Annotated in this window: 53 protein-coding genes, 2 tRNA genes and 1 pseudogene; 27 read left to right on the top strand and 29 right to left on the bottom strand. The window is 51.4% G+C overall.

The annotated features are described in order from the left end of the window. Positions 1–2: 2 nt before the first annotated feature. From sufB to UC15_RS07890, 6 genes and pseudogenes are all read left to right on the top strand, one after another. A pseudogene (gene sufB / locus UC15_RS07915) lies at positions 3–1,539 on the top strand (Fe-S cluster assembly protein SufB). 122 nt (positions 1,540–1,661) lie between these two features. Further along, on the top strand, positions 1,662–2,408 hold the full coding sequence (sufC, locus tag UC15_RS07910) for a Fe-S cluster assembly ATPase SufC (protein ID WP_112287948.1): 747 nt from the start codon (positions 1,662–1,664) through the stop codon (positions 2,406–2,408). Then, positions 2,383–3,684, top strand: a complete 1,302-nt coding sequence (gene sufD, locus UC15_RS07905; protein WP_112287947.1) for a Fe-S cluster assembly protein SufD — start codon at positions 2,383–2,385, stop codon at positions 3,682–3,684. The genes sufC and sufD overlap by 26 nt, the downstream gene beginning before the upstream one ends. Beyond that, entirely contained in the window at positions 3,684–4,904 is a 1,221-nt protein-coding gene (gene sufS, locus UC15_RS07900; protein WP_112287946.1) for a cysteine desulfurase SufS, read from the top strand. The genes sufD and sufS overlap by 1 nt, the downstream gene beginning before the upstream one ends. A gap of 28 nt (positions 4,905–4,932) precedes the next feature. Further along, positions 4,933–5,346: a cysteine desulfuration protein SufE gene (gene sufE, locus UC15_RS07895; protein ID WP_112287945.1), complete on the top strand. Its 414-nt coding sequence runs from the start codon at positions 4,933–4,935 to the stop codon at positions 5,344–5,346. Positions 5,347–5,604: 258 nt separating this feature from the next. Further along, positions 5,605–6,621, top strand: coding sequence for a L,D-transpeptidase family protein (locus tag UC15_RS07890; protein WP_112287944.1), 1,017 nt, complete (start codon positions 5,605–5,607; stop codon positions 6,619–6,621). A 208-nt stretch (positions 6,622–6,829) separates the two neighbouring features. Here UC15_RS07890 and UC15_RS07885 read toward each other — a convergent pair whose 3' ends face one another. The 5 genes from UC15_RS07885 to UC15_RS07865 form a co-directional block, all read right to left on the bottom strand. Continuing rightward, complete coding sequence (locus UC15_RS07885) at positions 6,830–7,066, bottom strand: major outer membrane lipoprotein (RefSeq protein WP_056773575.1); 237 nt, start codon at positions 7,064–7,066, stop codon at positions 6,830–6,832. Positions 7,067–7,359: 293 nt separating this feature from the next. Continuing rightward, positions 7,360–8,772 (bottom strand): pyruvate kinase PykF, encoded by a 1,413-nt coding sequence (pykF, locus tag UC15_RS07880; protein WP_112287943.1) that lies wholly within the window; start codon positions 8,770–8,772, stop codon positions 7,360–7,362. A gap of 553 nt (positions 8,773–9,325) precedes the next feature. Continuing rightward, positions 9,326–9,402, bottom strand: a tRNA-Val gene (locus UC15_RS07875). Between the two features lie 28 nt (positions 9,403–9,430). After that, positions 9,431–9,507, bottom strand: a tRNA-Val gene (locus UC15_RS07870). 220 nt (positions 9,508–9,727) lie between these two features. Further along, on the bottom strand, positions 9,728–11,101 hold the full coding sequence (locus UC15_RS07865; RefSeq protein ID WP_112287942.1) for an MATE family efflux transporter: 1,374 nt from the start codon (positions 11,099–11,101) through the stop codon (positions 9,728–9,730). Between the two features lie 255 nt (positions 11,102–11,356). On the opposite strand from UC15_RS07865, the gene UC15_RS07860 reads away from it, so the two are divergent. Further along, positions 11,357–12,010 (top strand): riboflavin synthase subunit alpha, encoded by a 654-nt coding sequence (locus tag UC15_RS07860; RefSeq protein WP_112287941.1) that lies wholly within the window; start codon positions 11,357–11,359, stop codon positions 12,008–12,010. A 95-nt stretch (positions 12,011–12,105) separates the two neighbouring features. Here the strand turns inward: UC15_RS07860 and cfa are convergent, their stop codons facing one another. Together cfa and punC are read right to left on the bottom strand one after the other, a co-directional pair. Next, the gene (gene cfa, locus UC15_RS07855) at positions 12,106–13,257 is read right to left on the bottom strand and encodes a cyclopropane fatty acyl phospholipid synthase (RefSeq protein WP_112287940.1); all 1,152 of its coding nucleotides are present in this window, start codon (positions 13,255–13,257) and stop codon (positions 12,106–12,108) included. Between the two features lie 380 nt (positions 13,258–13,637). After that, positions 13,638–14,831 carry a purine nucleoside transporter PunC gene (punC, locus tag UC15_RS07850; protein ID WP_112287939.1) on the bottom strand — a complete coding sequence of 398 codons (1,194 nt, stop codon included), beginning with the start codon at positions 14,829–14,831 and terminating at the stop codon, positions 13,638–13,640. A gap of 136 nt (positions 14,832–14,967) precedes the next feature. Here punC and punR point away from each other — a divergent pair, with 136 nt between their 5' ends. Continuing rightward, positions 14,968–15,873, top strand: a complete 906-nt coding sequence (gene punR, locus UC15_RS07845) for a DNA-binding transcriptional activator PunR (protein ID WP_112287938.1) — start codon at positions 14,968–14,970, stop codon at positions 15,871–15,873. A gap of 50 nt (positions 15,874–15,923) precedes the next feature. Here punR and purR read toward each other — a convergent pair whose 3' ends face one another. Further along, positions 15,924–16,949: an HTH-type transcriptional repressor PurR gene (gene purR, locus UC15_RS07840; RefSeq protein ID WP_112287937.1), complete on the bottom strand. Its 1,026-nt coding sequence runs from the start codon at positions 16,947–16,949 to the stop codon at positions 15,924–15,926. 262 nt (positions 16,950–17,211) lie between these two features. On the opposite strand from purR, the gene UC15_RS26240 reads away from it, so the two are divergent. Continuing rightward, entirely contained in the window at positions 17,212–17,373 is a 162-nt protein-coding gene (locus UC15_RS26240; RefSeq protein ID WP_112287936.1) for a YnhF family membrane protein, read from the top strand. A gap of 175 nt (positions 17,374–17,548) precedes the next feature. On the opposite strand, the gene UC15_RS07830 is transcribed toward UC15_RS26240, so the two are convergent. Further along, complete coding sequence (locus UC15_RS07830; protein ID WP_112287935.1) at positions 17,549–18,454, bottom strand: C40 family peptidase; 906 nt, start codon at positions 18,452–18,454, stop codon at positions 17,549–17,551. Between the two features lie 462 nt (positions 18,455–18,916). On the opposite strand from UC15_RS07830, the gene UC15_RS07825 reads away from it, so the two are divergent. Beyond that, the gene (locus UC15_RS07825) at positions 18,917–19,258 is read left to right on the top strand and encodes a Grx4 family monothiol glutaredoxin (RefSeq protein ID WP_015697793.1); all 342 of its coding nucleotides are present in this window, start codon (positions 18,917–18,919) and stop codon (positions 19,256–19,258) included. Between the two features lie 96 nt (positions 19,259–19,354). On the opposite strand, the gene rnt is transcribed toward UC15_RS07825, so the two are convergent. The 3 genes from rnt to UC15_RS07810 all read right to left on the bottom strand — a co-directional run bounded on the left by rnt (position 19,355) and on the right by UC15_RS07810 (position 21,830). Then, positions 19,355–20,071 (bottom strand): ribonuclease T, encoded by a 717-nt coding sequence (gene rnt / locus UC15_RS07820; RefSeq protein ID WP_112287934.1) that lies wholly within the window; start codon positions 20,069–20,071, stop codon positions 19,355–19,357. A gap of 91 nt (positions 20,072–20,162) precedes the next feature. Then, a complete protein-coding gene (gene gloA, locus UC15_RS07815) occupies positions 20,163–20,570 on the bottom strand; it encodes a lactoylglutathione lyase (RefSeq protein WP_112287933.1) in 408 nt (135 codons plus the stop codon). A gap of 162 nt (positions 20,571–20,732) precedes the next feature. After that, positions 20,733–21,830, bottom strand: coding sequence for an alkene reductase (locus UC15_RS07810; RefSeq protein WP_112288006.1), 1,098 nt, complete (start codon positions 21,828–21,830; stop codon positions 20,733–20,735). A gap of 193 nt (positions 21,831–22,023) precedes the next feature. Between UC15_RS07810 and UC15_RS07805 the strand changes: the two genes are divergently transcribed. Both UC15_RS07805 and UC15_RS07800 read left to right on the top strand, forming a co-directional pair. Continuing rightward, the gene (locus UC15_RS07805; protein ID WP_112287932.1) at positions 22,024–22,263 is read left to right on the top strand and encodes a DUF1289 domain-containing protein; all 240 of its coding nucleotides are present in this window, start codon (positions 22,024–22,026) and stop codon (positions 22,261–22,263) included. Between the two features lie 129 nt (positions 22,264–22,392). Then, positions 22,393–23,289, top strand: coding sequence for an aldo/keto reductase family oxidoreductase (locus tag UC15_RS07800; protein WP_112287931.1), 897 nt, complete (start codon positions 22,393–22,395; stop codon positions 23,287–23,289). Between the two features lie 54 nt (positions 23,290–23,343). Here the strand turns inward: UC15_RS07800 and UC15_RS07795 are convergent, their stop codons facing one another. The 3 genes from UC15_RS07795 to UC15_RS07785 are packed head-to-tail and all read right to left on the bottom strand — an operon-like array spanning position 23,344 to position 26,488. Further along, positions 23,344–25,395, bottom strand: coding sequence for an FUSC family protein (locus UC15_RS07795; protein ID WP_112287930.1), 2,052 nt, complete (start codon positions 25,393–25,395; stop codon positions 23,344–23,346). Positions 25,396–25,404: 9 nt separating this feature from the next. Next, a complete protein-coding gene (locus UC15_RS07790; protein ID WP_112287929.1) occupies positions 25,405–26,262 on the bottom strand; it encodes an HlyD family secretion protein in 858 nt (285 codons plus the stop codon). A gap of 1 nt (position 26,263) precedes the next feature. Then, a complete protein-coding gene (locus tag UC15_RS07785) occupies positions 26,264–26,488 on the bottom strand; it encodes a DUF1656 domain-containing protein (RefSeq protein WP_112288005.1) in 225 nt (74 codons plus the stop codon). A 194-nt stretch (positions 26,489–26,682) separates the two neighbouring features. Here UC15_RS07785 and slyA point away from each other — a divergent pair, with 194 nt between their 5' ends. Beyond that, positions 26,683–27,117 carry a transcriptional regulator SlyA gene (gene slyA, locus UC15_RS07780; RefSeq protein ID WP_112287928.1) on the top strand — a complete coding sequence of 145 codons (435 nt, stop codon included), beginning with the start codon at positions 26,683–26,685 and terminating at the stop codon, positions 27,115–27,117. Between the two features lie 115 nt (positions 27,118–27,232). On the opposite strand, the gene UC15_RS07775 is transcribed toward slyA, so the two are convergent. Then, entirely contained in the window at positions 27,233–27,703 is a 471-nt protein-coding gene (locus UC15_RS07775; RefSeq protein WP_112287927.1) for a glycine zipper 2TM domain-containing protein, read from the bottom strand. A 396-nt stretch (positions 27,704–28,099) separates the two neighbouring features. Here UC15_RS07775 and anmK point away from each other — a divergent pair, with 396 nt between their 5' ends. The 5 genes from anmK to pdxY all read left to right on the top strand — a co-directional run bounded on the left by anmK (position 28,100) and on the right by pdxY (position 32,903). Next, the gene (anmK, locus tag UC15_RS07770; RefSeq protein WP_112287926.1) at positions 28,100–29,218 is read left to right on the top strand and encodes an anhydro-N-acetylmuramic acid kinase; all 1,119 of its coding nucleotides are present in this window, start codon (positions 28,100–28,102) and stop codon (positions 29,216–29,218) included. Between the two features lie 83 nt (positions 29,219–29,301). Continuing rightward, positions 29,302–29,613 (top strand): MliC family protein, encoded by a 312-nt coding sequence (locus tag UC15_RS07765; protein ID WP_112287925.1) that lies wholly within the window; start codon positions 29,302–29,304, stop codon positions 29,611–29,613. 225 nt (positions 29,614–29,838) lie between these two features. Continuing rightward, complete coding sequence (pdxH, locus tag UC15_RS07755) at positions 29,839–30,504, top strand: pyridoxamine 5'-phosphate oxidase (RefSeq protein ID WP_112288004.1); 666 nt, start codon at positions 29,839–29,841, stop codon at positions 30,502–30,504. Positions 30,505–30,665: 161 nt separating this feature from the next. Continuing rightward, positions 30,666–31,940 carry a tyrosine--tRNA ligase gene (tyrS, locus tag UC15_RS07750; RefSeq protein ID WP_112287923.1) on the top strand — a complete coding sequence of 425 codons (1,275 nt, stop codon included), beginning with the start codon at positions 30,666–30,668 and terminating at the stop codon, positions 31,938–31,940. Between the two features lie 102 nt (positions 31,941–32,042). Then, complete coding sequence (gene pdxY, locus UC15_RS07745) at positions 32,043–32,903, top strand: pyridoxal kinase PdxY (protein ID WP_112287922.1); 861 nt, start codon at positions 32,043–32,045, stop codon at positions 32,901–32,903. Between the two features lie 89 nt (positions 32,904–32,992). Here the strand turns inward: pdxY and gstA are convergent, their stop codons facing one another. The 5 genes from gstA to UC15_RS07720 form a co-directional block, all read right to left on the bottom strand. Then, on the bottom strand, positions 32,993–33,598 hold the full coding sequence (gene gstA / locus UC15_RS07740; RefSeq protein ID WP_112287921.1) for a glutathione transferase GstA: 606 nt from the start codon (positions 33,596–33,598) through the stop codon (positions 32,993–32,995). A 173-nt stretch (positions 33,599–33,771) separates the two neighbouring features. Continuing rightward, on the bottom strand, positions 33,772–34,638 hold the full coding sequence (gene dapA, locus UC15_RS07735; protein WP_112287919.1) for a 4-hydroxy-tetrahydrodipicolinate synthase: 867 nt from the start codon (positions 34,636–34,638) through the stop codon (positions 33,772–33,774). 124 nt (positions 34,639–34,762) lie between these two features. Further along, complete coding sequence (locus UC15_RS07730; protein WP_112287918.1) at positions 34,763–36,436, bottom strand: bifunctional diguanylate cyclase/phosphodiesterase; 1,674 nt, start codon at positions 36,434–36,436, stop codon at positions 34,763–34,765. Positions 36,437–36,625: 189 nt separating this feature from the next. Beyond that, positions 36,626–37,759 carry a diguanylate cyclase gene (locus tag UC15_RS07725; protein WP_112287916.1) on the bottom strand — a complete coding sequence of 378 codons (1,134 nt, stop codon included), beginning with the start codon at positions 37,757–37,759 and terminating at the stop codon, positions 36,626–36,628. A 141-nt stretch (positions 37,760–37,900) separates the two neighbouring features. Continuing rightward, complete coding sequence (locus UC15_RS07720) at positions 37,901–38,170, bottom strand: hypothetical protein (RefSeq protein ID WP_112287915.1); 270 nt, start codon at positions 38,168–38,170, stop codon at positions 37,901–37,903. A 303-nt stretch (positions 38,171–38,473) separates the two neighbouring features. Here UC15_RS07720 and UC15_RS07715 point away from each other — a divergent pair, with 303 nt between their 5' ends. Both UC15_RS07715 and UC15_RS07710 read left to right on the top strand, forming a co-directional pair. Then, positions 38,474–39,505: an AraC family transcriptional regulator gene (locus UC15_RS07715; protein WP_112287913.1), complete on the top strand. Its 1,032-nt coding sequence runs from the start codon at positions 38,474–38,476 to the stop codon at positions 39,503–39,505. A gap of 164 nt (positions 39,506–39,669) precedes the next feature. Then, complete coding sequence (locus UC15_RS07710; RefSeq protein WP_112287911.1) at positions 39,670–41,565, top strand: diguanylate cyclase domain-containing protein; 1,896 nt, start codon at positions 39,670–39,672, stop codon at positions 41,563–41,565. A gap of 137 nt (positions 41,566–41,702) precedes the next feature. Here the strand turns inward: UC15_RS07710 and dtpA are convergent, their stop codons facing one another. The 7 genes from dtpA to sapA form a co-directional block, all read right to left on the bottom strand. Next, complete coding sequence (gene dtpA, locus UC15_RS07705; RefSeq protein ID WP_112287910.1) at positions 41,703–43,217, bottom strand: dipeptide/tripeptide permease DtpA; 1,515 nt, start codon at positions 43,215–43,217, stop codon at positions 41,703–41,705. Positions 43,218–43,800: 583 nt separating this feature from the next. After that, positions 43,801–45,003: a peroxidase-related enzyme gene (locus UC15_RS07700; RefSeq protein ID WP_112287908.1), complete on the bottom strand. Its 1,203-nt coding sequence runs from the start codon at positions 45,001–45,003 to the stop codon at positions 43,801–43,803. A gap of 253 nt (positions 45,004–45,256) precedes the next feature. Beyond that, complete coding sequence (sapF, locus tag UC15_RS07695; RefSeq protein WP_112287907.1) at positions 45,257–46,066, bottom strand: putrescine export ABC transporter ATP-binding protein SapF; 810 nt, start codon at positions 46,064–46,066, stop codon at positions 45,257–45,259. After that, the gene (gene sapD / locus UC15_RS07690; protein WP_112287905.1) at positions 46,066–47,058 is read right to left on the bottom strand and encodes a putrescine export ABC transporter ATP-binding protein SapD; all 993 of its coding nucleotides are present in this window, start codon (positions 47,056–47,058) and stop codon (positions 46,066–46,068) included. The genes sapF and sapD overlap by 1 nt, the downstream gene beginning before the upstream one ends. Beyond that, complete coding sequence (sapC, locus tag UC15_RS07685; protein ID WP_112287903.1) at positions 47,058–47,948, bottom strand: putrescine export ABC transporter permease SapC; 891 nt, start codon at positions 47,946–47,948, stop codon at positions 47,058–47,060. The genes sapD and sapC overlap by 1 nt, the downstream gene beginning before the upstream one ends. Continuing rightward, positions 47,935–48,900, bottom strand: a complete 966-nt coding sequence (gene sapB / locus UC15_RS07680; RefSeq protein WP_112287902.1) for a putrescine export ABC transporter permease SapB — start codon at positions 48,898–48,900, stop codon at positions 47,935–47,937. The genes sapC and sapB overlap by 14 nt, the downstream gene beginning before the upstream one ends. After that, a complete protein-coding gene (sapA, locus tag UC15_RS07675; protein ID WP_112287900.1) occupies positions 48,897–50,579 on the bottom strand; it encodes an ABC transporter substrate-binding protein SapA in 1,683 nt (560 codons plus the stop codon). Before sapA ends, sapB begins: the two co-directional genes overlap by 4 nt. Before the next feature lie 236 nt (positions 50,580–50,815). On the opposite strand from sapA, the gene zigA reads away from it, so the two are divergent. Further along, complete coding sequence (gene zigA, locus UC15_RS07670) at positions 50,816–52,003, top strand: zinc metallochaperone GTPase ZigA (protein WP_112287899.1); 1,188 nt, start codon at positions 50,816–50,818, stop codon at positions 52,001–52,003. Positions 52,004–52,223: 220 nt separating this feature from the next. Here zigA and pspF read toward each other — a convergent pair whose 3' ends face one another. Further along, on the bottom strand, positions 52,224–53,231 hold the full coding sequence (gene pspF / locus UC15_RS07665) for a phage shock protein operon transcriptional activator (RefSeq protein WP_112287898.1): 1,008 nt from the start codon (positions 53,229–53,231) through the stop codon (positions 52,224–52,226). 233 nt (positions 53,232–53,464) lie between these two features. Here pspF and pspA point away from each other — a divergent pair, with 233 nt between their 5' ends. The 6 genes from pspA (at position 53,465) to UC15_RS07635 (ending at position 57,597) form a co-directional block, all read left to right on the top strand. Next, positions 53,465–54,136: a phage shock protein PspA gene (gene pspA / locus UC15_RS07660; protein WP_112287897.1), complete on the top strand. Its 672-nt coding sequence runs from the start codon at positions 53,465–53,467 to the stop codon at positions 54,134–54,136. Between the two features lie 89 nt (positions 54,137–54,225). Next, positions 54,226–54,453: an envelope stress response membrane protein PspB gene (pspB, locus tag UC15_RS07655; RefSeq protein WP_013576050.1), complete on the top strand. Its 228-nt coding sequence runs from the start codon at positions 54,226–54,228 to the stop codon at positions 54,451–54,453. After that, a complete protein-coding gene (gene pspC, locus UC15_RS07650; RefSeq protein ID WP_112287896.1) occupies positions 54,453–54,812 on the top strand; it encodes an envelope stress response membrane protein PspC in 360 nt (119 codons plus the stop codon). The genes pspB and pspC overlap by 1 nt, the downstream gene beginning before the upstream one ends. Positions 54,813–54,909: 97 nt before the next feature. Then, positions 54,910–55,155 carry a phage shock protein PspD gene (locus UC15_RS07645; protein ID WP_112287894.1) on the top strand — a complete coding sequence of 82 codons (246 nt, stop codon included), beginning with the start codon at positions 54,910–54,912 and terminating at the stop codon, positions 55,153–55,155. Next, positions 55,136–56,533, top strand: a complete 1,398-nt coding sequence (locus tag UC15_RS07640) for a YcjX family protein (protein ID WP_112287892.1) — start codon at positions 55,136–55,138, stop codon at positions 56,531–56,533. Before UC15_RS07645 ends, UC15_RS07640 begins: the two co-directional genes overlap by 20 nt. Continuing rightward, positions 56,530–57,597, top strand: a complete 1,068-nt coding sequence (locus UC15_RS07635; protein ID WP_112287891.1) for a YcjF family protein — start codon at positions 56,530–56,532, stop codon at positions 57,595–57,597. The genes UC15_RS07640 and UC15_RS07635 overlap by 4 nt, the downstream gene beginning before the upstream one ends. The last annotated feature ends 74 nt before the right edge of the window (positions 57,598–57,671 follow it).

Genomic DNA, 57,671 nt, shown 5'->3' with positions numbered 1-57,671 from the left:
ACATGTCACGAAGCAACGTAGAAATTCCAGATGATGTGCAGTCTTGGGTCGGCGAGGGAACGAACTATAAAGAAGGGTTCTTTACCCAGCTTGCAACCGATGAATTAGCATCAGGCATCAACGAAGATGTGGTGCGTGCCATTTCCGCGAAGCGTAATGAGCCTGAGTGGATGCTGGAGTTCCGTCTGCAGGCTTATCATGCCTGGTTGAAAATGGAAGAACCGCACTGGCTCAAAGCGTATTACACGCCTCTTGATTACCAGGATTACAGCTATTATTCCGCGCCATCATGTGGCAGCTGCGATGATACCTGTGGTTCTCAGCCTGGTGCCACGCAGCAACCTCCGGAAAATTCTCACAGCATTCCTGCGCTTGATGGCGCTCTTGACAATAAAAACTACCTCACCAGTGAAGTAGAAAAAGCTTTTGAGCAGCTGGGTGTTCCGGTTCGTGAAGGCAAAGAAGTGGCGGTCGATGCAATTTTCGACTCCGTTTCTGTCTCCACGACTTACCGTGAAAAGCTGGCGGAATCAGGCGTCATTTTCTGCTCATTCGGTGAAGCCATTCACGAATACCCTGATCTGGTGCGCAAATACCTCGGTACAGTGGTGCCTGCGCAGGATAACTTCTTCGCCGCACTGAATGCTGCCGTTGCTTCTGATGGTACCTTTGTTTATGTGCCAAAAGGCGTGCGTTGCCCGATGGAACTGTCGACTTATTTCCGTATCAACGCGGCGAAAACCGGCCAGTTTGAACGTACTATTCTGATTGCCGATGAAGGCAGTTACGTGAGTTACATCGAAGGGTGTTCGGCGCCAGTTCGTGATACCTACCAGCTGCACGCGGCGGTGGTGGAAGTGATTCTGCACAAAGATGCGGAAGTGAAATATTCCACCGTCCAGAACTGGTTCTCCGGCAGCAAAGACAGCAGCGGCGGCATTCTGAACTTCGTGACCAAACGCGCATTGTGCGAAGGCGCGGGTTCGAAAATGTCCTGGACGCAGTCTGAAACCGGCTCAGCGATCACCTGGAAATACCCAAGCGTTATCCTCAAAGGCGATAACTCTATCGGTGAATTTTTCTCGGTTGCACTGACCAGCGGCAAACAGCAGGCGGATACCGGCACCAAAATGATTCACATTGGTAAAAATACCAAAGTCGACCATTATCTCCAAAGGTATCTCTGCGGGTCACAGCCAGAACAGCTATCGCGGTCTGGTTAAGATCCTGCCAAGTGCAGAAAATGCGCGTAACTTTACGCAGTGTGACTCGATGCTGATTGGCGCGGACAGCGCAGCGCATACCTTCCCGTATGTCGAAGTGCGTAACAATACTGCGCAGCTGGAACACGAAGCCACAACGTCAAAAATCGGCGATGACCAGCTGTTCTACTGTCTGCAACGTGGTATCAGCGAAGATGACGCGATTTCCATGATTGTTAACGGTTTCTGTAAAGATGTCTTTTCCGAGCTGCCGCTGGAGTTCGCTGTCGAAGCACAGAAACTGCTGGCCATCAGTCTTGAACATAGCGTCGGTTAATTCGCCGACGTTTTTCCTGCCGGTGTAGCGTGGTGTGACGTCAGCACAGGGCAGGTTTTAGTTCAGCACAGTCAAAGCATAAACAGAATTAAGAGCGCGCTGGCGCAAACTCAAGGATACGTATGTTAAGCATTAAGAATTTGAAGGTCCGTGTCGAAGAAAAGGAAATTCTGAAAGGCCTTGATCTGGAGATCAAACCGGGTGAAGTACACGCCATCATGGGCCCGAACGGCTCAGGTAAAAGTACGCTCTCCGCGACACTGGCTGGCCGCGAAGATTACGAAGTCACCGACGGCTCCGTAATCTTCAACGGTAAAGATTTGCTGGAACTCGCTCCGGAAGACCGCGCTGGTGAAGGCGTCTTTATGGCTTTCCAGTATCCGGTGGAAATTCCCGGTGTGACTAACCATTTCTTCCTGCAAACTGCGGTAAATGCTGTGCGTAAATACCGCGGACAGGAACCGATGGACCGTTTTGACTTCGCTGATTTCATCGAAGAAAAAATCGAAATGCTGAAAATGCCTGCTGATTTGCTGACCCGTTCAGTGAACGTTGGCTTCTCCGGCGGTGAGAAAAAGCGTAACGACATTCTGCAAATGGCAGCCCTTGAGCCAAACCTGTGCATCCTGGATGAAACCGACTCCGGTCTGGATATCGATGCCCTGAAAATCGTTTCTGACGGTGTTAACACACTGCGTGACGGCAAACGTTCATTCGTTATCGTGACCCACTACCAGCGTATCCTCGACTACATCAAGCCTGACTACGTGCACGTTCTGTATCAGGGCCGCATTGTTAAATCCGGCGATTTCACCTTGGTTAAACAGTTAGAGGAGCAGGGTTATGGCTGGCTTACCGACGAAGAGTAATGTGCCTGCGGCGGGCAGTTCGCACGCCATGCAGCAGCTTTACCGTCTTTTTGAAAGCCGTGGCGGTGAACAATCCACTCACGCTCATGCACACTGGCAACAGGTGCTGCGCCTGGGTTTCCCGCACGCAAAACTGGAAGACTGGAAGTACACTCCGGTTTCTTCACTGCTGGGTAATCAGTTCTTTGCTCCGCAGCAACAGGCACTGACTGTTGAACAGGTTAAATCGCTGGCGCTGCCAGTGGATTGCTACCGCCTGGTATTCATTGATGGCCGTTTCGATGCGGATCTCAGTGATTCAGATACCGGCGCTTTTGAAATTGAAAAACTGAGTCCGGCGGCGCAACAGACGTTGCCTGATCCGATTCAGTCAGAAGTGTTTTTGCACCTGACCGAAAGCCTGGCGCAAGATTCCCTATCTGTACGTTTGCCCGCGGGCAAGCAGGCCGAGAAGCCGCTGTATCTTTTACATCTGAGCAGCGGTCGTGACCAGTCACGCGAAATGAACACCGTACATCATCGCTATCATCTGGCGATTGAGGGCGGTGCGAATGCAAAAGTGATCGAACATTATCTCAGCCTGAACGATCACGGCCATTTCACCGGCGCACGTATGACGGTGAATGTGGGCGATAATGCCGATTTCACGCATTACAAACTGGCCTTTGAAAGCCAGGCAAGTTTCCATTTCTCGCATAACGATCTGGTTATTGGTCGCGATGCGCGTGTTGCCAGCCACAGCTTCCTGCTGGGAGCGGGTCTGACCCGTAATAACACCAGTGCGCAGCTGAACGGTGAAAACAGCGAGCTCAACATTAACAGCCTGGTTCTGCCGGTTGATTCTGAGATTGCTGATACCCGTACTTATCTGGAACACAACAAAGGTTATTGCAACAGCAACCAGTTGCATAAAGTGATCGTGAACGATCGTGCTAAAGCGATTTTCAACGGCATGATCAAAGTGGCGCAGCACGCACTGAAAACCGACGGCAAAATGACCAACAACAACTTGTTGCTGGGCAAACACACTGAGGTTGATACCAAACCACAGCTGGAAATTTATGCCGATGATGTGAAGTGCAGCCACGGTGCTACTGTGGGTCGTATCGACGACGAACAGCTTTTCTATCTGCGTACCCGTGGGATCAGCGGTCAGGATGCACAGCAAATGATCATCTTTGCTTTTGCCGCTGAACTGACGGAAGCCATTGAGAATGAAACCCTGCGTGAAGTCGTCATTGCCCGTATTGCAGGCCGGCTAAATCGAGGTAAGTAATGAGTTTTCCACTGGAAAGAGTACGTAGCGATTTCCCTGTGCTGAGCCGTGAAGTTAACGGGCAGCCGCTGGCCTACCTTGACAGCGCGGCCAGCGCACAGAAACCGCGTCAGGTCATTCAACGTGAAATGTCTTTCTTCGAGCAAGGTTATGCTGCGGTTCACCGCGGCATTCATACCATGAGCGCGGAAGCCACCGAGCAGATGGAAAACGTCCGCACGAAGGCCGCACAATTCATGAATGCTGCGTCGGCAGAAGAAATTGTCTTCGTGAAAGGTTCCACGGAAGCCATTAACCTGGTCGCCAATACCTGGGGGCGTGAGTTTTTACAGCCCGGCGACCATATCATTCTGACCGAAATGGAACACCACGCGAACATCGTGCCATGGCAGATGCTGGCAAAAGAACGTGATCTGCATATTGATGTCTGGCACCTGACGCCGCAAGGCGAACTGGATTTATCGCAGCTTGAATCCCTGATCACGCCGCGCACTAAATTGCTGACGCTGGCGCATGTTTCTAACGTGCTGGGCACCGTTAACCCGATCGAAAAAATCATTCCTCAGGCGAAAGCCGCAGGGCTGACCGTTCTGGTGGATGGCGCGCAGGCGGTGATGCATCACGCGGTTGACGTTCAGGCGCTGGGTTGTGATTTCTATGTCTGGTCCGGGCACAAACTTTACGGACCTACCGGTATCGGTATTCTTTACGGTCGCAAAGCGTTGCTGGATCAAATGCCACCCTGGGAAGGCGGCGGCTCGATGATCAAGCATGTCAGTCTGACCGAAGGGACGACCTTTGCCGCAGCTCCGTGGCGCTTTGAAGCGGGTACCCCAAACACCGGCGGTATCATGGGGCTGGGCGCCGCCATTGAATATGTGACTGAACTGGGTCTGGAGAATATCCACGCTTATGAACAGGAACTGATGGCTTACGCGCTGAAAGCGATGGAGCAGGTGCCGGATATTCAGATTTATGGCCCGGCGACGCGTGCTGGAGTGATTGCGTTCAATCTGGGTAAACACCACGCCTATGATGTCGGCAGCTTCCTTGACCAATATGGTATTGCCATTCGCACCGGTCATCACTGTGCGATGCCGTTAATGTCCTTCTACGGTGTGCCGGCTATGTGCCGCGCATCGCTCGCGATGTACAATACCCGTGAAGAAGTCGACCGTCTGGTCGCAGGACTGCAACGTATTCACCGGCTGTTGGGGTAATCCCGCCAGCCTTGATCAGGATGTTGTTATGGCTTTGCCCGATAAAAATAAGTTAGTCAAAAACTTTTCCCGGTGCCCGAACTGGGAAGAGAAATATCTGTACGTGATCGAACTGGGTGGCCAGTTACCGGCTTTGGCGGAAGAACATCGTCAGGATAAAAACCTGATTTCCGGTTGCCAGAGCCAGGTGTGGATTATAATGCGTACCGATGAAAATGGTGCGCTGACTTTTGAGGGTGACAGTGATGCTGCCATCGTGAAAGGTCTGGTGGCGATCGTGTTCAGCCTTTATCAGGGTCTGACTCCGCGTGATGTGGTAGAGCTGGATGTGCGTCCGTTCTTCACGGAGCTTGAACTGAGCCAGCATCTGACACCTTCACGCTCGCAAGGGTTAGAAGCGATGATCCGCTCGATTCGCGCTAAGGCTGCTGAGCTGTCTTAATTCAGCCCCTGCAGTGCTGCTTTGCTCATTAGGAATTGTCTGCTAATGAGCAAAGCAAATTCTCCGTTCTGCCTTTTGCTATTCATTTTTAGCCTGATTTTTCAATTCACTATCTTTGTCGTTTTCGCCTGACTCCCTTTCGGTAACTTTCTGATTTTCTGTGGTTTGATTGCCACAGGATTCTGCGCTGCTAGTATTACCAGACGAGATAATGTCTTGCCTCAGATTGTCTGAGCGCAGGCCGAAAAAGGACTGAGTATGAGACGCGCATTACCCCTTCTGGCAATGTTAGTTGGCACGTTTGTGGCAACCCATTCCATGACCGCAAGTGCAGCAGAATACCCTTTGCCGCCGGATAATAGCCGCCTGATTGGCGAAAACACGACTTATGTGGTGCCAAATGACGGCAAACCGCTGGAAGACGTGGCAGCCAAATATCAGATTGGTCTGATCGCTATGCTGGAAGCCAATCCCGGCACGGATCCTTATCTGCCGAAAGCGGGAACCGTACTGACTATCCCTTCACAGATGCTGTTACCTGACACGAAACGTGAAGGCATCGTGGTGAATCTGGCAGAGCTGCGTCTGTACTACTATCCGAAAGGCGAGGATAAAGTCATCGTCTATCCGATTGGTATTGGCCAGCTGGGTCGTAATACGCCTGAAATGGTCACCTCCGTTAGCCAGAAAATCCCTAACCCTACGTGGACGCCGACGGCCAACATCCGCAAAGCGTATCTGAAAGACGGCATTACGTTGCCGGGAATGGTACCTGCTGGTCCGGATAACCCAATGGGACTTTTTGCGATGCGTCTGTCGGCCGGAACAGGGCAGTATCTGATCCACGGTACCAATGCCAACTTTGGTATTGGAATGCGCGTGAGTTCCGGCTGTATTCGTCTGCGTCCGGACGATATCGAAGCGCTGTTTAACTCAGTCCCAAAAGGAACCCGCGTGCAGATTGTGAATCAGCCAATCAAATATGACGTGGAGCCGGACGGTAAGCGTTACATCGAAGTGCATCAACCTTTGTCGCATACAGAAAAGGATGATCCGCAGACTAAACCGATTCCACTGACTGCAGCAATGAAGAAATTCATCAGGAACGATGAGACTAATGCTGCAATGGTGAAAGAGGCGATTACCCGCCGCTCCGGTATGCCTGTCGTGGTGAGTGTGGGTGATAAAGCAACAGATACGCCATCACCTGTTAATGAGCCGCAGACGGCAGCTTCAGCACAACAATCTGATGTGACAACCGCAAGCGCGCAGTAAACGTTACAAAAACGTTTCAGAAGCGATCTTCACTGAAGGAGCCATCATGGCTCCTTTTTTTATGTCAGTCGTTCGGAGGTGCCATAGAGAGTGTTTTAGGAATGAGTGTTGATGAAGGGTAGGTGCGTTGAAAGAAGGTAGGGGCGGATAAAATTGCAGGCAAAAAAAATGGCGCACTGAGTGCGCCATTGAACTAGAGAAGTAAATATTACTTCTTGTAAGCGTGAGCTTGGTTGTCAAGACGTTGGTTAGCGCGAGCTGCATCGTCTTTAGCTGCTTGAACGTCAGAACGCATTGCGTTCACGTCGTTGCTCAGTTGGTCAACTTTAGAGTTCAGAGTAGAAACGTCTGAAGACAGTTGGTCGATTTTAGCATTGCTTGAACAACCAGCCAGCATAGTTGAAGCCAGGATTACAGCGCCCAGTACCAGTTTAGTGCGATTCATTATAAAACCCTCTAGATTAAGTTAATCTCCATGTAGCGTTACAAGTATTACACAAACTATTTTCTAATGAGAATAATTTTTTGTCGGTAAACGCTATATTTTGATCGTTCGCTCAAAGAAGCATCTTTTTTTTCGAAAAAGTTAAAAATTGCAGCGAAAACAGCTGTATTCCATGGGACTTATCCCAATTATGCTACTACCGCTTTTCGCACTTTTTATGAAGCAAGATACTTTTTGAATAAATAAACGCCACTTATCGCGGCGTTCATTAATGCTTCTGGTCACGTTTTTAATTAAACAACATGCACCGATGAAGTATTTGTTGTGCCGCTCTGAACCAGTGCGCCAGAAACCATCACTACGATGTCGCCTTTCTGAGCCAGACCACTTTCGATAGCGGCTTCTTTACCGATACGGTAGAAATCATCAGTAGAGGCAATTTCTTTCACCAACTGAGTCACAACACCTTTGGTCAGGATTAACTGACGTGCTGTGATTTCATTGGTGGTCAGAGCCAGGATAGTGGCATGCGGGAAGTATTTACGCACAGCTTTAGCAGATTTACCACCGCTGGTTGCAACAACGATAAGTGGCGCATCCAGTTTCTCAGCAGTTTCTACCGCACCGCGGCAAACGGCTTCAGTAATACGCAGTTTGCGGTTGTCGTTCTGACCATCGATGCGGCTTTGCATTACGCGGTCAGTACGGTCACAAATGGTGGCCATGATAGTCACAGCTTCCAGCGGGTATTTACCTTTCGCACTTTCACCAGACAGCATGACAGCGTCGGTGCCGTCGATGATGGCGTTAGCGACGTCGCCTGCTTCAGCGCGGGTAGGGCGTGGGTTTTTGATCATGGAATCGAGCATTTGCGTAGCGGTGATAACCACTTTGCGTGCACGGTTACATTTCTCAATCATCATCTTCTGCGCGAAGATAACTTCTTCAACCGGGATTTCTACGCCCAGGTCGCCACGGGCAACCATGATGCCGTCAGAAGCTTCGAGGATTTCGTCGAAGTTGTTCAGGCCTTCCTGGTTTTCAATTTTGGAGATGATCTGGATGTGTTCGCCACCGTGTGCTTTCAGGTGTTCGCGGATTTCCAGAACGTCAGAACGTTTACGGATGAAGGAAGCCGCGACGAAGTCAACGCCTTGCTCACAACCGAAGATCAGGTCACGTTTGTCTTTTTCTGCCAGCGCTGGCAGGGCGATAGAAACGCCAGGCAGGTTAACGCCTTTGTTCTCGCCCAGGTCACCATTGTTCAGCACTTTACAGGTCACTTCGGTTTCAGTGACGTTAGTCACTTCCATACCGATCAGGCCGTCATCGACCAGAATGGTGTTGCCGATTTTCAGGTCAGCTGCGAAGCCCTGATAGGTCACGGCTACGCGCTGGGTGTTACCGATAACGCTTTGATCAGTGGTGAAGGTATACGTCTGACCCGCAACAAGAGAAGCGTCTTTGCCGCCTTCCAGTTTCATGGTGCGGATTTCAGGACCTTTGGTGTCCAGCAGAATTGCCGCTTTGTGACCGGTCTTCGCCATCACGTTGCGGATATTTTGGATGCGCTGACCGTGCTCTTCATAATCACCGTGGGAGAAGTTCAGACGCATAACGTTCATGCCTGCATCAAGCAGTTTGGTCAGCATTTCTTCGGATTCGGTTTTCGGGCCGATGGTACAAACAATTTTGGTCTTTTTCATGACGATTTTATCTACAAGTTGTGATGGAATGGAAAAGTGTTTGCCTGACAGCAGAGCTGCCCGCGCGGAATTGAGATGGTGCCTGGTTGAATCAAATCATTACTAAGCGTAGAAGACTGTGAAAGGAATGGTGTAGTAAGTTCAGCCAAAGCATAGCGATTTGTGCGATTTATCATCGCTACTGGAGTAGTCACGCTTTTATTGGGGCGATATCGACAGATCAAGGGGCTGAAACCATTCAATCGAAGAGACGATGCGTATTATAGAGGGGAACGGGTTGGGAAACCAAATAAAAAACGTGATGTTGCGCAAGCTTAGGAGAGATATCGGAACGTTGTTTTGAATTCAATCAATGCGGGCAGCGTATCAGTCAGCAGGTCACAACATTTTTTTCACCGCGCGATCGCAAATGACACAAGTAACAAATGATCGTAAAAAAATACAAACACATGTCATCGAAGAGCACTGAAGAAAAGCAGGCAGAACGTTCAGGGGTTTTAGTGTTGGGAGGCGAATCAGGTCTACGTCAGGGAGGAAAGAGAGAACATTGCTTTGGTGCGTCCGAGTGGACTCGAACCACCGACCCCCACCATGTCAAGGTGGTGCTCTAACCAACTGAGCTACGGACGCACATCATGCAACGGTACTGCGAGAAAATTGGTGCGTCCGAGTGGACTCGAACCACCGACCCCCACCATGTCAAGGTGGTGCTCTAACCAACTGAGCTACGGACGCATCGTTTTTCTGTTTGTCAGCCAGTGTTGGCGACGGGGACGAATATTAACGACCTCTCTGAATACTGGCAAGGGAAAAAAGACATTTTCCTGTCATATTGTGCGTGACTGTCGAGCTAATGCGCATTGCGTTGTTTTTTTAGGCATAACAGCCACTATGCAGACCCTAAAAACCACCCGCTTCCAGGAGATAATTTCAGCGCGTGGGTGAGAGCAGAGGATCAGCGACCGGCTTTTTGCAAAATTGTGTAGGACGGTTGCTTCTGCAACCAGCGCATGCGCAAGGTCATCATTAGCGCCGCAAAGGTCAGTCCCAGAATAAATCCGCACCAGAAACCACTTGGTCCCATTCTCGGCACCAGCAAATCGGTAAGGCCCAGCATGTAACCGACCGGCAGTCCCAGCACCCAATAGGCGATGAACGTGATATAGAAGATAGAGCGTGTATCTTTATAGCCACGCAAAATACCGCTGCCAATCACCTGGATGGCGTCTGAAATCTGGAACAACGCCGCAAAAATAAGCAGGTGCGAGGCCAGCATCACCACTTCGGGACTGTCGTTATATAGCGCCGCAATGTGTTCACGGAACAAAATCGCCGTCGTCGCGGTACAACAGGCCATGAGAATACCGGTCACGATACTGGTATAAGCAGCGACTTTCGCGCCTTCAACGGAAGATTCCCCGAGCTTTGAACCCACCCGAATTGTCGCTGCCACCCCGAGTGAAAGTGGTACGACAAACATCAGTGAGCCGACGTTAAGGGCTATCTGATGGCTGGCCACGGCCACGATCCCCAGCGGAGAAACCAGCAGAGCCACGATAGCGAACAGCGTGACTTCGAAGAACAATGCCAGCGCAATCGGCAGGCCGAGTTGTGACAGACGACGTAGTGTCGCCCAGTCGGGTTTGGCAAAACGCGAAACAGGCTGAGTGTCACGCAGGGCACGGTTATGACGGACATAAAATCGCATCATAAAGAACATTACCCAGTAGACGGTGCCCGTGGCGACGCCGCAGCCGACACCGCCAAGGGCAGGCGCGCCGAATTTACCGTAGATGAAAATATAGTTAACGGGGATATTCACCAGTAAACCGATAAAGCCAAATACCATCCCCGGCTTGGTTTTGGACAAGCCTTCACACTGGTCGCGCAGCACCTGGAAGAACAAATAACCAGGTGCGCCCCACATGATGGCATGCAAATAACCGACAGCCTTTTCTTTCAGCTCCGGATCAATATTGTGCATCAGGCCGAGGATATGGTCGCACTGATAGAGTACGGCGATGACCAGCACGGACACGCCGGAGGCCAGCCAGAATCCCTGCTGAACCTGATGACCAATTTTGTCGCGACGACCGGCACCGTTTAAATGCGCGATGGTTGGTGTCAGGGACAGTAACAAACCATGTCCGAATAAGATCGCGGGCAACCAGATGGAGGTCCCGACGGCGACGGCGGCCATGTCCGTGGCACTGACCGAACCGGCCATTATGGTGTCGACAACGCCCATGGAAGTCTGAGCGATTTGCGCAAGGATGACCGGAATGGCAAGCGCTAATAAAATCCGCGCCTCTGCAAGGTACTTCTGCACAGATACACCTTTTTTCGTTGATTATACTGAATAAAAAACGCCACGAAGGGTGGCAATAAAGAGTGGGAAATAGTCCGAAGATTGTACATTGTCGGTATTTTTAAGCAAACAAAGCTGTTAACGAGCGGTTAAATAATGAAATGAAAGCAGACGGTGCTATTTCTGCCCGTGAAGATTTGGCTTTCCATTAAATCTGCGGCAAACTGACAAGAGTTTCGTTTTTAATACAGCAGACTTATGAATTGAGGAAAGACTATGTTTACCGGAATTGTTCAGGGAACCGGAACCGTCGTATCGATCGACGAAAAACCTAATTTCAGAACCCACGTTGTTCGCATGCCGGAAGATATGCTCGACAATTTGCAACTGGGCGCTTCTGTTTCACATAATGGCTGCTGCCTGACGGTGACAGAGGTCAATGGTGACCTGGTCAGCTTCGACCTGATCAAAGAAACGCTTCGTCTGACCAATTTGGATGATCTCAACGTTGGCGACTCTGTGAATCTGGAACGTGCTGCGCGTTTCAATGATGAAATCGGCGGCCATCTGATGTCGGGACATATTATTTGTACCGCAGAAGTGGCGAAGATTTTGACGTCAGAAAATAACCGGCAGATCTGGTTCCGTATGCCACATGAAGATCTGATGAAGTATGTATTACATAAAGGTTATATCGGCATTGATGGTATTAGTCTGACCGTCGGCGAAGTCACCCGTACCCGTTTCTGCGTACATTTAATTCCGGAAACGTTGCAACGCACCACGCTGGGGACTAAACGTCTGGGCGATAAAATCAATATCGAAATGGACCCGCAGACTCAGGCCATTGTCGATACGGTCGAACGCGTTCTGGCCAGCCGTGAAGCTGCAATTGCTACCGCGCAAGCCATGATCGAGAAGTCTGAATAACATCATTTCCATCCAGATTTCGCAGAGACTGCAAAAAGAAAAACCGGACTTTCAGGTCCGGTTTTTTTATGTCGTTCAGTTGTTGTCAAAGGGGATTAACGTGGAACGCGCATTCCGCCGTCAACGCCTTCAGGACTGAATACCACTTGCCAGAGCTGAATATCACGAGCCCTGAATGCCCCTGCGCAGGCATTGAGATAATACGTGAACATGCGGTGGAAACGATCGCCATATTTTTCTGCCAGTTCAGGCCAGTGTTTCTGGAAACGTTCATGCCACGCCATCAGTGTACGGTCATAATCCGCGCCTATATTGTGCCAGTCTTCCATGACAAACAAAGATTCGCTGGTTTGCGCAATTTGCTGAACAGAAGGCAGGCAGCCGTTCGGGAAGATATATTTATCAATCCACGGGTCGACGTTAAGATCTGTTTTGTTAGAACCAATAGTGTGCAGCAGGAAAATGCCGTCAGGTTTGATATTACGTTTGACGACATTAAAGTATGTCTGGTAATTCTTCGGACCGACATGCTCGAACATCCCGACCGAGACAATCCGGTCAAACTGATCGTTGAGGTCACGGTAATCCTGTAGGAGGATCGTGACATCCAGTCCTTCACATCTTTTTTGCGCGAGCTTTTGTTGTTCTGCAGAAATAGTGACACCAACGACACTGACACCAAAATTGCGTGCCGCAAACTCTGACAATCCACCCCAGCCGCAACCAATATCGAGCAAACGCTGCCCCGGTTTTAATTGCAGTTTATCGCAGATCATTTTGAGTTTTGCTTCCTGCGCTTCTTCCAGCGTTGTTGCTTCTTTCCAGTAGCCACAGGAATATTGCATATACGGGTCGAGCATCAGTGTGAATAAATCGTTGCCCAGATCATAATGCTCTTTGCCGACAATCCATGCACGTTTACGCGATTGCAAATTGGTCAGGCGTGCCGCGGCTACCCGCAGAGTGTCTTTAAAATGGTGGGGGAGTTTATTTTCCAAACCTGCACGGAGAACACGCTGGAAAAAAATATCAAGGCGGTCACATTCCCACCAACCATCCATATAGCTTTCACCCAGACCCAGAGAACCTTCCTGTAAAACACGCTTAAAAAAGTCAGTGTTTTTTACTTTAAGGTCGAAAGGGCGATTACCATTTACCTGGATGTCTGCCATTGCCAGCATTTCACTGGCTATCCGATACCACTGATTATCCTGAATGCTTAGGTCTTCTATACACGATGAACTCATAGCTTCTCCATCACTTTCTCTTCTGACTTATTAACCTGCCGGGAAAAGCAAAGGCTATTTTTTGCAGGTCTTTATGAGAACAGACGACTAGCGCCTCGTCCGATATCCGACACCAACAGAGGAAATTTAGAAGAACGCCTGCGGGCACAAGTCACGCAGGAAAATCATCCTTGAAAAACGTACTAGGAAAAATAGTGTGACGCATTCCTCGCGTCCGGCTTAAGTATGTAATAAAAGTTTTGTAAAAATGCTATTTTATTGGGTTTTGTTGAGTATAGGCTCGCCCGCAGGCATTCTCAATAGTTAATCGTCATGAAAGAAAATGACCATTAAGTGATTGTAACTTATGGTCATTATAACGATTAACTTTCAAAGCTTGCTCAGGCTTCCTGCTCCGACTTTTGATCAGTATATTGCGGATTTTTGTGTCGCACAGACATCCACCGGCCCAAAACTACCAACAATAGTGTAGACAGCATGGTGGTGACTGTCGCTATCAATGGTTGCGCAATAAATGCGGAAACCAGCAAACTGGCGAGGAAACACAATCCCAATTGCAGGGTATTTTGCAACGCAGCAGCTTTCCCTGTATTAGCAGGAAATGGCATTAATGCATTTGCCACAACAATTGGATAGATTGCGCCATTCACCAGAGCCATGAAACAGAACGGGATCAACAAGCTCACCAACCCGGCATCAGTGAACATGGCGACACAGAACAGACCCGCAACACTCAGGCCATACCCTGTCAGCAGCCAGGGTAAAATTTTATTCCCATCTAACCTGCTGATGAGCAACCTGCAGCCGAAGCCTCCAAGCAGGAAAGCGATGGTCTGCGGAACATAGCTCAGGCCAATCACGCCCGGCGAATAGCCCATATCGCTCAGAATAAACGGCGAACCCGTCAGCCAGGCAAAGAAACCGGCGGAGCAGGCGGCGTAAATCATGACATTACCGCTGTAAACGCGCGATTTCAGCAACGTGCCAAAGCCCGCTTTGTCGGCAGATTTGTGTTCTGCCGGCTTGTTTTCCCGCAGCGTGAAGGTGGCGATAAGCAACAAGGCGGCCACTGCAGTCAGCAGGGCAAATATAGCTTCCCAGTCAAAATGGTTGAGCACCCAGGCGCCAAGCAAAGGCGCCAGCGCCGGCGAAAGTGCCACTAAAGGCATAATGCTGGCGAAGGTTTTTTTAGCGACATCCGCTGAAAAACGGTCCACCACGATTGCCTGCCAGGTCACTGCGGCTGCACAGACGCCCATGGCCTGTAAGAAACGCAGCGCCAGAAGGGCGCGCACGTTCTCGACCCAAATCACGCCCAGACAGCCGACGGCAAACAGCATCAGACCGAGCAGTAAAACCGGTTTGCGGCCAATGCGGTCTGACAGCGGTCCCCACAGCAATTGTCCGATGGCGAATCCGCCGAGAAAAATACTCAGGCTGGCGCTGATCATTCCCGGACTGGTCATCAGGCTGGTTTGCATTGCGCTGAACGCAGGGAGGTACATATCTGTGGCTAAAAAGCCGAGCATGCTCAGGCCAGCCAGATAGAGCATAAATCCAAAGGAGGGTTTCATTATTATCTCGTTAATTTATTTATTGCAGATGATTTGATGCAGGGATCTGTTCGGAGGCAGATTTTAACGCTTTGATAACAGCGTTGTGAAACGTTAATATTTGCACTCTGCTATCAAAAATATTGAAGGCTAAAGTATGTGGTCAGAATACGCTCTGGAAGTCGTTGATGCGGTGGCAAGAACCGGAAGCTTCAGTGCGGCGGCACAGGATCTACATCGGGTGCCTTCTGCCATCAGCTACACCGTTCGTCAGCTCGAACAATGGCTGGCGGTGCCCTTGTTTGAACGTCGACACCGTGACGTCGTTTTAACGCCAGCGGGCAAAGTTTTCGTGGATGAAGCGCGGGTTCTGATAAAAAAAATGATAGCTACACGACGCCAGTGTCAGCAGGTTGCCAACGGCTGGCGGGGCGAGTTACGTATTGCTGTCGACAGAATCGTTAAACCGGCAAGAACCCGGCGACTGGTGCTGGATTTCTATCGTCATTTTCCTGACACGGAACTGATTATTCATTCCGAAGTGTTTAATGGTGTGTGGGACGCACTGGTTGACGGACGTGCTGATGTGGCAATCGGTGCGACGCGTGCGATACCGGTTGGTGGACGTTTCAGTTTTCGCGATATGGGGTTTATGGACTGGCACTGCGTGGTCAGCTCGCAGCATCCGCTGGCGCAGTTACCGGGTGCGCTCAGTGATGACCAGCTCAGGCCTTATCCCGCATTATGTCTTGAAGATACCTCGCGGACGTTGCCCAAGCGTGATACCTGGACGCTTGATAACCAACGGCGTCTGGTTGTGCCGGACTGGACCTGCGCGCTTGAATGTCTGAGTGAAGGTTTATGTGTGGGAATGATGCCGGTACATCGCGTGAGCCATCGCATTGAGCAGCAGACCTTGCAGGTTCTGGCGCTGGAGAATATCTTCCCTGACAGCCCGTGTTGCCTCACGTGGGACCAGAGTAATCCGTCACCTTCACTGGCGTGGTTGCTGGAGTATATGGGTGATACAGAAACGATGAACCGTGAATGGTTGCGGGACTGAGAAATAAAACGCCTGCAAAAGCAGGCGTTATAAAAGATTAAAGGCAAACATTAACGGCGATAGTCACGGTACGGGCCATCGGCCACCGAACGACGCTCAACCAGTTTCGGATGCACCTCGATGGTCTGTGATTCTTCACGTTTGCTGACGATGCGGTCGAGTAACATAGTAAAGGCCATCTCACCCAACCGTTCTTTCGGCTGATGGACGGTCGTCAGTGCCGGAGAGAAGTACCGCGCATTACGCACGTTATCGTAGCCAATCACCGAAATATCTTGCGGAACGCGCAATCCGAGCTCATCAGCGGCGCAGATTGCGCCCATTGCCATGACATCGCCCCCGCAAAAGACGGCGGTGGGGCGTTGTTTCTGCATCAGAATCTTATGCATCGCCTGATAACCTGACTCCGGCTCGAAATCGCCCTGAACCACCCATTCTTCACGAAGCGGGATATTGGCTTCCGTCAGCGCTTTGACAAAACCCTGGAAACGACCGCCGCCGGTGTTACGCGCCAGCTGTCCCGGGATCACGCCAATATCACGATGCCCTCGTTCGATCAGATAGCGTCCGGCCATATAACCGCCTTCGAAAGCATTATCGATAATGCTGTCGGTGAAGTTTTTACGCGCTTCGCCCCAGTCCATCACCACCATCGGAATCGAACGATACTCTTCAAGCATATTGAGTAATTCGTCAGGGTATTCTGCGCACATCACCAGCAGACCATCGACGCGTTTTTGCGCCAGCATTTGCAGATAGGCCTGTTGTTTTTCCAGATTATTGTGCGAGTTACACAAGATCAGCGTATAGCCTTTGGAGAAGCAGCTGTTCTCGACGGCTTCAATCACCTCGGCGAAATAGGGCGCTTCACTGGAGGTTGCCAGCAGACCAATCGTCTTGGTGTTATTCACTTTAAGACTACGGGCTACGGCGCTCGGAGAATAATGTAGCTCTTTAATGGCAAGCAGCACCGCTTCCCTGGTTTCTTCGGCGACGAAACGTGTTTTATTGATGACGTGCGACACGGTTGTAGTGGAAACGCCAGCGCGCTTTGCGACATCTTTAATCGTTGCCATGTAAAGAATGACTCCTGAACTTCCGTGCTTCAGCACGTTAGCATTATGTTAATCGTTTGCTTGCGTTGATTACACTGCGGACATCTAAAAGGGCAGTGTAATCATTGGGTGGATTCTTCAGAATGAGGCGTGAAATGCTCTCGGGTGAAATCGACCGGCACACAGGCGTGTTAACCGACAATTTTCTCTTATAATGCATGAAAGTGGAAGTAAAATTGTCATGTTCGCATTGTCATTCAGCAGAAGATTTTAAAAGTGAATTATGCGAAAATGCGTTGGCACACATTTAGTGTGGCTAAAAGAAACGCCACAACTTGATCCGAAAGGGGGTTTGATGGACAGCAACCTGAAATTATCGTTGATCACCACGGTATGCGCTTTGCTCATGATTATCGCTTTCAGCTTCACGGCAGTGATGAACTAATCTGGCACTAAGACAGTAGTGAGACGCAACAAAAAAGGGCGATACCTTTCACAGGAATCGCCCTTTTCAATTTTACGCAGTGACCGTTACCGCCGATACTCTTCCCTGCAGAAACTCTTCGTTAAGTGCTATTCAATGGCTGATTAGCGAAACCTCAGACTTAACGAATTGTTTATTATCGGATTGTTTTTGGGGTCATCACCCGACGCGCGCCAACATAGTGGTCTTGCCAGTAATCGTCGCCCAGTGAGGTGATTTTGATGTCTTCACCGGTTCTTGGCGACTGGATAAATTTGCCGTTGCCAACATAAACACCCACATGATCCGCTGCGCCGCGGTTGTTGATTCTGAAGAACACCAGATCACCGCTTTCAAGTTCGCCACGTTTCACCGGCGCTGCATCGCGCAGGTGGTACATCTCGTTTGCCGTGCGCGGCATTTTAATGCGGATCAAATCTTTGTAAGCGTAATAGACCAGACCGCTGCAATCAAAACCGGTATTCGGAGAAGTTCCTCCCCAGCGATAAGGTTTGCCGACCTGGTGCATCAGCTTAGTCATCGCCGTTTGTTGTGCATGCTGATAGCGTTTTTTATGTGTCGCACTCAGCGTAATAGGTTTGGTGTCTTCTTCGCGTAATTTTTTACCTTTACGGTGTCGGCCATACGCTTCTTTCTTGCTGATTTTTTCACTGCTGTTTTTGGCAAGCGCTCGTGATTTAGTGGCTTTTTCTGTCTTTTTCTCGGCCCGCGTTGTCCTGAGTGTTTTTTCTTTTTTGCTTTCGGCCCGGGTCGTTTTTACGCTTTTCTCAGAAGTTGTCTTGCGTTTGACCAGTTCGGTGCTGCTGACCTTCTTCGATTTTGATGCTTTTTCCTGAGTCTTTTTCTCTGTCACCGGTGCGACTTTTGTTTTTTTACTGGTTTTCGCCGCCACTGTCTTTCGCTTTCGCCGTTCTTCCGGCGTCACGGAATTAACATGGCTCTTCCGCTGATCGGCAGAGACGCGGGTCTGTGGCGATGCATGAGCCATATTAAGAAACAGCTGGGTAAAGAGCAGCACAAAAAGCGTGAACAGTAAGCGCATAGCTTCGTTACCATGAGTGGTTGGGTTAAACATCAGGGATGTCAGAGTATTGCTTAAAAGAACCCGACAAAAAAGCACGAATTGACTCGATTCTAGATCATATTGTGAGAAAAAGTTAATAGCTTTTTTTATGTCGAAATAAGCGCCATTTTAAGTAAAAAAAATAACCATTTTTCATCAGCTTAATATTTGAGATAAAGAATACGATTTTGCAAATCTGACATTATCGTCGAACGGCAAAAATGTTATTCTCGATGAATCTTTAAATATGTGATGTTCAGCGCAGCCGCCAAAAATTGTTTAATAAAATGCCAGTACTGAGAAAGACCCCACAAAAAATGGCGTTTTTATCTGATGGCTGGCGTCGTTACAATAGAAAGTATTATGTTTGCGCACCGTTTTTGGGTGCGCGCGTGAAGAGTAATGACTGTGACAGCCTGTACCGGCTTGAGGAAGCAAGAAATGACCACTCCAACTATTGAAAAAATTCAGAAGCAAGTTTCTGAAAACCCGATCCTGCTTTACATGAAAGGTTCTCCAAAGCTGCCAAGCTGCGGTTTTTCCGCTCAGGCTGTTCAGGCGCTTTCAGCCTGTGGCGAACGTTTTGCTTATGTTGATATTTTGCAGAACCCGGATATCCGCGCTGAAATGCCAAAGTTTGCTAACTGGCCAACTTTCCCGCAGTTGTGGGTTGATGGTGAACTGGTCGGCGGTTGTGACATCGTGGTTGAGATGTTCCAGCGCGGCGAACTGCAGCAGCTGATTAAAGAAACTGCTGAAAAATACAAATCTTCTGAAGAGTAATTCTAAGAAGGCCGCCGTCCTTTGAGGAGGGTGAAAACATAAAGAGCGACATTGTGTCGCTCTTTTTTTATGTCTGGATCCAGCCAGCCGTACGGATTACTGCTGATTATCCTGCTGCGCGGCTTCGTCTTCCGCTTCTTCTGCACTCAGGGGTAACGGCCAGCCGCCAAGACGCTTCCAGCGGTTCACCAGCTCACAGAACAGCTCAGCGGTACGCTCAGTATCATACAACGCAGAGTGTGCCTGACTGCTGTCAAACACCATTCCCGCGCTGATACAGGCTTTTGCCAGCACCGTTTGCCCGAGCACCAGTCCGCTTAACGCCGCAGTATCAAATGTGGCGAAAGGGTGGAACGGGTTACGTTTCAGCCCGGCGCGCTCGGCTGCCGCCATCAGAAAACTGTGATCGAAATTCGCGTTATGCGCCACGATGATTGCGCGGTTACAGTTTTGCTCTTTCATCCCTTTGCGGATGACTTTAAAAATCTCGTGCAGGGCTTCATATTCACTGACTGCGCCGCGCAACGGGTTGGTCGGATCGATACCGTTAAACGCCAGCGCTTCCGGCACCAGTACCGAACCTTCAAAAGGTTCTACGTGGAAATGCACGGTCTCATCGCTTTGCAGCCAGCCGTCCTCATCCATCTTCAATGTGATTGCTGCAATTTCCAGCAGCGCATCGGTTTGGGCATTAAATCCGGCAGTTTCAACATCAATGACTACCGGATAAAAACCACGAAAACGGCCTCTCAGGGCGTTAATGTCACTATTCTCGGCCATTAGTTTCTTATCTTCATCGAATTCAGCGCGCATTATGACAAATTTTGCCGTCCGTTGCAGGGCTGCGGCAAAAATTGGGCAATAAAAAAGGGCGCATTAGCGCCCCTTTCAGCATTCAGGGGGATCAGTTGCCCAGACCCTGGCCCGCATGTTTGGATTCGATAAGCTCGATTTTGTAACCGTCCGGATCTTCAACGAATGCGATAATGGTGGAGCCGCCTTTAACCGGACCGGCTTCACGGGTCACTTTGCCACCCGCATTACGGATGTCATCACAGGTTTGTGCCACGTTATCGACACCCAGAGCGATGTGCCCGTAAGCGGTGCCGATGTCGTAGCTGTCAACGCCCCAGTTGTAGGTCAGTTCAATGACTGCGCCTTCGCTTTCATCGGTGTAACCGACGAATGCCAGGGAGTATTTGTATTCAGTGTTTTCGCTGGTGCGCAGCAGGCGCATGCCTAACACATCGGTATAGAAGCTGATTGCGCGTTGCAGATCGCCAACACGAAGCATGGTATGGAGTAAACGCATAGGTTCCTCTTTATTTGCAGGATGAGAATTATCGGTTCAAGCCTAACTGATAGAGACCATTTTGTCTGTAAAACGACGCTCGTTTGCTGAAGGCCTGAACAAAAAAAGCAGCAGAAGGAGGGCCTCTTCTGCTGCAAGGATGGTGTTACTCTTTTTTAATCATTACAGCGTCGGGTAGTCGGTGTAACCCTGAGCACCGCCGCCGTAGAAGGTTTCTGGTTGTGGATCGTTAAGCGGAGCGTGGGATCTCAGGCGTTCAACCAGATCCGGGTTAGCGATATAGCTGCGACCGAAAGCCACGGCGTCGATGTAACCTTTTTCGATAAGTTCTTCGCCTTTCTCAGCGGTATAAGCGCCGGCCCCGACAATCACGCCCTGATAATGAGCGCGGATCACCGCACGGAATTCAGCCGAGTAAGGTTTACCGCCTGCCCAGTCAGGTTCAGAAATATGCAGATAAGCGAGTTTACGTTTGTTCAGCTCATCCAGCAGATAGATAGCTGCCTGCTCCTGATCTTCACCGTTATCCAGCCCGTTAAACGGACCCATTGGTGAAATACGGATACCCACACGGTCTGCGCCGATAGCGCCGATAGCGGCATCGACCACTTCCAGCGTCAGGCGGGTACGGTTTTCAATGCTGCCGCCGTATTCGTCTTCACGCAGGTTAGATGCCGGAGACATGAACTGGTGCAACAGGTAACCGTGCGCCGCATGCAGCTCAATGTAATCAAAACCAGCCTCTGCAGAACATTCTGCCGCGTGGCGGAAATCGTTGATGATCCCCGGGATTTCGCTCAGTTCAAGCGCGCGCGGTGTCGGGCAATCGACACGAATGGCGTGGCCTTGCTCATCGCGCAGGCTGGTGCGGGTTTCAGGATTCACAGCAGAAGGCGCAACCGGCGTCTGGTTATCCGGCTGAACGCTGTTATGAGAAATTCGGCCCGTGTGCCAAAGCTGAACCGCAATGTGGCCATTTTTCTGATGCACACCTGCGACGATTTTTTTCCACGCAGCCACTTGTTCTGGCGTGTGCAGACCCGGCGCACCGGCATAGCCTTTCGCCTGGAAGGAAACCTGAGTAGCTTCGGTAATGATCAGGCCGGAACTGTGGCGCTGCGCGTAATATTCGCCCATCAGCGGGGTAGGGATGTCACCCGGTTCGATGCTGCGCAGGCGGGTAAGGGGCGCCATAAAAACACGGTTAGGCAATGTATTTTTGCCGACAACAATGGGGGTGAAAAGCTTGGTCATTTCAATAACTCCGGATTTAATGGACTGATCGTTATGGCATTCAGGAACATAATTCCCGCTACACGATCGTTTCGCAATGCCTCTTTCTAACGTATCTGGCCTCTGCCTGACTACGCGCCCTGTGCCTTTTTGCAGATCCTCTTGCAGGATGAACAGAAAACGTCTTGAATAAAAGTTCACCGTTATTTACGGAGGACGCGTGGCCCAGCAACTTGAATTTTTCGAAATCCCCAGTCCGTGCCGTGGCATATGTCAGGCCGATGAACGCGGTTATTGTCGCGGTTGCCTGCGCAGCCGTGAGGAACGTTTCGGCTGGATGAAAATGACGGATACGGAAAAGCGCCATGTTCTGCGGTTATGCCAGCAGCGTCTTTTACGTCAGCAGCGGGCCGGAAAGCAACCCGACGAACCTTTGCCGGAACAACCGGAATTGTTCTGATTTTTCATCCCGGTCGCCAGCGTCGTGACGGCTGTCTGCTTCTTTGTAATTCTTACGCCCCGCATCAATACAGCGCCGCAGGCGTTGTGTATTCTGTCGGTCGAAAATCAAAAACTTAAGGGATTCAAAATGGAAGCGCGTACCCCGATTTCTCCTCAAGGCCCGGTATTCTCAAAATTGATTTGCGGTTACTGGCGTCTGATGGAATGGAACATGACGCCGCAACAGATTCTGGCCTTCATGGAACAGCATATTGAGCTGGGCATCACCACGGCCGATCATGCGGATATTTACGGTGATTATCAGTGCGAAGCCGCGTTCGGCGAGGCTCTGCGACTCAAGCCTTCCCTTCGCGAAAAAATGCAACTGGTCAGTAAATGTGGCATAGCAACACGGGCCAATCCTGATAACAAAATCGGTCACTACATTACAGATACAAAGTACATCGTGGAACGTGCCGAGAAATCGCTCAGTAATCTGCATACCGATTATCTGGATTTGCTGCTGATCCATCGCCCGGATCCGCTGATGGATGCCGATGAAGTGGCTGAGGCATTCACGCAACTGCATAAAAGCGGCAAAGTAAAACATTTCGGCGTTTCTAACTTTACTCCGGCTCAGTTCAGCCTGTTGCAGTCACGCCTGCCGTTCCAGCTGGCGACGAATCAGGTGGAAATTTCCCCGATCCATCAGCCGGCGATCCTCGATGGCACCTTAGATCTCTGCCAGCAATTGCGTATTAAGCCGATGGCGTGGTCCTGCCTGGGTGGCGGTCGTTTGTTCAGCGACGCAGAGTTCCAGCCGCTGCGCGACGAACTTCAGGCGGTGGCAAACGAAATCGGTGCCGATACGATCGAACAGGTGGTTTACGCCTGGGTGATGCGTCTGCCATCTCAGCCTCTGCCGATTATCGGTTCGGGTAAAATTGAACGTGTGAAATCAGCCTGTAAATCATTGTCACTGGACATGACCCGTCAGCAATGGTTCCGCATTCGTAAAGCTGCTCTGGGCTACGACGTTCCTTAATCGCTTCTGCTTCAGGCTACATATCCGCAGCCTGAAGCATTAAGCACAGAAAGGTCAGGCAGGTTTGGTGGCAGTGACCACCGGCGCTGCAGGACCCTCATCCGAAGAAATGGCCTGCTGCAATTGCGACAGTGAGCAATAGAGACGCCAGATTACCCCTGCCAGTTCCCGCGCCGCCGGTTCAGGGTGATGCGCCAGTGAATTGCTCATCCGCAGTAGCTCCGTCAGCGTAGCATCCAGATTTTCGTGGCTGACCCCGCGTTCTGTCATGACGCCTTTCAGGCAATGAATACACACGTCACGCACCGCGGAAAGCGGATCCGAACGGGTTTCCCATTCACGTAACTGCCAGACAATGTGGCTGCAATTGAGCAGCACCACGCCCCAGCGCAGCAGCCAGGTGCGGGAGAGCTGATCTTTACTTTGACTGAGCTGATTCATCCGATGGTAAATCAGCGATTCAAACTGGAAATGGCTTAGCGAAGGTTTGCGGCTGAGCTGATCCATAAAATCACGGCGCAGGGCGCGGATGATGCGGCGACTTTTACGTTTATCCGAACTTGGCCTCAGGACCTGAAATGCGATACCCGCCAGCATCACACCGGCAATCTTGGCCACGCCGTCGTTCATAAATGACTGATAGTCGAAATCCGGCGGGTTAGTGACCGCTAAAAACGATCCCATGAAGACAATCATTTGTCCCCACAAACCGGCGTAACGTTTGTACTGCAATTTCATCATCTGCATCGTGACCAGCATCGGCAGGAAGAAAGCGCAGAATACCCAAAAGTTGTCGATCTGAACCATCAGCCCGAACTTGAGCAGAAAACAGCCGACAAACAGTAAGCCCAGCGATTTAATTAACAGAGTGACGCTGCTGATAGGGGAGGCCGTCGAAGAATAAAGCACGCAACTGACAGCGGTCAGCGCCACCGCACCCGCGCCTGAATCCCACTGTGTGCTCATCCAAAACGCGCAACCAATCACAATACACAAAAAGGTGCGCAGTCCGTTATACGCGGCTTCCAGCGTATCGGTGTGCTGTGCAAGATGGCTGATTTTGGGCGGCTGGAGTGTTTCAGCTTCCGCCACATTGGCATTTTCCACACGGCGCAGCCAGCGTTCACTGCGCAGATACAGCCAGCAAAAATCACGTAACCGCTGCCAGAATGCCTGATGACGAAAATCCGAGGTGTCGTGAGGTTTAATGTGCTGGAGAATTTTCGACAGTTTGTATTTATCTGTATCGGGCTTGCGCAATTCATCGAGCAAAACGCTCAGCACTTCAGTCAGATTTTCCGGCGGAGTCGGCCAGTTAAGCAACATGCGACGCAGGCTGGAAATATAACTGGTCATGCGCAACTGCTGATGAAGCAGATAATTGAGCACATTATTCTGACGACGCAGGCGGTAGTGGCTCCAGACGGCCTGAATGCGTAACAGATTCATGGTGAGGATTTGTCCGATCAAACCTTCGTGCGAGGCGCGGATCTGGTCGGAGATTTCTGTGCGCCATAACAGCTGCGCATGTTCCAGTAACTGGGTATGCATTTTACGCAATGAGGTGAGCAGTGCGTCGCCGTCCGAGGTGCTGGGCAGCACCATCATCATAAAACCACCGCACAAAATACCGGTGACGACTTCTCCCACACGAGCCTGAGCGATATCAAAAATCTGCGTCGGATCTGTGACGTCTACCGTTGAGAACGCAATGATGGCGGCTGTATATCCCGCCAGAGCAAACGCGTAAGAAACGTTGTTCTGATAATGATTGGAGACATAAGTACAAATCCCCAGCCAGGCCGCGATGGCGAAAGTGAACAGCCATGGCTCGTTCAGACAATGTCCGGCAATAAATACCGCGCCCATGGCACCCAGCAAACTGCCGATAATCCTGCCGATACTTTTACTGATGACGCCACCCACGGTCGGGAAACTGACCACGGCGGCGGACGTCAGCGCCCAGTAAGGTTCGTCCATCTGGAATTCAAACGCGATATACAGCGCGAGTATCATCGCAATGGAGTTGCGCAAGGCATACCGCCATTGGCCGCCGGTGGCTTTTCCCCACGGCGTGTTTTTCCATTCGAGCCAGGAAAGATTCACGACGCAACCTTAATTACGCACGGAAATCGTACAGGTCGTTCCGGCTACCAGAACAACATGCTCTGGTACATTTTCAAGCTTAATTCTCACCGGTATTCTCTGCGCAAGACGCACCCACGGTACATTCGGTTTTACGTTCATCAGTAAATCTTCCTGAGTATCGAGGCTCTGGTCATAAATCGCACGGCCAATACTTTCCACGCGCCCCTGCAACGGAATATTGCCGTTAAAGAGGGTAATATCCGCCATATTTCCCTCACGAATATTTTTAAGTTTGGTTTCTTCGAAATAGCCGAGAACATAAAACGAATGGATATCCACCAGCCCGACCAGCGGTGTACCGGTGGTGGCATAGTTGCCTCTGCGGGTTTGCAGATTGGTGATATAACCGTCAGTCGGCGCGACAATAGTCGTTTTGCTCAGATTCCACTTCGCCTGTTCTAATGACGCCTGCGCAGCCTGATATTGTGCCTGCATCGCTTTGGCGCTGATATTTGATTCATCTAAGGATTCAGCGGAAATAACGTTGGTGCCGAGCCTGCGACGTCGCTGGGCTTCATGATTGGCTTTGGCTAAATCAGCAGCTGCTTTAGCCACTTCAGCTTCGGCATTATCGACGGCGATTTTAAACGGCACAGGATCGAGACTGAACAGCCGATCGCCACTTTTAACAAACTGATTGTCGTGGATATTTATTTCCGTGATCCGCCCGGAGACTTCCGGTGTGATATCCACAATTTCGGCGCGTACTTTGCCATCCCGCGTCCAGGGCGACTGCATATAATAATTCCACATCCACCAACCGGCGCAAATTGCGACGGCGAAAACCAGCACTGTCGAGAAATATTTGAGGGTCTTGAATTTCATTTCAGAGGTTCACCATAAGTATCAGTGCGGCACAAATAGAGATAACGAAAAGAGATAAATCCATCAGGGTGGGATGCCAGACTTCACCAGAATAAATCCAGTCGCGCAGCAGTCGGTGTATCAGAAGCCAGAATACCAGCCCCAGTAAAAGCGCTTTGAACATCGGGGGGAAATAAAGTGAGGCACCCAGGACCAGATCCGGTAGCGGGAAGCCTGAGTGAAACATTTGCGCATTCACAATATTAATCTCTGCCGGTGATTGTGTTATAAACAAGATTAAATCTGAAAGCGGGGATTCCGCTCCCGGATGCAATAGTACCTACCATTATATATAGAATTGTAATTTCTCGATTAAAGTTCCTAAAACTAAGCTAAACTCTGGGGAGTTATCTTAGCATGCTAATTATAAGGAGGGGATAATTGGAATCGAATCTGGGGTCAGATCTAGCACGATTAGTTCGTGCCTGGCGTGCGTTGATTGACGATCGGTTAAAGCCGTTGGAACTCACGCAAACACACTGGGTAACACTGCACAATATCAACATGTTACCTCCGGAGCAGTCTCAAATTCAGCTGGCAAAAGCCATCGGAATTGAGCAGCCGTCTCTGGTGCGTACACTGGATCAACTGGAAGAAAAGAAACTGATTACCCGTCAGACGTGTGCGAGCGATCGCCGTGCTAAGCGCATCAAGCTGACTGAAGAAGCCGCGCCAATCATCAATGAAATGGAGTCGGTTATCGATTCCACGCGCAAAGAAATTTTGTCTGGCATGTCTTCTTCAGAAATCGAACAACTGGGCGGGATGTTATCCCGGCTGGAAAAAAATATTGCTGCATTGCAAAGCAAATCATAAGAACAGGTTTTTATCTATTTTTGTCACACAGCGTCATATTTGCTCTACACAAAAAAACCGAAGCCAGTGGCTTCGGTTTTTTGTTTGCGCTTCAGTTATTTGCTAGCAGAACGCATCAGGCGCTTGGGGAAACGGTAATGGTGCTGCCGCTGCTCGCCATGCTGACACGCTGACCTACGCTGAATTTGGTCGCGCCAGCTTTCTGAACAACCTGAATGGTTGTGCCGTCATCACGACGGATTTGCAGTTCTACACCGTTAGAACGGTTAAGAGAACTCTGCACGCCCTGACCTGCGACGCCACCGGCAACTGCGCCCGCAGCCGTTGCCAGACTACGACCCGTACCGCCGCCAACCGTGTTACCCAGGAAACCACCCAGTACTGCACCACCGAGTGCGCCGACGATGTTTGAATCATCGCCGCCCTGGATTTGTACCGCACGTGTAGAAACGATAGTCCCGTAAGTCACTTGTTGAATTTGTTTCGCCTGAGACGAGGAGTAAACGTCGCCAGACAGTGAGTTATCGCTGACGCAGCCAGTAAGAGAAATGCCAGCAAGTGCGACGACGAGTAAACGCTTAATCATAAATAGCTCCTTTTTTATGCTGCTGTACGGCTTTCAGACTAGCCACAACAACAGAGAAAAAACAGTACACAGTTCAACATCAGTGTCGAGGGTGGTCGTATACCATAGTTACTTCACTTTCTCCAAGTATACAGGAGGCGTGTTCAACTAATAATAAACGCAGGTTTAAGTTTTAGACAGCAGTGAGTGCGATCAAATATCTTCACCCTGAATGTTGTGATTGGCCGATTTATCGCCAGCCTGTTTTTAAAAATTAAAATTCGTAACAAGAAAAACACGAAGCCATCACAGGGTGTAATAAAAACTGAGTAACTCATGGCGCAATGCTTCCGATACCGATTACTCTGTCACTATTACTTTTTGTCGGATGTTTTCCGGGAGTTGAGGATGTTATCTATGAAGTCAGGTCGTTATATCGGCGTGATGTCCGGCACCAGTCTTGATGGCGTGGATGTTGTGCTGGCTGCCATCGACGAGCGTCTGGTCGCGCAACAGGCCAGCTACTCGCATCCTATTCCCATTGCATTGAAAAACGCCATTCTTGGCATGTGCCAGGGACAGCAGGTGACGCTGGAAGAGGTCGGCAAGCTCGATACTCAGCTGGGAATATTATTTGGTGAGGCTATTTTAGGGCTGCTGAAAAGCGCCGATATTTCACCGGAAGAAGTCACCGCGATTGGCTGCCACGGGCAAACGGTCTGGCATCAGCCTAAAGGCGATACTACGTTTTCGATGCAACTGGGCGATAACAACCGCATTGCCGCCATGACCGGCATTACTACTGTCGGAGATTTCCGCCGTCGCGATATGGCGTGGGGCGGGCAGGGGGCACCGCTGGTTCCGGCCTTCCATCAGGCCCTGCTGTCTGATCCGGCTGAGCGCAGAATGATCCTTAATATCGGCGGCATTGCGAACTTGTCCATGTTACTGCCGGGACAGCCGGTGCGCGGCTACGACACCGGTCCCGGCAATATGCTGATGGATGCGTGGATCTGGCGTCATAAAGCGCAGCCTTATGATAAAGGCGCGGAGTGGGCGAATGAGGGACGGGTGAATTTACGGTTGTTGCAGCAAATGTTGTCCGACCCGTACTTTGCTGAACCGGCACCAAAAAGCACCGGTCGTGAATACTTCAATATGGCGTGGCTGGAAAAGCAGCTGGCGCGTTCAGCGGAAATCTCTCCGACCGATGTGCAGGCCACGCTGGCTGAACTCACGGCAGTCAGTATCGCCGAGCAGGTTCAATTAGCTGGCGGATGCGACCGTCTGATGGTCTGTGGCGGTGGTGCGCGTAATCCTCTGCTGATGACGCGCATGTCAGCCATGCTTCCCGGCACGGAAGTGTGTACTACGGACTCCTGCGGGATCAGCGGTGATGATATGGAAGCGCTGGCGTTTGCCTGGCTGGCTTTCAGAACCTTATCGGGTCAGTCAGGTAATCTGCCTTCCGTCACAGGTGCCAGCCGCGAAACTTTGCTCGGGGCGATTTATCCGGTGGTTTCAACCCGCGCCTGACGCGTTCTCGGTTTTATCTCAATGTGTTGTGCAACCTGTCATGGTACATAACAGATAAACCGAGAACACTCAGGGAGTTCAGAATGAAAAAGGCGATCATCGCTTCTCTTGCAGGATTAACGCTGGCCGGATGTAGCCAGTTCAGTCACCAGACCGAAAGCCCGACGCAGGAACTGCACTACCAGTGCGGGACATTGCCGCTGACCGTCACGCTGGATAAACCGGCGCAGCAGGTCAATATGGTGATGGACGGCGAGCAGCTGAAACTGAAACAAGTTGAGGCAGCTTCCGGCACGAAATACAGCGATGGCCGTTACACGTTCTGGTCGAAAGGTAATCAGGCTTTCGTCCAGCGTGGTGAGAACGTCATCATTGACGATTGCATTCAAAAATAAACCTACCCGTCATACTTCGAACTGCAAATGCGTTTGCTCACCCCGGTCATAGAGTTATCTATGCTCCGGGGATTCCCTCACTTGCCGCCTTTTTGCATCTCGAATTACTTTGGGTAGCTTCTTTTTTCATAATTTCTCTTTTCAAACCCCGCGTCAGGAACGTTGAGATCCTGACGCGGCGGGTGCACAATGCGTCTACCTTCCTTTGATACGCAATTGATCCATATGGCTGATAATAAAGAATTTGATATTGCGGACTCGCGCCGTGAATACACCCGGGGCGGATTACGTCGCGCTGATTTAACGCCGGAACCGCTGCCGCTGTTTGAGCGCTGGCTGAAACAGGCGTGTGATGCCCGTCTGGCCGATCCGACGGCGATGGTTGTCGCGACGGTGGATGAAAACGGACAGCCTTTCCAGCGCATTGTGCTGCTCAAACATTATGATGAAAAAGGGCTGGTGTTTTATACCAACCTCGGCAGCCGTAAGGCGCAGCAGCTGGCGGGCAATTCCCGTATCAGCCTGTTATTCCCCTGGCATATGCTCGACAGACAAGTCAACGTTCTCGGTCAGGCAGAACGTTTATCCACGCTGGAAGTCATGAAATATTTCACCAGTCGTCCGAAAGACAGCCAGATTGGCGCATGGGTTTCTCAGCAATCCACCCGCATTTCGGCGCGTGGCGTGCTGGAAAGTAAATTCCTCGAACTGAAACAGAAATTCAGTAATGGTGAAGTGCCGTTGCCCAGTTTCTGGGGTGGTTTTCGCGTCAAAGTGGATTCAATGGAATTCTGGCAGGGCGGTGAACATCGTCTGCACGACCGGTTCATTTATCAGCGTGATGAAGCTGAGACAGAAACTGGCTGGAAAATAGACCGCCTCGCACCTTAACCACGAAAAAACACGCGATTCCCTAGCGCTCGGGCGACGAGCGCTTTATTCTATGTCGTTCGCCGAAAGGTGAGAGAAAGGGCACATGCGCGGCATGATGTCAGACATGAATCTGCACACATTCAGTACATATTTCTAAGTACAAACAAACGGAGTCTTTGATGGCGAGCAGCAACCTGATTAAACAACTGCAAGAGCGGGGCCTCATTGCCCAGGTAACGGATGAAGAAGCGTTAGCAGAGCGACTGGCGCAAGGGCCAATTGCACTCTATTGCGGTTTCGATCCTACCGCAGACAGCTTGCATTTGGGACATCTGGTGCCTTTGCTTTGCCTGAAACGCTTCCAGCTGAACGGCCACAAGCCAGTGGCGCTGGTCGGTGGCGCAACTGGTCTTATCGGTGATCCGAGCTTTAAAGCGACCGAGCGTAAGCTGAACACCAATGAAACCGTGAATGAGTGGGTGGAAAAAATCCGTCAGCAGGTTTCTCCGTTCCTGGATTTCAGCTGTGGCGATAACAGCGCGATCACCGCGAACAACTACGACTGGTTCGGCGGCATGAACGTGCTGACCTTCCTGCGTGATATCGGTAAACACTTCTCTGTTAACCAGATGATAAACAAAGAAGCGGTGAAACAGCGTCTGAACCGCGATGACAGCGGCATCTCCTTCACCGAATTCTCGTACAACCTGCTGCAAGGTTATGATTTTGCGTCCCTTTACGATCTGCACAACGTTGAGCTGCAAATCGGTGGCTCCGACCAGTGGGGCAACATCACCTCAGGTATCGATCTGACCCGTCGTCTGCACCAGAAACAAGTGTTCGGCCTGACCGTTCCGTTGATCACCAAATCTGATGGCACCAAATTCGGTAAGACCGAGGGCGGCGCAGTCTGGCTGGATCCGAAGAAAACCAGCCCGTACAAATTCTACCAGTTCTGGATCAACACAGCGGATGCCGACGTTTACCGCTTCCTGAAGTTCTTCACCTTCATGAGCATTGAAGACATCAATACGCTGGAAGAAGAAGACAAAACCAGCGGCAAAGCGCCTCGCGCGCAGTACGTTCTGGCGGAAGAAGTAACCGGTATGGTTCACGGCGCAGAAGGTCTGGCGGCAGCGAAACGTATCACGCAGAGCCTGTTCTCCGGTTCCCTGAGTGAAATGACAGAAGTCGATTTCGGTCAGCTGGCGCAGGACGGTCTGGAACTGTTTGAAGTACCACGCGACACAGACCTGCAACAGGCTCTGGTGATTGCAGGTATGGCGCCGTCGAAAGGTCAGGCGCGTACCATGATTTCTTCCAACGCGGTTTCCGTAAACGGCGAAAAACAGACTGACACTGAATACAGCTTCACTGACAGTGATCGTCTGTTTGGTCGTTATACCTTGCTGCGTCGCGGTAAAAAGAACTACACCCTGTTGCTCTGGGCATAAGTTATAGGCAAGCAGAACGGGGGGCCGAATGGCCTCCCGTTTTTGTTCACTGATATCAGTTATTCCGCCATCTCCCGATGACGTTGCAATCGGAAATTCCTCATGAAAAGCATTCTTTCTATCCAGTCACACACGGTATTTGGTCACGCGGGTAACAGCGCGGCGGAATTCCCTATGCGTCGTATGGGCGCAAACGTTTGGCCGCTGAATACCGTTCAGTTCTCCAATCATACTCAGTATGGTCACTGGACTGGCTGTGTAATGCCCGCCACACATCTGACTGAAATCGCGCAGGGGATTGCGGAGATTGACCGTCTGAAGGATTGTGATGCGGTGCTGAGCGGCTATATCGGTTCGCCGGAGCAGGGACAGAGCATTCTGGAGATTGTCCGCCTGGTGAAAGCGGCGAATCCGGATGCATGGTATTTTTGCGACCCGGTCATGGGGCATCCTGAAAAGGGCTGTATCGTGGCACCGGGCGTTGCCGAGTTCCATTGCAATCAGGCGCTGATTAACTGCGACATTATTGCCCCGAACCTGCTGGAGCTGGAATTACTCAGCGGCCATGCGGTGGCAAGTGTTGAAGAAGCGGTGGCGACGGCGCGTGAGCTAATCAGTAAAGGCCCGAAAATTGTGCTGGTTAAACATTTAAGTCGCGCTGGTTATCACAGCGATCGCTTTGAAATGCTGCTGGTAACGGCAGATGAAGCCTGGCATATCGACCGTCCGCTGGTTGATTTTGGCGTGCGTCAGCCGGTCGGGGTCGGTGACCTGACCAGTGGTTTGCTGCTGGTCAATCTGCTCAAAGGCGAAGCGTTGGATAAAGCGCTGGAACACGTCACTGCGGCGGTTTACGAAGTGATGCTGACCACTCACGCGATGGGTGAGTATGAGCTGCAAATCGTGGCGGCGCAGGACAAAATGGTCAAACCAGAGCACCATTTCCCGGCGGTCAAACTCTAGATTTTATCTCCATAAAAAACGCCCCGTGCTGTGACAACCGGGGCGTTTTTATTTATGCCTGTCTGTACAGACGTATCAGGCGCAGGAAATTACTTCAGGCCTTCCGCCGTCAGCGCAGCATCAACGGCAGGGCGCGCAGCCACACGATCCAGATACGCATTGAGTTCGGTCAGTGCGCTCAGGTCAAACTTCAGTGCTTTTGCCCAACCCATCACGGTGAACAGATACGCATCCGCCACGCTGAAACGGGCACCCAGCAGGAACTGATTGTCTTTGAGTGATTCATTCACGTAAGCAAATTTCTTGCTCAGTGCTTCGCGAGTCACAGCTTTGAAATCATCCGGCGTTTTTGGATTGAACAGCGGAGAGAAGCCTTTATGCAGCTCAGTCGCAATATAGTTCAGCCATTCCAGCGCATGATAGCGAGCCAGCGTACCTTGTTCCGGCATCAGCTGACGATCAGGTTTCTGATCGGCCAGATACTGCACGATAGCCACGCCTTCGGTCAGAATGCTGCCATCATTGAGCAACAGTGTCGGGATCTGCCCTTTCGGGTTCACTGCGAGGAAGTCATCACCGGTTTCGGTTTTCTTGGTCGCCAGATCAACTTTTTCAATGCTGAAGTCCAGACCTGCTTCACGAAGAACGATGTGCGGGGAGAGGGAACAGGCACCGGATTTATAATACAGTTTCATAAACACTCCATTGGATGAGCAACCCGCCTGATCCCATAAAACACAAGGGTTTCACGGGACAGCGATTCGGCTATATAAAAACTGCTTCTATCCTAGAACCGGCGGGAGCAAATGTCAGTGTTTTAATTGTGACAGTGAGCCTGACTGCTCATATTCTGCCGAACCTTGGGCTCTTAACGTGAATGCTGATTCAGGAAATCACGGACTGCCACTTCAACATTTTCCGGCGCAGGGAGCATCGGTGAACGCAGCTCATTTTTCATCAGGCCGTCGAGTGATAAGGCGTATTTAATCGCCGCCGGATTCGGCGCAGAGAACATCAGCCGGATCATTGGCAGCAGGCCGAAAAATGTTTTACGCGCCGCTGCAATATCCTGCTGTTTGAACTGACGGATAAGCTGAACAAACTCTTCCGGAAAAATATGTGAAGAAGCGGCAATGGCACCGGCGCCGCCCAGACTCAGCGTCGAGAAAATCTGCACGTCTTCACCGCACAGCACATCCAGTTCGCCGTCAGCGATAAGTGAAAGCGTCAGATCAATGCTGCCGCCACAATCTTTGACTGCGCTGATTTGCGGATGTTTAGCCAGCTGGCGGAATGTTTCCAGCTCCATCTGCACGCCGGTACGGTAAGGAATATTGTAAAGCACTACCGGCACGGTGGAATGGTCGGCAATCTCAGTAAACCAGGCCACCAGTGCGGCCTGAGAAGGGCGGATATAATAAGGTGCGGGGATCAGAAGGCCTGCGACAGGTCGCTGAAGGATCGCATCCTGCATTTCGCGGATAACCGGCATGTGGGTGCCGGAAAGCCCCATAATGATCTGATGGCCGGGTACCACTTCCAGCACGGCATCCAGAACCTGAAGCTGTTCTTCTTTGGTGAGCATCGGCGCTTCGCCGGTGGTTCCGCAGACGACAACGCCATCAACGCCCCGTTTGAGCAGCCGGGTGCACAGAGATTTCAGTGCAATAAAGTCGATCTCACCCTCATGGAAAGGTGTGACCAGCGGGACCCAGATACCTGAAAACGATGACATGATGTATTTCCTTAAACGGCGTGATTTATCAGTCTCGGATCATGTCAGTAAAACAGGGACGAGCGCCAATTGAATGAATTAATAAGGTGTTTTGAGTTATCTATGAAGCTTATGTGTCAGCGTTTCAGATACTGGCTGACATATTCATTTCAGTCGTCAGCAACGTTGATAATACTTCAACCGGTACCGGCCTTGAGAAAAGATAACCTTGTAGATGCGAGCAACCCGCTGATACTAAAAAGGATTTTTGAAGCTGGTTTTCCACGCCTTCGGCGATCACATTGAGATACATTTTATTGCCGAGCTGGGAGACGGCAGAAACGATGGCGGCAGTATCGTTCACTTCTGTGACGTACTGCACGAACGAACGGTCGATTTTTACGCTGTCCACCGAGATATCTTTCAGCAAACTGAGACTGGAATAACCCGTACCGAAATCATCGAGAGAAATTTTCACACCGGCTTTGCGCAGTTTCGCCAGATGACTGAGACTGGTGGCATTGGCGTTCATCACTGATGTTTCTGTCAGCTCGAGTTCCAGACGTGAAGGTGGGAAATTCTCTTCTGCAAGAACGGCCAGAATTCGCGGCCCGAAATCAGGTTCTCCCAGTTGTACCGCGGAGACGTTAATCGCCAGATTCAACTGGACGAAGTTCTTAATATCGCGGCAGGCCCGGCGCAGAACGATTTCTCCGAGCTGGATCACCAGTCCGGTTTCTTCTGCCAGAGCAATAAACTGCACCGGCGAGACCTGCCCGAGCACCCCGTGATTCCAGCGGGCGAGCGCTTCCACGCAAACGACCTTTTCATCACGACTGCGCAAAATCGGCTGATATACGCAGGAAAGATCGCCTTCTTTAGCCAGCGATTCAGCCAGCGCTTTCACCATAATGCGTTTACTGACGCTGCTGGCGTCCAGCAATTCAGAGTAAAAAGAGAACATATTCTTGCCGCGTTGCTTAGCTTCCAGCAGCGCGGTATTCCCGCGACGCATAATTTCACCGGCAGTAATATTTTCGGCGCCAAACATCACGATACCGAAAGAAATAGTCATCATCGGGTTAGCGCGCGTCAGCGTGAAAGGCTGGCGCATCATCACCAGAATTTCCAGCGCCAGATTGTTGGCTACTTCGCTGGTCGGATTATTACGCAAGATAATAGAGAACTCATCGCCGCCGATGCGTGAAACCGTTCCGCTGCTACCGACTTCATTACGCAAACGCTGGCCGAATTCACACAAAATCGCATCACCGGCCTGATAACCATAGGTATCGTTGATATAGTTGAAATCATTAAGATTAAGCAGGATAAGCGCGTAGGGTTCAGGACGATACATCCGCTGCGCCGCAATCTGGCTGAGTTCTTCACTTAGCGCCGTGCGGTTAGGCAGACCGGTCAGTACATCATGGCGGGCAAGATAACGGATTTGCGCTTCGGAACTGCGCAGCAGGGAGATATCCATAATGGAGGTCAGAATAAAATGCCGCGTCTCAAGCGTGACGCGTGACTTACGCACCAGCACATTGCGCCGCTTTCCTGAAGGATCTACCAGCGTTTCTTCGTTAACCGTTTTTTCACCGGTTTCCAGCACTTCGATATCACGTTCCCGCTGACGGGCAGCCTGTTCGGGTTCGGTAAAAAAGGAAACATCCTGACCAATCAACTCTTCACGCGGACGGCCATAAAACTCACTGGCTTTCTGATTGAGAAATACCAATTTACGGCTGTCGTCTTTCAGCACCGTTGCCTCGGGAAGCGTATCAAGAACTGCCTGGCATATCGCAAAATCAGTAAGCATGAATTAACTACCCCGAACAGAATATGAGTGTGATGTGGCGCAGTGTCTAAGCCGGTGACTCATCAGGTTGTTTTTGCAATTATTACTCACAATTGGATGAGAATATTACCGTTGTTTTTAAATTCTAAAATTCAATCGGTTATCATGCCCTAAGTAAGGTATTCGATATTTTGTTCGGGTGAATAACGATCAACTCAGCTCAATGCGGTTTTTACCGGCAGATTTAGCCCGATACAAAGCATGATCTGCCTGGATTAACAAATGCGAGATTGAGTCCTGATCGGGTTCACTAAAAGCCATTCCTACGCTGACCGTCATCGGAATATTATGCTGCGAATTCTGCGCCAGCTGAGAACGGATATTCTCTGCCATACGTATTGCCTGTTCTCTCGGGCGGGTGGTCAGGCAGGCAAATTCTTCTCCGCCAATCCGGGCAAAAATATCTTTTTGCTCCAGGGAAGAATTCACCACATTGCAAAAGAATACCAGGGCCGAATCGCCGCCGGCATGGCCATACTGGTCGTTGAGCCGTTTAAAATTATCCAGATCAAATAAAATCAGCTGCACAGGAAAAGTATTGTTTTTACGCTTCCTGATAAGCTCGTTGCCGCGCTCAAGAAACGCCCTGCGGTTGCCCACGCCTGTCAGCGGATCAGACAACGAGGCCTGTTTATAACCCAGCTGACCGCGCTCATACACCATGGCTAAAATAATGAAAGACAGGCAGATAGCGTACAAAATCGCTTCAAAAATCAGTATAGCGAAGAAACCGCTGCTATGACCCCCCACCATCTCAGCATACGGCAAGCCGTTATCAAAGAAAGGACGCGCCAGATAGAAACAGGCGTGGAAAAAACTCAGCGGCAGCGCGGGCCAGTAAGTCACATGCAGTTGCCTGCGCGCATGCCAAAGCTCCAGTGTCGTCAGCAAGGTATAAGCCGCCGTTAACAATGAGGTCAGGAAAATCCGCTGCTCAAGACTGTGGTAAAAGGCCGGATAAAGACAGAACAGGAGCCAGATAACGGGCCCGGAAAATACCACCGGCAGTAATACCCTGCGGCCTGTAAACATTCTTAATGCGGCCCACATCATTCCGTAACAGAGCAAAATCATCATGTTACTGAAGACCACGGGAATAATTTCGCTCACGCCTGAACGCATACTGCTGAGCAAAGTACCTGCGGTAGAGAATGCCAGCATCAGGGCAGTGAGCCCGAGCGTCGGATCTCTGCGACCCCCGATCCATGCGAACAGCATGACGGCAGTGAGCAGGATGAGAATAAAAAGCTCAAATATAAATAACGTGTAAACGTCGAGATGCATAAATTTTATAATTTGTTATTTGCGGGTATGCCTGAGGTTATTTTGACTGATTATCCGCACAGGACAGAAACACTTTTATCAAATTTAGGAATTTCTTTATGGTGGGAATGCTTAAACGAGACAAAGGGGCAGGGAAAACGCTCAGGGATGTTTTTTAGTGCCGAATTTTTGATCCCATTCACGACGATAACTGCGGGATTGTTTGCGGCCTTTAAGCCACAGGACGGTACAGACGATGCAAACGCCGGCTGAGAAAACGATATTACGCATGTCCTGATCATAAAAAATAACCAGAACGCAATCGAGGGCGGCCACGATGGCAAACCATTTGTGCATGTGCGATTGCCTGCGGGTTTCCGCATTCATACGCTTGAGCTGACGTCCTTCATCCAGGACCTTTCTTTTTTCCATGGGCATTTCCTGGCGACGGTTGGGTGAAAATGGATCGTGTTTTTTTAAGAATAGCAAATCACGAAAGTGAGGATCTTCAATACGATATTAACCGATCCCAAAATAATTATCGCGGATAACCTGACACATCAATTGGCCGATGAGCGACCTTTACTCCCTGATTTTACAAAACTTTTCGCCATTTATACCGCCTTCGAAAATATAAGAATCTCGGAAAAAAGTATTACCAATTGCTGCTACGCATTGATTTATCAGTAGGAGGTAGATTATCGTTTCGGAATTATCTTAATTTTTGGTGAGAAAATGAGCGATTCATCTTCACGAAAGATAGTAGACGGTGCCAATATCTATCAGGATTTCGAGACCCGTTTCTATGAATGGGAAGACGGGATGTCCAGTGCAGGCTTCAAGCTTGAGCTGCCCGATCGTCACAGGGATGAATTTGACTGGGGGGTAACCGGATACAATTTCGGGCGTGTGATCGGCGGCGTTCTGACCGTCAGCGAGCACGACATTAACCGTCAGTATGGCAATCTGTTTTCCATGCCCGATCACATCGTCATTTTCATCATTATCATCGGCGGAATGGAATGCCAGTGTTTTGGCGAGCGTTTCACGCTGGTTCAGGGCGATATCCTGATTCAGGATATGTCGCAGCCGATCAAAATTCACGTTTATCCGGGAGATCAGAAACCGCGTCTGGGCTCCTACCAGTATATAATTATGCCCAAACACAGCCTGCATTTTAATGTCGATATCGCGTCCCTGCACGGCAAGCGCATTCCTGCAACGTCGCCGGTCAACATCATTCTGCGCAATCATTTTGCCACGATGGTGCAGGTGTTTGATCAGATGACCGATCAGGAGGTTCTGAGCACCGGCGAAGGTGCGGCGTCTGTTTTCCTGCAAACTCTGCATCTGGTTGCGGGCAAGAAAGTTGAGCATCCGTTTGAGCAAAGTGCCCGTCTGGAGCGCATTTGTCTGTACATTGAAAAACACCTCAGTCAGCCGGTGAGCGTCGATGTGCTGTGTAAAAACTTTGCCATCTCGCGCTCGGGTTTATACCGGCTATTTGAGCCACTGGGCGGCATTGCCCAGTTCATCCGCAGCCGCCGTCTGTTACTCGCAAAACGTTTGCTGCGTACATCATCAATGTCTGATCAGAGCCTGGCCGTCATCGCCCGTCAGTGCGGGCTTGAACCGGGTGCGCTCCGCCGTTACTTCCTTGAGTTTTATGGTGCTACGCCGTCAGAAATGCGGCAGAAATACCGTCATGACGCAGAACAATCTGATCAGGTCGATGCCACGCATGTGAATTGGGTAAGTTCGCTTTAACCGTTGATTTGCTGCTATTTGTGCAAATCCTGTTAATTGAATACGTTTTTTGTGATCTGTCACTATTCTGATTTTTGCCCGGCAAAGGCGGAATGAGAGCCGGTTTTCCGTTTAAACGCAGTAGACTTGATGACATATTCACCCGTCATCACTGAGAGTACATTATGTTAGTCCCTCAACAGGCAGTTGATGAACAGGCTCGGCTTGCGATACTGGCTTCTCTGGGCATCTTAGATTCCCCCAGAATTGAGGAGATCGACCGTATCACCCGCATGGCTGCGCGCCAGTTTCAGGCCAAAGCCGTCGTTGTTTCACTGATTGACGCCGACCGGCAGTGGTTTTTGTCCCATACCGGCATTGATATCAATCAGTCCCCGCGCGATACCTCATTCTGCGGTCATACCATTCTTGAATCCGGCCCTCTGGTTGTCAGAGATGCCCGGCTGGATTTGCGGTTTCACGATAATCCTCTGGTTACCGGCGCGCCGCATATCGTGTTTTATGCTGGTTGTGCCCTGCATTCCCAGCAGGGCATTGCACTGGGCGCGTTGTGCCTGATTGATGACCGGACGAGAGAGTGGAGCGAGGAAGACGGGCAAACGCTGCTGGACATGACCGCGCTGGTGCAAAGCTACATTTTTCATCTGGAAAACCGGCAGTACACGGCGCGCGTTGAGGATAATTTGGCGAAAAGCGAAGCCTTATTTGAGCAGACATTTGCTCATGCCGCCGTCGGGTTTTCACTGGTCGGGCTCGACTGGCGCTGGCTGCGTATTAACCCTCAGGTATGTAACATGCTGGGCTACGCCGAATACCAGCTACGCAGCTGCCTGCTTCATGACGTTACCCATCCTGACGATCTGTATGCAGAAAATATTTTGATCCCCCGTTTGCTCTCGGGTGAAATCAACAGTTTTAGCGTTGAGAAACTGCTTCAGCGATCCAATGGCAGCACGCTGTGGGTGACGATGACCGCTTCTCTGGTGCGTAACGCAACCGGTGAGGCGCATCACTATATTGTGGTGATCAGTGACATCACTGAGCGTAAAAACATTGAACAAACGTTGTATTCGTTGCAGGGCGGTCTGGAACGTCGGGTGGCTGCGCGCACCAATGAACTGCAGGTTGCGATGGATCAGTTGCATCAGGAAATTGCACAACGCCTGAACCGCGAGCGGGAACTGATGGAAAGCAAGAACCGGCTGCGGGCGATTACCGACAATATTCCGGCACTGATCTGCCATGTTGATGCGAATGAAGAATACATTTTTGTGAACCACTTTCATGCCAGCTGGTACGGCGTGGCCGAAGATAAAGTGCGTGGGCGGCAGGTGAAGGATTTGGTGGGGCATGAGACGTACCAGCAAATCGAGCCCTATATTCGCCAGGTGTTGCAAGGCGTCGCCGTCAGTTATGACATTGAGTTACCGGGTTATTCCCGTAACGGAAAAGGGGGCGTTTTGCACACCACGCTTATCCCCTGTGATGACAGCGGTCATGGCTACTATGGCCTTTCGACTGACATCAGCGAGATTAAAGAACTGCAGGCACAGCTGGAATTCGAGGCCAATCATGATTCGCTGACCGGACTTCCTAACCGGCGGGCATTCCAGCAATCCCTGATTTATGCGGCCAGACAACAAAAAAAAGCAGACAAAGACATAGCCTTACTTTTTTTAGATATTGATAACTTTAAAGCTTACAACGACACCTACGGGCACGAATTTGGCGATCTGATCCTGAAGTTTTTCGGACATACTTTGCGCGATAATCTGCGTTCACAGGACGTGGTTGCACGTCTGGCGGGGGATGAGTTTACCGTCCTGCTGGGGCATTTGGTCAATACGGAAAGCGATATCAGCCGGATTTGTACCAGTCTGATGAACGCTTTCCGTAGTGTTGAACACGTGTCCGGGGTACCGGTTTCGCTGTCAGCAAGTATTGGCGTGGCGGTGGGGCGTGCGCGTCAGCCGTTGTTACCTGATACGCTGATGGCGCGTGCTGATGCTGCTATGTACCGTGCAAAACAAAGCGGGAAAGGGCGTTATTATCTCGGGTGAATCTTGAGGCTCGGGCCAATCTTGAGGTGAATCCTGGAATAACTTTTGTCCATAAAAGCGCGGTCATAAAAACATGGCCAAAAAAAAACGCCTCCAGGAGGAGGCGTTCGTCAACCATCGAGAAAGACGTTCTGCGTTTACTGAGCAGCAGAAGCCAGTTCAGGTTGCTTTTCGTCAGTGTCGCGATCCAGCGTCATGCGGTGCAGCTTAGATGCAGTGACCAGCATCAGCACAGCAATCACAGCGGTCGCAATACCAATCTGCAGGAACACGTGGCTGTAGATTGCCAGAGAGGCGTGCGCGTCTTCAATGTCTGAAGGCACTGCCGTCAGATTCGCCACATAGCCCGCGATAATCGCCGCCGCTGCGGTAGTCAGGAACCATGCGCCCATGATGAAGCCCATCAGACGCTGCGGTACCAGCTGTGCAACCATCGCCAGACCCAGACCGGAAATCATCAGCTCACCGATACTTTGCAGTGCATAGCTCAGCACCAGCCAGTTAACAGAAACGATACCCTGTTCATTTGCCAGACTTGCACCCCATGGCAGAACCAGGAACGCGCCTGAACACAGCACCATACCTATGGCAAACTTGTGCGGCATAGGCATACGGTCGCCTACTTTGGTGTAAACAGCGGCCAGAATCGGGCTGGCAACCATGATCCAGAATGGGTTCAGAGCCTGGAACTGCTCAGGCTGGAAGCTGATACCCAGCAGGTCATGGCCGACGTTGTGAATAGCAAAGAAGTTCAGGGACGTCGGCATCTGGCTGTACAGCACGAAGAACACGACGGCTTCCATCATCAGCAGGAACGCCACAATCATCTTACGACGGGCAATACCCTTCATAGAGAAGGTTTCTTTCGCAAAGACAATAATGATACCCACAGAAACCACGCCCAGCACCATACGTGCGATAGTTTGGTTATGCAGCAACCAGCTGGACAGGAAGACCAGTGCAACCACACCGACCAGAACCATCAGCAGCTTTTTGAACTGCAGCGGGGCAAAGTCTGGTTTAGAACCCTGACGTTTTACCCATTTGCGGCAGAACATGAAGTTCACGATGGTGATCAGCATACCGACTACGCTCAGAGAGAACGCGACGCTCCAGCCATACTGCGCGGCAAGCCATGGCGTTGCCAGCATGGAGAAGAATGAGCCGATATTGACCGACATGTAATACATGGTGAATGCGCCATCAAGACGCGGGTCATCTTTTTCGTAGCAGGTAGAAAGCAATGAGGATGGATTTGCTTTAAACAAGCCACTACCGACGGCGATAGTCGCCATACCCAGATAAACCCAGAACACTTCGTGGCCGGAATAGGCAACGAAGGAATAACCTAACGCCAGAACTATCGCGCCGAGCACGATCACGCGTTTTGAGCCCAGAACTTTATCCCCTAACCAGCCGCCGATGGCCACGAAGCCGTAAACCAGCGCACTGAAAGAGGAGAACAGGGTGATGGAGTCAGCTTCACTCAGGCCAAGCATTTTGACCAGGTAAACCGCCATGATCCCTTGCAGGCCGTAATAACCGAAACGTTCCCACAATTCGATGGAGAAGATCAGATAAAACGCTTTTGGCTGTTTGAAGGCGTTCAGACTCACGCTTTCATTATTGGGTGTTTTGTTTGCAGTTGACACTCGTACCTCTGTTTATTCCTTCTGCCTGTGACAGAGCAGAAACGCATAAGTGGCGCGAAATAAGCACCCTTTGCATTGTTATAAGATGGGATGACGGCTGGTAATGTTCACTATCTTCGTAAATGAGGCAAGGAGTTTGACATATGCCGTTACATTTAACTTATCCGGCCTGATTAAACTGTGTTCGAAATGTTATGCAGAATTAACGTTTATGTTTTCTAAATAGACGATGTGAATATGTTGTATAAATAATATTCCACATTCTAAAATTGTTATTGTTTTTCTGAAAAAGTCTTAACTGGATTATTCCCCCATTCAGCGGTGAATAAACAGTGAATACGTCTGGATTGTGACGCTATTTGCGGGGTTTTATGAAACGGAAAAACAACGCTGCGCAGGTATTCAGAACGATGCATAGTCTAGTGTGATCTGCATCCCGTTTTAACACTAAATTTCCGATTGAAAATAAGATTAGTACGACTTGTGGCGGTTAGGGGGCGGGGGCATTTACATTTGGCTTGTCCGGCAGGGGGAAATCCTGCCGGAATGAAACGGAACAGCATGAAGCGTAATGCGGGCAAACTTACCGGTTAAGGGTATCCCCCAGCGTCTGGATCAGACGGTTTGACCAGCTGAACAGCGCGGCAGTCAGCAGGATATCCAGAGATTGTGTTGCCGAATAACCGGCATCTGATAATCCGTGCAACTGGCGTGCATCAAAACGTTCCGGTGTGCGGGTCAGCGTAATCACGGCATCCAGCAGTGCGGCTTCTTTTCTGTCGGACAGCGTTTTCGACAATGCATCAACTGCATCGTCGCGATGATTTTCTTCGAACAAGGAACCGATAATGGCTTCGTTGCCATTAGCTTCCAGATACAGACGACCGTGGATCCCTGCGCAATACAGGCAGCCATTTAACTTCGAGGTCGCCACGGCAGACAGCTCGCGCCAGGCCGCTTTCGGGCGCTCACCGGCCTGCATCACGTGATTAAAGACGGCTGAGAATTCACTCAGCGCGTCGGCATCATGCACCAGCAGCGTATAAAAAGATGAAGAGCGCGCATCGGGCGCGATTAAATCCAGAACATCCTGCTGATGCTTGCTGGCGGTCTCCGGTGCCACTTCCGGCAGCCTCGATTTCCATTGCAGCATGGCCAGAGAAAACCCTTTCTGCTCGCAGCCTTCAGGCGCAGGGAAGCCAGGGAGCACGGCGGCGGCACGCCCGCGTAGACCATTCACGACGGCCAGTACTCGCGCCTGATAACTGACAAAACCGATCAGCTGCGTAAATGTCACAATATCCCGCGTACTGAACCCGACGTGGCTGAGCTGATCCAGCATGGACGGCGTGATAAGCGTAGGCTGAGTGGCGAGTAACCGGGCGAACTGAGTGATATGAGTCTGGCGGATATTACTTTCACGGGAGGCATCAGGGCTGGAGAGCGGGGCGAGGCGGGCGGCGTAGTGGCTACAAAGTGATTGTACGCCGGTCACCTGCGCAACGGTCAGCGCACTGCTCAGACGGTCATATAAAGAAAGCGTTTCTGTACGCGATACGCTCAGATTATCCGGGAAAAGCACCTCGTAGCAGGCGCGGGAAGCACGCAGAAGTTTCTGGCGTTCGTTGAGCAGCTGGCGAAGTGTCGGATCAAGCTGATTATCCAGCCCGAGCAGAAAGCGATCCTGAACTAACGCAGCATGGGGATCAAGCGGCAGGTGACCATACTGGCTGGATTGTGTTTCATGATACCAGCCGCTGTGCGCGGCCTTGCGTTGTTGTTCCATGAACGGGTCCTTTGCTTCAAGCCTGGCATCCAGGCAAATTATCAGACCCTATCCTTGCCGATACTGTTGTCGATATAAAATAATGTTAAGCGATAAACCATATCTAAAAGGAATAGAAAACGGCAAATATGCCAGAGGAACGGGTTTGGTCGCGAATTTCATCGGCAATTTACCCGATTGCAAAGATAAAAAACGGCGCCCGTTTCAGGCACCGTTTGGTATTCAGTCAGTTAATCGCCGCTTCTGCTACGCGCTAATTTCCATCGCGCCGCCAGGCATCTGCCGTGAGTGCTTCACCAAAGTGACTGGCGATCAGCCTTTTAGTCAGGTCATGCAGCGGTGCCGCCAGCACTTCGGCGGTATTGCCGCGTTCGACCACTTCACCTTCATGCATCACCAAAACCTGATCACTGATGTGTTTCATCATGCCAAGATGCTGGGTGACATAGATGTATGAAATGCCTTGTTTTTCCTGCAACTCCAGCATCATGTTGATGATTTGCGAACGCATGGACATATCCAGAGACGCCAGCGCTTCATCGGCAACAATCACTTTGGGTTGCAGGATCAGTGCCCGCGCCAGGGCAACGCTCTGCTTCTGACCGGACGCCAGCATGTGCGGATAATAATTCGCGTGGTCCGGCAGCATACCGACCAGCCGCAGGGTCTGGTTGATGCGTTGTTCACGCTGCTGCGCGTCCATTTCACTGTTGAGGCGTAAAGGCGCTTCGAGCAACTGACCAATTCGCTGACGTGGATTGAGCGATGTGCTGGGATCCTGAAAAATCATACGGATTTGCTGGCTGCGGAAACGATAATCGCGAAACGCCAGCGGATGATCATCAATCAGAATTTCGCCGCCGCTTGGTTCAACCATGCCGGAGAGCATTTTCGCCAGTGTCGATTTCCCTGAGCCGTTTTCACCGATGATCGCCAGCGTTTGTTTTTCACGCAGGGTAAAGCTGACCGGTTTCACCGCATCCAGATTCATCCTGCGGAACAAACCGGTGCGATAACGGAACGTTTTGCTCAGATTACGGACTTCGAGCAGGGTTTCGCCCATTATTGCTCCTCCATGTTCAGCGGGAAGTGGCAGGCGTAAGCATGTGTTTTTGCCAGACGCAGGCGCGGCGTTTCGATGCACTTTTTTTGCGCGTAAGGGCAGCGTGGCCCCAGACGACAGCCAATCGGCAGATGTTCCAGAGAAGGAATCGCCCCCGGCAGCGTATTCAGCCGGCTTTTATGTGGCAGGGAGCGGCCAAAATCAGGCATCGCTCGGATCAGTGCCTGCGTGTAAGGATGATGCGGTGCAGACAGCAGTTCTTCACACGCCGCGCTTTCAACGGTCTGACCGCAATACAACACGTTTATGCGGTTCGCCCATTTACTCATCATTTGCAGGTCGTGGCTGATCAGCAAAATCGTGGTGTTATTGTTCTGATTCAGCCGGGACAGCAGGCGGAAAATCTGCGCCTGTGTGGTCGGCTCCATGGCATTTGTGGGCTCATCGGCAATCAGTAAACGCGGCTGATTCGCCAGGGCGATGGCGATCATCACTTTCTGGCATTCACCTTCAGTCAGTTCGTACGGATAACTGGCCATGATGTCTTTGTGATCTTTAATCCCGACGCGGTGCAGCAGCTCAATGGCGCGTTTCTTGCGCCACTTCCAGCGCTGATACCAGCGGCCTTTATAGGTCCAGCCGGGGATTGCCTGAATTAACTGACGGCCAATACTCTCGGAGGGATCGAGACAGGATTGTGGCTCCTGAAAAATCATCGACACGTTTTGCCCGACCAGTTTGCGCCGCTCGCGTGGCGACAGCTGCAACAGGTCGATGTTATCAAAGCGCATACGGTCTGCCGTCACGCGCCAGTTATCTTTGGTTACGCCGCAGATAGCTTTGGCAATCAGGCTTTTGCCCGAACCAGATTCACCCACCAGCCCGCGGATTTCACCGGCATTCAGCGTCATGCTGACGCGGTCAACCGCTTTGACCGGCCCGTCGGCAGTCATAAATTCAATGGTCAGATTGCGGATATCGAGTAAAGGCATTATTCCACTCCCGCATTAATCGCCCGACGCACACCGTCACCCAGCAGGTTGATCAGCAACACGCTGATGAGAATGGCGGCACCCGGCAGCATGACGGTCCACGGCGCGACATACACCAGTTCAAGTGAATCGCCGAGCATCGCTCCCCATTCCGGAGAAGGTAATTGTGCGCCCAAATCCAGAAAGCCTAATGCGGCAATATCCAGAATTGCCATCGACAAGGCGCGGGTAAATTCTGTTGCCAGCACCGCCACAATATTGGGCAATACGGCATAACGCAGAATCTGCCACGTCGATGCGCCGTCAAGACGTACCGCAACCACATATTCTTTTTCCAGCTCGTCATGCACCGCGCTGTAAATGGTGCGTGAAATGCGTGGCAACAGCGCCAGCCAGACGGCCAGCATCGCGTGCTCGAGTTTCGGGCCGATAAAGGCCACCACCACAATCGCCAGCAGCAGGGAAGGGATTGAAAGCAGGGTATCCAGAATATGGTTGAGAATGGCTGATTTCAGCCCGCGGGTGATGCCCGCCAGCACGCCAATAATAACGCCACACAGCGACGCCGCGAGGGTAATCACCAGCGCACCACCGATAGTCGGTGCCGCACCCGTTAACATCCGGCTGAGTAAATCCCGGCCCAGATCGTCCGTGCCGAGGAAGAATGACACGTTGCCGTAGCGCGACCATGAAGGCGGCAGCAACTGGTAGCCGAGGAATTGCTGGTCGAGCGCGTACGGCGCCAGCAGATGGCCGAAAATACACAAAAACAACAGTCCGAGCACGCCATAAAAGCCGATCATTGACAGCGTGTCGCGATAGAAAATTCCCCACGTGTGGCGCAGCGGACTGGGTACTTGTTTTTCGCGGTATACATTATCGAAGGGCATACCATTCCTTATGTTTCAATGGATTCATCAATGCACCGAGAATGTCAGAAAGCACGTTAACCACAATCACCAGCGAGCCGACCACCATCACGCCTGCGGAAATCGCAGCGTAGTCCTGCTGGCGGATAGCATTAATCAGCCAGCGGCCAATCCCCGGCCAGTTAAAGACCACTTCGGTGATCATCGCCAGCGTCAGCATGGTCGAAAATTGCAGACCAAGTTTAGGAATGATTGGCGGCAGCGCGTTATGCAGCACATGACGGCGGATAATCGTAAACCGTGACAAACCGCGCGTGGCGGCGGCTTTCACGTAGTTTTTCGCCAGCACATCGTCGGTGGAAATTCGCATCAGACGGATAACCTCCGTCGTCGGCGCAACGGCCAGCGCAGCAATCGGCAAAACCATGTGGCGGATGGCGCTCATGATCATCTCATGGCGATAAGGTGAATCAGACAGCCATGCATCCACCAGCGTCAGGCCGCTAACGGTTTTCAGCTGATAGAGTAAATCAAGGCGACCGGATACCGGCAACCAGCCGAGTTGCATCGAGAAAAACAGCATCAGTAATACGGCCAGCCAGAATACCGGAATGGAAAAGCCGAGCAGGGCGAGGCTGCTGATCGCCACATCCGGCCATTTCCCGCGCATGACACCCGCGAGAATACCCAGCGGAATTCCCACTATTAACGCCAGCGCAAAAGCCAGCACGCACAGTTCCATGGTCGCCGGGAATACGGCTTTGAGCTGATAGGTAATACTTTCGCCGTTAATACTCGACACGCCAAAATCAAACTGGCAGATGCCCATAAAATAGAAACGGTAAGCATCCCATAATGACGCACCGCGCAACGGCGCGTTGGGTGTAAAATAGCTCAGGCTGAACGCCACCAGGCTGAGGAAGAACAGCGTGGCGATCAGCAGCAATATGCGACGTAACGTGAAGATAATCATGGGGCTTTCCTTCCTTCGTCATCACGGCTTTTCTCATTTTCACGGAAGACGCCAGCAAACGAGGAGTTACCAAACGGGCTCAGTACCAGTCCTTTGATGTCGTAACGGTAAGCCTGAAGCCGCAGGGAAGAGGCCAGCGGTAACACCGGCAGTTGCTGCTCAAGGATTTTTTGCGCCTGCTGATAAAACTCAATGCGCTGTGAAAGTTGCTGTGACAAAAGCCCCTGACGCAGCAATTCATCAAATTCAGGGTTACACCAGTGAGCATAGTTTGTCTGCGAGTGGATCGCCGCACAACTGAGCATCGGGCGGAAGAAACTGTCTGGGTCGTTACTGTCCGTTGACCAGCCTGTGAGCGTCAAATCGTGGTTCATTTCCATCAGCTTCGCTTCCTGGAAACGCCCTTCGACCGGCACAATGGTCACTTTAATCCCGACCTGCGCTAAATCGGCCTGGATCAGTTCGGCAGTTTTTAGCGGACTTGGGTTAAATGACTGGGACGCCGTCGGTACCCACAAATGCAGATTGAGTTTCTCCTGACCGAGATCTTTCAGTATTTGCTTCGCTTTTTCAGGATTGTATTCCGTGACCTGAGCATTGCTGTCATAAGCCCACGACGCACGCGGCAAAATCGATGCGGCGGTTTCTGCCGTGCCGTAATAAATCGACTGCATCAGGCGCTGATTATTGATAGACAGCGCAACCGCCTGACGGATACGCGGATCGTTAAGCGGTGCTTTATTGGTATTGAAGGCCAGATACGCGACGTTCATACCCGGACGCAGGGAAAGACGCAAACGCGGATCTTCACGCAAAATCGACAGCTGGCTGGCCGCAGGATACGCCAGCACATCACATTCGCCGGTCAGTAATTTTGACAAACGTCCGGTGCCGCCGACGCCCATATCAATCACCACCTGCGACATACGCGGCGTGCCTTTCCAGTATTGCCCGTTACGTGCCAGACGCACGTACTGACCGGTGCGGTATTCACCCAGCTGGAACGGGCCTGTGCCCACCGGCTGGCGATCAATTTCTTCTTCATTACCGGATTTGGTGAGATTCGCAGCATATTCCGCCGAAAGCACCGGCGCGTAGTGCGTTGCAAGATGCCAGAGGAAAGAAGCGTCAGGATTATTGAGACGAAACTCGACCGTGTAGTCGTCGAGTTTTTTGATGCTTTTCACTGCGCGGGCAAATTGCAGGCTGTCGAAATACGGATATTCCTCGCCGTTCACCGCGTGATAGTGATTTTTCGGATCCACGATGCGCTGGAAGCTGAATAACACGTCATCAGCGTTCATTTTGCGCGACGGCGTAAACCAGCCGGTTTTCTGGAAAGGCACGTCTTTGCGCAAATGGAAACGGTAGGTCGCACCGTCATCCAGCACTTCCCAGCTTTGCGCCAGTTCGGGGATCAGGCGATAGGTATACGGGTCAACGTCCAGCAGACGGTCATATAACTGCGCGGCAAGTGTGTCGATAATCAGCCCGCTGCTGGCTTTTTGCGGGTTAAAGGTATTGACCATGCCATTCACGCAATAGACAAAGCCGCTCTGGCGAATATCTTTCACCGGCGTAGTGACTGCCGTCGGGCTGGCGTGTGTTGGGGCAGTCTCAGCAAAAACTGCTGTGGACAAGCCGCTCAGTAAAAGCATCCACAAAGTTAGACGACGCATAAAGGCTTCAAAGTTAAGGTGCAATAGCCTAAGTGTACCGTACTCTGCGAGGTACCCCAACCCATGAGCAAATCAGTGTGTAGTCCTGCGGCACTTCGCGCAAAAACCGTTCGTTTTCGACAAAAAAGTGGCGCTGAAAATAAAACCCTTGAATTTGGATTGTTGTTGTTATGTTATATTATAACAATAATCGCAGGCGAAGTATTCCTGCACTGTCCTTCGAAAAGAGGTTAACGATGTCCTTACTCCCCGTTACCGTGTTGTCCGGCTTTCTCGGCGCCGGTAAAACGACCGTTCTCAACCATATTCTGAATAACCGCCAGGGGTTACGCGTGGCGGTGATCGTCAATGACATGAGCGAGGTGAACATTGACGCCGCCCTGGTGGCCAGTGAAATTACCCTCGACCGCCAGCAGGAAAAACTGGTGGAAATGAGCAACGGTTGCATCTGCTGTACCCTGCGGGAAGATTTGCTGATTTCCGTGCGTGAGCTGGCGCAGGCCGGACGTTTTGATTATCTGCTGATTGAATCAAGCGGGATTTCGGAACCGCTGCCGGTGGCGGAAACCTTCACCTTTGAGGATGAAAATGGCGAAAGCCTGTCGCAGTTTGCGCGCCTCGACACGCTGGTGACCGTCGTCGATGGCGTTAACTTTATGCAGCAATATCAGGAAGCGCGCAGCGTGCAGGAGGCTGGTGAAAGTCTGGGTGATGACGATACGCGCAGTGTAACGGATTTACTCATCGACCAGATTGAATTCTGTAATGTACTGCTGGTCAGCAAAACCGATCTGCTCGACAGCCAGCAGCAGCGCGAAGTGATAGCGCTGTTGCGGAGTCTGAACCCCGATGCGCATATCATCCCGATTTGTCCCGGCAGCCTGCCGGTTGATGCCGTACTGAATACGCACCGTTTTGATTTTGCTAAGGCGCAACTTGCGCCGGGATGGCTGAAAGAGCTGCGTGGCGAGCACACGCCGGAAACCGAAGAGTACGGCATCAGCAGCTTTGTCTACACCGCGCGCAGGCCGTTTGATCCGGATAAGTTTTACCGCGTGGTGCATGGCGACTGGGGCGGCGGCACCTTACTGCGGTCGAAAGGTTTCTTCTGGCTGGCGACGCGTCCGCGTTTTGCCGGGCAATGGAGTCAGGCGGGGGGCATTGCGCGTTATGGTATGGCGGGGATTTTCTGGCGGGCGCTGCCGGAAAGTGACTGGCCACAGGACGAGGAGACCCGCGAGCATATTATGGAAAAATGGCTGGAGCCGTTCGGCGATATGCGTCAGGAGCTGGTGTTTATCGGTCAGCATCTGAATAAAGCAGAGATTACACGGCGCCTGGATGCGTGCCTGTTAAGCGAAGAACAGATGGCGGAAGGCATCGAAAGCTGGGTGGCGATGGCCGATCCGTTCCCCGAATGGTAGTCCTTAATGACGTTAAGGGTGTTCAATAAGTAGCCATAACGTCATTGTGGTAATGAGAAATATTCTCAACAAAATGCTTTACAGACGATACTGAGAACCATTATCATTCTTTTCACCGGACGAGAGGCGACCCGCCAGGGCGTTAATCGCGAGGTACGACATTGCTCACATTGCTTCCAGTATTACTTAGCCAGCTCGGGTGCTGGCTTTTTTTTGCCTGTTATTCAGGCGCTTCCTGTGCATTCACCTGTATCCCATGCTTCTTCAACATTCCGCGCAATTGGTGATATGTCACGTTCAGCAGTTCGGCTGCCTTGCGCTGATTAAACCGCGCCTGCCGTAAAGCCTGTTCAATCAGATTTTTTTCCTGCTCCGTCACCCACTGTTTGAGATCTAAGGGTAACGCCGGCAGATTGTCGTGCTGCCGGGTATCTGCGGGCTCCGTGGCAGAAGTGCGCTGTGCAAACGGATTCAGGATAATGTTATCGAGCGGAAAATCGCTGGTGCCATGGCGGTACATCGAGCGTTCGACGACGTTTTTCAGCTCGCGGATATTGCCCGGCCAGCGGTAGGCCATCAGCGTCTCACGCGCATATTCCGTAAATCCGGGGAATAAGGGCAGCGAAAGTTCCCGGCACATTTGAATGGCGAAATGTTCCGCCAGCAACATGATGTCCTGCTGACGTTCGCGCAGCGGCGGCAACTGCACCACATCAAATGCCAGCCGGTCGAGCAGGTCGGCGCGGAACTTTCCTTGTGCCGCCAGTTGCGGTAAATCATCGTTAGTTGCGCACACCAGACGCACATCCACCTGCAACGGCTGGCTGCCGCCGACGCGCTCCAGATGGCCGTATTCAATCACGCGCAGCAGTTTTTCCTGCACCAGCATTGGCGCGGTCGCCAGTTCATCGAGAAATAACGTGCCGCCGTCCGCGCGTTCAAATCGTCCGAGATGGCGTTTCTGCGCGCCGGTAAATGCGCCCGCTTCGTGGCCGAACAGCTCGGAATCGAGCAGGTTTTCATTCAGCGCCGCACAATTGAGCGAAATAAACGGCCCCTGCCAGCGGGGCGACAGATAATGCAGACGGTGCGCGATCAGTTCTTTACCGCTGCCGCGTTCGCCGGTGACCAGCACCGGCTTGTTCAGCTTCGCCAGTTGAGAGACCTGTTCCAGCACTTCTATAAAGGCGTTGGCTTCGCCGAGCAAATTGTCTGTGTTATCTGTCATTTGGCATTCCTTGTGTGGTTAAACACACTAACTCTTAGTGAAAATAATCATCTCTAAAAACAAGCATAGCAGAGACGCAAATAAAAAATTCAATTTATTCATGGAGATAATGATTTTAAAAAGTTGGCACGGATCCTGATATAGGTTTATCGCCGCAGTTGAAAATTTTCCTGCGGATTTGACCGGTAATCATTTGGCCGGAAACCAAACAGAAACAAAGAGGAATTTCGATTATGGGTATTTTTTCTCGCTTCGCTGACATCATTAACGCCAACATCAACACCTTGCTGGATAAAGCTGAAGATCCGCAAAAACTGGTTCGTCTGATGATTCAGGAAATGGAAGACACGCTGGTGGAACTGCGTTCGACCTCCGCCCGTGCGCTGGCAGAAAAGAAACAGCTGATCCGCCGTATCGATCAGGGTGAAGCCCAGCAGAACGAATGGCAGGACAAAGCCGAACTGGCGCTGCGCAAAGATAAAGACGATCTGGCCCGTGCGGCGCTGATCGAAAAGCAAAAGCTTTCCGAGCTGGTCACTACGCTGAAAAACGAAGTGACTGTCGTAGAAGAAACGCTGGATCGCATGAAGTCAGAAATTGGCGAGCTGGAAAGCAAACTGACCGAAACCCGTGCGCGTCAGCAGGCGCTGACCTTACGTCATCAGGCTGCGGCCTCTTCACGTGACGTTCGTCGCCAGCTCGACAGCGGTAAAATTGATGAAGCGATGGCGCGTTTTGAGCAGTTCGAACGCCGCATCGACCATATGGAAGCGGAAGCTGAAAGCGTCAGCATCGGCAAAAAGAAATCGCTGGATCAGCAATTTGCTGAACTGAAAGCTGACGATGAAATTAGCGCACAGATTGCTGCCCTGAAAGCTAAAATGAACGGCAACCAGGACGCATAATGTTTGCCATTAAACCTGCCTGTTCGCAGGCAGGTTGTTGCAGGATAAACGCCGTAACCGGTAATAAAAAAGACTCATAAGGAGAGACAATGAGCTTCCTGTTTTTAGCTATTCCGCTGACCATTTTTGTTTTATTCGTGGCGCCCGTCTGGTTGTGGCTTCACTACAGCAATCGCCAGCAAAATGGCAGTCAGCTTAGTCAGCATGAGATGCAAAATCTCACCAGTCTGACCCATGAAGCGCAACGTATGCGCGAACGTATTCAGGCGCTGGAAGAAATTCTCGACGCCGAACATCCGGGCTGGAGGCAATCATAATGGCGACCCGTCTGTCTGAGAAAAAACTCTATCGCGTGCCGGAAGAGGGCGTGGTTAAAGGCGTACTGGCCGGGCTGGCGCACTATCTGGGCGTGCCGGTAAAACTGCTGCGAATCATGGCCGTGCTGTCGATTTTCTTCGGTTTATTCATGTTCACCGTCGTGGCGTACATCATTCTCAGCTACGTGCTGGATCCGGTACCGGCCAGCGAATATGAAGATGAAAATGCGCCATCGCCGCGTAACTTGCTGGAAGAAGCCGACCGCGAACTGAAGGCCAGCGAACAGCGTTTACGTCAGGTAGAGCGCTACGTCACCTCGGAAACTTTTGGCGTGCGCAGCCGGTTCCGTCAGCTTTAATTCTTTACCTGCAATTCTTATCAACCACTTTGCCTCTGGCTGCCGGACGTTGTTCCGGCTGCTATTTTCTTTCTCACCTCCCGCTTAAGGAATCTTTATGATCCGTTACCTGAATTCCTCGCTGCCGGGTAAGCGCAGCCTGTTTTCGAAAATACTGAACATCGCGCTGACGCTGGCGCTCACGTTCGGTCCCGCCGGACTGGCAGCACGCGTGCTGGGCGTGGTGGGAAAAGGGCCACTTCGGTATGTTTTAGCACTATTATTAGAACCGTTATTCAAACGTATTCTTACCGCGCTGTTTGGGCGCTACGCCAGGGAGAGCAATGAAAAGACTACAAGATGAGTTTAATTCACTGATCAATCGCGGCATGGACAGGCATCTGCGGCTGGCCGTCACTGGTTTAAGCCGCAGCGGAAAAACCGCTTTCATCACCGCCTTCGTTAACCAGCTTTTACATATGCACAGCGGCGCACGTCTGCCGCTGTTTTCGGCTGCCCGCGAGGAGCGCCTGCTCGGCGTAAAGCGCGTTCCCCAGCGTGATCTGGGCGTGTCGCGCTTTGCCTATGACGAAGGGCTTGCGTCGCTTTATGGCACGCCGCCCGCGTGGCCAACGCCAACCCGTGGTGTCAGCGAAATCCGCCTGGCATTGCGTTACCGTTCCAACGATTCCCTGCTGCGTCACTTCAAAGATACCTCCACGTTGTATCTTGAGATTGTGGATTATCCCGGAGAATGGTTGCTGGATTTGCCGATGCTGGAACAAAACTATCTCGACTGGTCACGCCAGATGGCGGGGCTGTTGCAGGGCGATCGTGCAGAATGGGCGAAGCCGTGGCTTACGCTGTGCGAACAATGCGATCCGCAGGCACCGGCTGATGAAAATCTGCTGGGCACGATTTCACAGGCCTACACCGATTATCTGGTGCGCTGCAAAACCGAAGGGTTGCACTTTATCCAGCCGGGGCGTTTTGTTCTGCCGGGAGATATGGCCGGTGCGCCCGCACTGCAATTCTTCCCCTGGCCGGAGCTGAACCGCTATTCTGATGCCCAACTGGCGCAGGCGGATAAAAACAGCAATCTCGGCATGCTGCGTGCGCGTTTCGACTATTACTGTCAGCACATCGTGAAAGGGTTTTACAAAGATCACTTTGTGAAATTTGACCGCCAGATTGTGCTGGTGGATTGCCTGCAACCGCTCAACAGCGGTCCGCAGGCTTTCAACGATATGCGCCTCGCGCTGACACAACTGATGCAAAGTTTCCATTACGGCAAACGCACGTTGTTCCGCCGTTTGTTTAATCCGTGCATCGACAAACTGATGTTTGCCGCCACTAAAGCCGACCACATCACCGGCGATCAGCACGCCAGTCTGGTGTCTCTGTTGCAGCAACTGGTGCAGGAAGCCTGGCAGAACGCCGCTTTCGAAGGCATCAGCATGGACTGCGCCGGTCTGGCGTCGGTTCAGGCGACGGAAACCGGCATGGTGGAATATCAGGGGCAAAGCTTACCCGCGCTGAAAGGCCACCGGTTGCAGGATGGCGCGCCGCTGACGGTGTTCCCCGGCGAAGTGCCTGCGCGTCTGCCGGGACATGCGTTCTGGCAAAAACAGGGATTCCATTTTGACGAATTTCGTCCGCGTGAAATGAGCGTGGATACGCCGTTGCCGCACATCCGTCTGGACGCGGTGATGGAGTTTTTACTGGGAGATAAAATGCGATGAGCGAACCAATAAGACCGCGTATCGATTTTGAAACGGAATTAAAAGCCCCGCCCGAACCGGTGATCAAACCGGCGCTGGCGTTTGACGAACAGATTTCAGAACGTTTTATTCCGGTCACTGCTGAAACCGATGAACAGCAGGAAGAAGGCGAAGCCGAAGCAGTGCTTAACCGTGCGCTGAAACCGCGCCGCAGTTTGTGGGGTAAAATTGTTCGGTTAGGCGTGGCGGTGCTGGGGATCAGCGTGGTCGCGCAGGGCGTGCAATGGGTTCACGAGGCGTGGATCCAGCAGGACTGGGTGGCACTCGGCGCATGCACAGCGGGCGGGCTGATTATCCTCGCCGGTGTCGGTTCGGTGGCTACCGAATGGCGGCGCTTGTACCGCCTGCGTCAGCGCGCCGATGAGCGTGATGAGGCACGTGAATTAATGCACAGTCATGGTTTAGGGCAGGGACGCGCATTTTGCGAAAAACTGGCAGCGCAGGCCGGACTGGATAACAGCCATCCGGCATTACAACGCTGGAAGGCGTCATTGCACGAAACGCAGAATGACCGTGAAGTGGTCGAGCTTTACGCGCGATTAGTTCAGCCGGTGCTCGATGCACAGGCACGGCGTGAAATCAGCCATTCAGCAGCCGAATCGGCGCTGATGATCGCCGTCAGCCCGCTGGCGCTGGTGGATATGGCGTTTATCGCCTGGCGCAACCTGCGTCTGGTCAACCGCATCGCCGTGCTTTACGGCATTGAACTGGGTTATTACAGCCGCATCCGTTTGTTCCGCCTGGTGCTGCTGAATATGGCATTTGCCGGCGCGTCCGAGCTGGTGCGTGAAGTCGGTATGGACTGGATGTCGCAGGATCTGGCGGCGCGTCTTTCAGCCCGTGCGGCACAAGGTATCGGTGCCGGATTGCTGACTGCCCGTCTGGGTATCAAAACCATGGAACTCTGCCGTCCATTACCATGGCTGGATGGCGATAAGCCGAAATTAGGTGATTTTCGCCGCGAGCTTATCGGCAAGTTGAAAAACAGCATGGTGAAGAGCGATAAAACGAAAGCGGGTGTTTGATTCTTACTGATATTTTCCAATGATAAAAAAAGCCCCCGCATGTGGACTGCACCCAAAAAGTTGGACACCCAACT

It is taken from the genome of Rahnella sp. AN3-3W3 (genome assembly GCF_003263545.1).
GTDB lineage: Bacteria > Pseudomonadota > Gammaproteobacteria > Enterobacterales > Enterobacteriaceae > Rahnella > Rahnella variigena.
The sequence above is the reverse complement of the archived record's forward strand: the minus strand, read 5'-3'. Positions and strand labels throughout refer to the sequence as shown.

What these genes read in the sequence shown, in the direction of transcription:
- pykF (WP_112287943.1), bottom strand. Translation starts at nt 8,772, where the DNA reads ATGAAAAAGACCAAAATTGTTTGTACCATCGGCCCGAAAACCGAATCC.
- UC15_RS07765 (WP_112287925.1), top strand. Translation starts at nt 29,302, where the DNA reads ATGAAAAAGGCGATCATCGCTTCTCTTGCAGGATTAACGCTGGCCGGA.
- punR (WP_112287938.1), top strand. Translation starts at nt 14,968, where the DNA reads ATGTGGTCAGAATACGCTCTGGAAGTCGTTGATGCGGTGGCAAGAACC.
- sapB (WP_112287902.1), bottom strand. Translation starts at nt 48,900, where the DNA reads ATGATTATCTTCACGTTACGTCGCATATTGCTGCTGATCGCCACGCTG.
- sapC (WP_112287903.1), bottom strand. Translation starts at nt 47,948, where the DNA reads ATGCCCTTCGATAATGTATACCGCGAAAAACAAGTACCCAGTCCGCTG.
- zigA (WP_112287899.1), top strand. Translation starts at nt 50,816, where the DNA reads ATGTCCTTACTCCCCGTTACCGTGTTGTCCGGCTTTCTCGGCGCCGGT.
- pspA (WP_112287897.1), top strand. Translation starts at nt 53,465, where the DNA reads ATGGGTATTTTTTCTCGCTTCGCTGACATCATTAACGCCAACATCAAC.
- UC15_RS07725 (WP_112287916.1), bottom strand. Translation starts at nt 37,759, where the DNA reads ATGCATCTCGACGTTTACACGTTATTTATATTTGAGCTTTTTATTCTC.
- sufC (WP_112287948.1), top strand. Translation starts at nt 1,662, where the DNA reads ATGTTAAGCATTAAGAATTTGAAGGTCCGTGTCGAAGAAAAGGAAATT.
- UC15_RS07645 (WP_112287894.1), top strand. Translation starts at nt 54,910, where the DNA reads ATGATCCGTTACCTGAATTCCTCGCTGCCGGGTAAGCGCAGCCTGTTT.
- punC (WP_112287939.1), bottom strand. Translation starts at nt 14,831, where the DNA reads ATGAAACCCTCCTTTGGATTTATGCTCTATCTGGCTGGCCTGAGCATG.
- cfa (WP_112287940.1), bottom strand. Translation starts at nt 13,257, where the DNA reads ATGAGTTCATCGTGTATAGAAGACCTAAGCATTCAGGATAATCAGTGG.
- UC15_RS07640 (WP_112287892.1), top strand. Translation starts at nt 55,136, where the DNA reads ATGAAAAGACTACAAGATGAGTTTAATTCACTGATCAATCGCGGCATG.
- UC15_RS07785 (WP_112288005.1), bottom strand. Translation starts at nt 26,488, where the DNA reads ATGTTTCACTCAGGCTTCCCGCTACCGGATCTGGTCCTGGGTGCCTCA.
- UC15_RS07860 (WP_112287941.1), top strand. Translation starts at nt 11,357, where the DNA reads ATGTTTACCGGAATTGTTCAGGGAACCGGAACCGTCGTATCGATCGAC.
- UC15_RS07715 (WP_112287913.1), top strand. Translation starts at nt 38,474, where the DNA reads ATGAGCGATTCATCTTCACGAAAGATAGTAGACGGTGCCAATATCTAT.
- sapF (WP_112287907.1), bottom strand. Translation starts at nt 46,066, where the DNA reads ATGGGCGAAACCCTGCTCGAAGTCCGTAATCTGAGCAAAACGTTCCGT.
- tyrS (WP_112287923.1), top strand. Translation starts at nt 30,666, where the DNA reads ATGGCGAGCAGCAACCTGATTAAACAACTGCAAGAGCGGGGCCTCATT.
- rnt (WP_112287934.1), bottom strand. Translation starts at nt 20,071, where the DNA reads ATGCGCGCTGAATTCGATGAAGATAAGAAACTAATGGCCGAGAATAGT.
- UC15_RS07720 (WP_112287915.1), bottom strand. Translation starts at nt 38,170, where the DNA reads ATGGAAAAAAGAAAGGTCCTGGATGAAGGACGTCAGCTCAAGCGTATG.
- sapD (WP_112287905.1), bottom strand. Translation starts at nt 47,058, where the DNA reads ATGCCTTTACTCGATATCCGCAATCTGACCATTGAATTTATGACTGCC.
- sufD (WP_112287947.1), top strand. Translation starts at nt 2,383, where the DNA reads ATGGCTGGCTTACCGACGAAGAGTAATGTGCCTGCGGCGGGCAGTTCG.
- UC15_RS07885 (WP_056773575.1), bottom strand. Translation starts at nt 7,066, where the DNA reads ATGAATCGCACTAAACTGGTACTGGGCGCTGTAATCCTGGCTTCAACT.
- UC15_RS07710 (WP_112287911.1), top strand. Translation starts at nt 39,670, where the DNA reads ATGTTAGTCCCTCAACAGGCAGTTGATGAACAGGCTCGGCTTGCGATA.
- sufE (WP_112287945.1), top strand. Translation starts at nt 4,933, where the DNA reads ATGGCTTTGCCCGATAAAAATAAGTTAGTCAAAAACTTTTCCCGGTGC.
- UC15_RS07790 (WP_112287929.1), bottom strand. Translation starts at nt 26,262, where the DNA reads ATGAAATTCAAGACCCTCAAATATTTCTCGACAGTGCTGGTTTTCGCC.
- UC15_RS07830 (WP_112287935.1), bottom strand. Translation starts at nt 18,454, where the DNA reads ATGCGCTTACTGTTCACGCTTTTTGTGCTGCTCTTTACCCAGCTGTTT.
- gstA (WP_112287921.1), bottom strand. Translation starts at nt 33,598, where the DNA reads ATGAAACTGTATTATAAATCCGGTGCCTGTTCCCTCTCCCCGCACATC.
- UC15_RS07800 (WP_112287931.1), top strand. Translation starts at nt 22,393, where the DNA reads ATGGAAGCGCGTACCCCGATTTCTCCTCAAGGCCCGGTATTCTCAAAA.
- UC15_RS07730 (WP_112287918.1), bottom strand. Translation starts at nt 36,436, where the DNA reads ATGCTTACTGATTTTGCGATATGCCAGGCAGTTCTTGATACGCTTCCC.
- UC15_RS07635 (WP_112287891.1), top strand. Translation starts at nt 56,530, where the DNA reads ATGAGCGAACCAATAAGACCGCGTATCGATTTTGAAACGGAATTAAAA.
- sufS (WP_112287946.1), top strand. Translation starts at nt 3,684, where the DNA reads ATGAGTTTTCCACTGGAAAGAGTACGTAGCGATTTCCCTGTGCTGAGC.
- pspF (WP_112287898.1), bottom strand. Translation starts at nt 53,231, where the DNA reads ATGACAGATAACACAGACAATTTGCTCGGCGAAGCCAACGCCTTTATA.
- sapA (WP_112287900.1), bottom strand. Translation starts at nt 50,579, where the DNA reads ATGCGTCGTCTAACTTTGTGGATGCTTTTACTGAGCGGCTTGTCCACA.
- gloA (WP_112287933.1), bottom strand. Translation starts at nt 20,570, where the DNA reads ATGCGTTTACTCCATACCATGCTTCGTGTTGGCGATCTGCAACGCGCA.
- UC15_RS26240 (WP_112287936.1), top strand. Translation starts at nt 17,212, where the DNA reads ATGCGAAAATGCGTTGGCACACATTTAGTGTGGCTAAAAGAAACGCCA.
- dapA (WP_112287919.1), bottom strand. Translation starts at nt 34,638, where the DNA reads ATGTCATCGTTTTCAGGTATCTGGGTCCCGCTGGTCACACCTTTCCAT.
- pspC (WP_112287896.1), top strand. Translation starts at nt 54,453, where the DNA reads ATGGCGACCCGTCTGTCTGAGAAAAAACTCTATCGCGTGCCGGAAGAG.
- anmK (WP_112287926.1), top strand. Translation starts at nt 28,100, where the DNA reads ATGAAGTCAGGTCGTTATATCGGCGTGATGTCCGGCACCAGTCTTGAT.
- pdxH (WP_112288004.1), top strand. Translation starts at nt 29,839, where the DNA reads ATGGCTGATAATAAAGAATTTGATATTGCGGACTCGCGCCGTGAATAC.
- UC15_RS07890 (WP_112287944.1), top strand. Translation starts at nt 5,605, where the DNA reads ATGAGACGCGCATTACCCCTTCTGGCAATGTTAGTTGGCACGTTTGTG.
- pdxY (WP_112287922.1), top strand. Translation starts at nt 32,043, where the DNA reads ATGAAAAGCATTCTTTCTATCCAGTCACACACGGTATTTGGTCACGCG.
- UC15_RS07825 (WP_015697793.1), top strand. Translation starts at nt 18,917, where the DNA reads ATGACCACTCCAACTATTGAAAAAATTCAGAAGCAAGTTTCTGAAAAC.
- UC15_RS07775 (WP_112287927.1), bottom strand. Translation starts at nt 27,703, where the DNA reads ATGATTAAGCGTTTACTCGTCGTCGCACTTGCTGGCATTTCTCTTACT.
- pspB (WP_013576050.1), top strand. Translation starts at nt 54,226, where the DNA reads ATGAGCTTCCTGTTTTTAGCTATTCCGCTGACCATTTTTGTTTTATTC.
- purR (WP_112287937.1), bottom strand. Translation starts at nt 16,949, where the DNA reads ATGGCAACGATTAAAGATGTCGCAAAGCGCGCTGGCGTTTCCACTACA.
- UC15_RS07700 (WP_112287908.1), bottom strand. Translation starts at nt 45,003, where the DNA reads ATGGAACAACAACGCAAGGCCGCGCACAGCGGCTGGTATCATGAAACA.